This is a genomic window from Alsobacter sp. P4_H11 (assembly GCF_056400925.1).
The window spans coordinates 1-55932 of sequence record NZ_JBFUKI010000012.1 but is presented as its reverse complement, the minus strand read 5'-3'; the positions used below and the strand labels follow the sequence as shown (position 1 = coordinate 55932).

The window sequence follows — 55932 nt, the reverse complement described above, 5'->3', positions numbered from 1 at the left end:
CGTCCTCGATGAGGCCCAGCAGCCGGCGGCCGGTCTGCACCGAACCGGCGCCGAGCCGCTCCACCACGGCGTCGTGGATCAGCTTCTGCAGCCGGCCGCGATGAATGGAGAACTGCGGCACCTTGAAGCCCGCGAAGACGCCGCGCGGCTCCTGCCAGACGGTCTGGCCATAGCGGTTCATGTAGTGGAGCTCGCGGGTGCGGATGCCCACGGCGTCCAGCGCCGGCAGGAGGCCCAGCTCCTCCAGCTCCGCGATGGCGTGCGGCAGCGTGTTGATGCCGACCCCGACCTCGCGGATCGTGCTGGCCTGCTCGTAGACGGTGGCCTTGATCCCCCGCCGGTGCAGCATCAGGGCGGCCGTGAGCCCCCCGATCCCGCCCCCTACGATGATGACATGCATGCGGAATTTCCCCCCAGGGCGGCATCAAAGTCGGTTTGGCGGCGAGGCGCAATCCCACGAGCCACAGGCTCCACTCTCGCCGTCATCCCCGGCGGCGCGCAGCGCCGGGAAGGGGATCCAGGCGGCTGGGTGAGGCATCGCGCTCGTGGCCCCTGGATCCCCTTCCCGACCTGCTGCGCAGGTCGCCGGGGATGACGGCGAGGGGAACGGACGCGCGATCACGCCCCGACCCGGTGCGATTTCGGCTTCGCCTTGAGCTTCAGGTCGGTGAGGTCGGCCTTCTCCCGCGGCGTGTTGCGCTTCAGCTGGTCCCAGCCGGGCTGGTAGGGCTTGGGCGGATGCGCTTCCGCGCCGTACCAGGCGGCGGCGCGCAGCGCGAAGGCGGGGTCGGCAAGGTGCGGGCGGCCGAAGGCGACGAGGTCGGAGCGGCCGGCCGCCAGGATGGTGTTGGCCTGGTCGACGCTGGTGATGTTGCCGACGCACATGGTGGCGACCCGCGCTTCGTTGCGGATCTGCTCGGCGTAGGGCGTCTGGAACATGCGCCCGTAGAAGGGCCGCGACGCCGGCGAGGTCTGGCCGGTGGAGACGTCCACGAGGTCCACGCCCGCCTGTGCGAAGGCCTCGGCGATCGCGACCGCGTCGCCCCCAGTCAGGCCGCCCTCGATCCAGTCCGTGGCCGAGATGCGCACTGACATGGGCTTGCCCGCCGGCCAGGCCTCCCGCAAAGCCGTGAACACCTCCAGCGGGAAGCGCAGGCGGTTCTCGATCGAGCCGCCGTACTCGTCCGTGCGCTGGTTGGTGACCGGCGACAGGAAGCTCGCCAGCAGGTAGCCGTGGGCCGCGTGGAGCTCCAGCATGTCGAAGCCGCAAGCGTCGGCCCGCCGGGCGACGGCGACGAACTGGTCGCGCACGCGAACCATGTCGGTGCGGTCCATGGCCTTGGGGGCGCGGCTTTCCGGGTAGTAGGGCAGGGGCGAGGGCGCGACGATGTCCCAGCCGCCCTCGGGCAGCGGCCGGTCCATGCCCTCCCACATCAGCTTGGTCGCGCCCTTGCGGCCGGCGTGGCCCACCTGCAGGCAGATCTTGGCGGCCGAGTTGGCGTGCACGAAATCGACGATGCGCGTCCAGGCGGCCTGCTGCGCGTCGTTCCACAGCCCCGTGCAGCCGGGCGTGATGCGGGCGTCCGGCGCGACGCAGGTCATCTCGGTGAAGATCAGCCCGGCGCCGCCCATGGCGCGCGAGCCGTAATGGACGAGGTGGAAGTCGCCCGGCATGCCGTCCACGGCCGAATACATGCACATCGGCGACATCACGAGCCGGTTCGGCACCGTGAGTTCGCGCAGGCGCAGCGGCTGGAAGGCGGGCGCGGCGGGGCGCTCGGCGTCCACCGGCAGGCCCGCTTTGGCGACGCCCTGCGCGAAGCTCTTGTCCAGCGCGCGCACGAAGTCGGGCGCCCGCAGCTCCAGATTGTCGTAGGTGATGGACTTCGCGCGCGTCATCAGCCCGAAGGCGAACTGCACCGGGTCCATGTCGAGGAAGCGCTTCACGTGCTCGAACCAGACGAGGCTGACATCGGCGGCGTGCTGGGTCTTTTCCACCTCCTCGCGCCGGCCTGTTTCGAAGCGGCCGAGGGCGGGCGCCACCGCGCCGCGTTCGGCCACGAGCGCGCGGTGCAGCGCGATGGCGTCCTCCATGGCGAGCTTGGTGCCCGAGCCGATGGAAAAATGCGCCGTCGCCTTGGCGTCGCCGAGCAGCACGACGCGCTCGTCCATGGTCCAGCGCGCATTGCGGATCATGGGGAATTGCCGCCACAGCGAGCGGTTGGCGATCAGCGGATGCCCCTGGAGCTCCTCGGCGAACACGCCCTCCATGAAGGCGACGCTTTCGGCTTCCGACATCGCGCCGAGGCCAGCCTTTTCGAAGGTCTCGGGGTCGGTCTCCAACACCCAGGTCGAGCGGTCGGCCTCGTACTGGTAGCAATGCGCGATGAACACGCCGTGCGGCGTTTCCTTGAAGAAGAACGTGAAGGCGTCGAACGGGCGGGTCGAGCCCATCCAGGCGAAGCGGTTGGGCCGCAGGTCCACCTGCGTGCCGAAATGGTCGCGGTTCTGCTCGCGGAAGCGCGAGTTGACGCCGTCCGCCACCACCACGAGGTCGGCCTCGTCCGGCCCCGGCAGGGCCTCGCTCTCGTGGCCGAACACGAGCTCGACGCCCAGCGCCCGGGCGCGCTCCTGCAGCAGCATCAGCAGCGTGCGGCGCGAGCAGCCGCAAAAGCCGTTGCCGCCGATGCGGTGCTCTTCGCCCCGGATGTGGATGGAGATGTCGTCCCAATACGCGAAGGCGTTTGTGATCGCCTCGTAGCTCTCGCGGTCGGCGCGCTCGAAATTGTCCAGGGTCTGGTCGGAGAACACCACGCCGAAGCCGAAGGTGTCGTCGGCCTGGTTGCGCTCCAGCACCCGGATGGCGGCCTGCGGGTAGGATTTGGCGGCCAGGATCGCGAAATACAGGCCCGCCGGCCCGCCGCCGATGATGCTGATGCGCATGGTCGCCTCCACTGCCCGGGCTCGCCCGCCCGGTTCGCGAGATGATTTAAGCTTAAAAGAATTTGGCGGGCAAGGGAGGGGTTGGGGGCTTCCTTCTCCCCACGGGAGAAGGTGGCCCGAAGGGCCGGATGAGGGTCTGACGACAAGGCGAAAGGCCGCTACGAGCCAAGTCGATTACCGCTAGTCCCTCATCCGGCTGCTTCGCAGCCACCTTCTCCCGGGGGAGAAGGACCGCTCCAAGCCCCCACCCACCCCCGCAACCATGCTAGTCTCGCCGCAACCAACCCCCACCAGCAGGACCGCCCCCATGGCCGAGAAACGCTACCACAAGGACACGCTTGGCAACCGCAAGCTCGCGCCCGAGACGTTGATGCTGGGCTATGGCTACGACCCGACCCTGTCGGAAGGCGCGGTGAAGCCGCCGGTGTTTCTCACCTCCACCTTCGTGTTCACGTCGGCCGAGCACGGCAAGGAGTTCTTCGACTACGTCTCCGGCCGCAAGCGCCTGCCAGCCGGCGAAACGGCCGGGCTCGTGTATTCGCGCTTCAACCACCCCAACGCCGAGATCGTTGAGGACCGGCTCGCCGTGTTCGAGGGCGCCGAGAAGGCGCTGCTGTTCTCCTCCGGCATGTCGGCGATCTCCACCAGCATCCTGGCCTATGCGCGGCCGGGCGACGTGATCCTCCACTCGCAGCCGCTCTATGGCGGCACCGAGACGCTGATCACCAAGACGCTGGCCAATTTCGGCATCAAGGCCGCGCCGCTGGGCGACGGCGTCGACGAGGCCGGCATGATGGCGGCCGCGGAAGCCGCCGCAGCCATGGGCCGCGTGCCGATGATCTTCATCGAGACGCCGTCCAATCCGATGAACTCCATCGTCGACATCGCGGCCGTGCGCCGCGTCGCGGAGGCCATCGGCCGAAAGCAGGGCGACCGGCCGCTGATCGCTTGCGACAACACCATGTTAGGGCCGGTGTTTCAGAAACCGATTCAGCAGGGCGCCGACCTGTCGCTCTACTCGCTCACCAAATATGTGGGCGGCCATTCGGACCTGATCGCCGGCGCGGCGCTGGGCTCGGACGACCACATCCGCCCCATCCGCCTCCTGCGCTCGGCCATCGGCACGCAGCTCGATCCGCATTCCTGCTGGATGCTCGGCCGCTCGCTGGAAACGCTGGTGCTGCGCATGCGCGCCGCCAACGCCAACGCCGAGAAGGCGGCCGAGTGGCTGCGCCGGCACCCGAGCGTCACGGGCGTGTATTTCCTCGGCTTCCTGCCGGAGGGCTCGCCCGAGCGGCGCGTCTACGAGACGCAATCGGAGGCGCCGGGCTCAACCTTCTCGTTCGACGTGCGCGGCGGCGAGGCGGAGGCGTTCAAGGTGCTCAACGCGCTGCAGATCGTGAAGCTCGCGGTCAGCCTCGGCGGCACCGAATCGCTCGCCTGCCACCCGGCCTCCACCACGCATTCGGGCGTCCCCAAGGATGTGCGCGACCGGCTCGGCGTCAGCGACGCCACCATCCGGGTGTCGATCGGCATCGAGAACGCCGACGACCTCATCGCCGACCTCGCCCAGGCGCTGGAGACGATCGCTTAAGGGGGCTGTCTGCAACCCCTCCACCGTCATTGCGAGCCGGAGGCGAAGCAATCCAGTCTAAATGCCTGGCATTAGCTGGATTGCTTCGCTGGCGCTCGCAATGACGAGAGGGTGATCCGGCGTCTCACCCCCAACTGTGGCGCGAAAGACTCACCGCCAAGCTCTTCCTCCGCGTAGGGAACTATCCGGATGACGACCCCGGGGGCGCAGCCTCAAGCTGCCATCTCCGCAACTGGGGGTTGGTCGGATGGGGGCGATTCGAGGCTTGGGGACGGCGGTCCTCGCGGTGATGCTGCTGGCCTGCGCCCACGCGCCGGCGGACGCCAAGCCCCGCAGCGTCGGGGCCGCCCAGGGCGGCAGCCAGCTCGCCATGACGGTGAGCGGCGTCGCGCCGGCGCCCAAGGCCTTCTACCCCTTCTGCGACAAGAACCCCGGCGAGTGCACGGCGCGCGGCGACGCCGCCGCCTTCCGCACCACGCCCGAGCGCATGGCCGAGCTCGACGCCGTGAACCGCAGCGTCAACGACACCATCCGGCAGGTCACCGACCTGGAGCACTACGGCGTCTCGGACGTCTGGGGCTTTCCGGACGACGGCGCCGGCGACTGCGAGGATTTCGCCCTCCTGAAGCGCCGCAAGCTCATGGCGCTCGGCTGGCCCTCCGGCCGCCTCCTGATGACGGCCGTGATCGACCAGAACGGCGAGGGCCACGCCGTGCTCACCGCCGTCACGGACAGCGGCGACCTCGTGCTCGACAACAAGCGCGACGAGATCCGCCCCTGGCGCAGCACCGGCTATTTCTTCCTCACCCGCCAATCCCAGGACGCGCCGCGCCAGTGGGTCTTCACCGCTCCGCCGACGCAGATCCTTGTCGCCCTGAAGCGCGCCAATGGCGGCGTCGGCGCCCGCACCGCCCGCGTCGCCTCCGGCCAGCGCTGAGGGCGCCTTAGCGCCCCAACTCGCCGCTCGCGTCTTAACGCCGCCGGCATTCTCCGGCCGGACGTCGCGACCATCCCACCGCCTCGCCGTCATTGCGAGCCAGAGGCGAAGCAATCCAGCCTAACTGCCGGGCCTCAAGGCTGGATTGCTTCGCGTATCGATCGACCATCTCGGGCGTTGACGGTCAGGGCGACGCCGCCAATCCGGCGGCCATGCCCCTATCGTTAAAGGAATTTCCGATGATCCTTCCCTTAGGAGCCATTGTCGCGGTGATCGACGGCGAAAAGCTGGTCATGCTCAAAAACCACGGCGACGAACGTGAAATGAAGCTCTCGGCCATGCCGACGGCTCATGTCGAGAGCGAAAGCGCCAGCTCGGGCGCCCGCCATCACAGCAGCGCGGCCAATCCCGACGAAAGCCAGGCTGCGGAGGACGGTTTCGCCGCCGGCGCCGCAAACCTTCTCAATCGCCAGGTCCTTGACGGCGCCATTTCGAGCCTCGTCATCATCGCGGCGCCGAGAACGTTGGGCGAGCTGCGCAAGCACTACCACAAGGCGCTGATCGCCGTTCTCCAGCATGAGATCGCGAAAGACCTCACCGGCCACGCGGTGCGCGACATCGAGAAGACGCTCGCCGCCGCCTGACGCCAACCGCGATCGGCCCGGGGTCGGTCGGCCTATCGAGATGGCGAGGGCCTGCGCCCCCGCCATTTTCTGATTTCGCGCCAGCCGGCGGCCGCGCCCGGCCAAGCAGAGCCACCGCGCCGCCGAGCCGTATTCCGGCGGCTTGCGGCAGGCGTCGCGCCCGAGGCGCTACTTCAGCCCCAGCGCCAGCCCGCTCAGGTCCAGGCTGACGATCACGCCGGTCTGCTCGCCGGCCAGCGTCAGCACGGCGCCGTTCTGGTTGGTGAGCACCACCGCCTGCGCGCCCTTGATGGCCGCCGCGCCGGCGCCGGCCTGCGCGTAGACGCCGGCGATGTCCGACGGCCGGCGAATGTTGCTCACCGTTCCGCGAAAGCGCGTCTCCGACGCGCCGAACGTGAACCCGTAGCTCAGCCCGCCGATCGACAACGGATAGCGCCGGCCCCCGAACACCAGCGTCCCTTCCCCGGCCGACCCGCCCAGCACGAACCCGGCCTTGAAGATCCGCAGCCGCACGGCCCCACTGGCCGCCTCGGCCTGGGTCGCGGCGCCCGCGACGGCGCAAAGGGCAAGGGCGGCGACGGAGAGCTTGGAGAGGAGGTTCATGGGGGGACAGCCTTTTGGAAAGAATAGGGGCGGGGAGGCGCAAACCTGCGATTGCAGGAAACGCAGCCTAGGCCGCGCGGGTGGGCTGGTCCAAGGCTTAGTTCGCGTAAGAGTTGAGCGGGGCGGCCCACCCACGCCGTCATCCCCGGCCGGAGCGCCGAAGGCGCGGAGGGGAAGGGGATCCAGAGCCACACGCGGGATGTCGGGCCCAGTCCCCTGGATCCCCTTCCCGGCGCTGCGCGCCGCCGGGGATGACGGAGAGAGTGCGGCCGTCTCCGGTTAGGATGCATCGCACCTGCGAACGGGTTCAACCTCCCGACAGTGGCGGGTTGCGCCTTGCCGGCGCCAAGCTCGCCCATGCGGTTCGCTGTCTACATCCTCGCCAGCCAACGCAACGGCACGCTCTATGTGGGCGTGACGCGCGATCTTCCGCGTCGCCTGGAGCAACACCGGGCTAGCCGCGCCTCGTCCTTTACCGGACGATACAGCGTGCTGCGCCTGATCTATGTCGAGCGCTTCGAAACCGCGCTGGACGCCATTGCCCGCGAGAAACAGCTGAAAGGCTGGAACAGGGCGTGGAAACTCAAGCTCATCGAAGCCGCCAACCCGCAATGGCTCGAACTCGCCGCCGATTGATCGCCGATCCACCCCCGCCGTCATCCCGGCCGCAGCGCCGAAGGCGCGGAGGGGAAGGGGATCCAGAGCCACACACGTGATGCCGGGCCCAGTCCCCTGGATCCCCTTCCCGGCGCTGCGCGCCCCCGGGGATGACGGAGAGAGTGCGGCCCTGTGCGGTTGGACGGCGCCGGCTCACCCTGCCGTCATCCCCGGCCGGAGCGCCACTGGCGCGGAGGGGAAGGGGATCAGAGCCACACGCGCGATGCCGGGCCCAGTCCCCTGGATTCCCTTCCCGTCGCTTCGCGCCGCCGGGAATGACGGAGAGAGTGCGGGCCTGTGCGGTTGGACGGCGCCGGCCCACCCCCGCCGTCATCCCCGGCCGGAGCGCCGAAGGTGCGGAGGGGAAGGGGATCCAGAGCCACACGCGCGACGCCGGGCCCAGTCCCCTGGATCCCGTTTCCGGCGCTGCGCGTCGCCGGGGATGACGGAGAGAGTGCGGCCCTATGCGGTTGGACGGCGCCGGCCCACCCCCGCCGTCATCCCCGGCCACAGCGCCGAAGGCGCGGAGGGGAAGGGGATCCAGAGCCACACACGTCATGCCGGGCCCAGTCCCCTGGATCCCCTTCCCGGCGCTGCGCGCCGCCGGGGATGACGGAGAGAGTGCGGCCCTGTGCGGTTGGACGGCGCCGGCTCACCCTGCCGTCATCCCCGGCCGGAGCGCCACTGGCGCGGAGCGGAAGGGGATCCAGAGCCAGACGCTGATGCAGAACCCAGGCCCTGCATCGAACAGTAATCTTTCCAAAGTGACCTTGTTTATCGCACGGTTGCGATGATCCTCATGAAAAACGTTGTTCAAGCGGGAATAACCTGCGATCTGGATTACTGTTCCGGTCTTTGGAGATGTTAATGTCTGCCCGCGAAAATTATACGCATAGAATAAATTGCACAATCGAAATAGATTTCCACAAGGCAGTGAGATCCAGGGTGTGATTATCGAGATAATCGAGTTGACTATGGCCTCGGCTGTGGAACATTTCACCTAACGGAGATGAACCGATGGCTGACAAAAATTCTTTTCCCCAAATACCGAGTACCGTTTGGTGGGGCGTTCGCAACATTCTACAGCGCGCGCCGAGCACAACTATTGATGAACGATTGCTAAGTGTGCAACTTGCAGTTCAAGACGCTGCATCACGACAGTACATTCTGGAGCTTAAAAGGGCGAAAATACTTTCAGAAGACAACAAGGCCACTGCGTTGGCGCAGAAATGGCGGTTAGATGAGACATATGTTGAAGCAGTCGATGAGATAATTGCCGCTATCTACCCCGAAGGACTGCTGGATGTCGCGCCACCGGGAGAAGCAGATCGACAGAAGGTCGTGAGTTGGTTTCTTCACGAAGGGCTTGGTCAGGGCGCGGCAGGAAATAAAGCGGCAACTTACCTGCTGCTCAGTAGTCGAGAGCCAAATGAGGCCCCCGGTCGCGCGGTCGCGACAAAAAAGCCAGATACTGGTAAGCAGCCGCGAGGAACGTCTGTCTCTAAACCAAAGACAATCAGTGCTGCAAGCCAGAGAGCGGCCTCTCCCTCACCTCGCTCCTACAGCGAGAGCTATCCGCTTAACATTAACGTTCAGATCCATATCAGCGCAGACGCTGGAACGGACCAAATCGAAAGCATTTTCGCCGCAATGAGGCGCTACTTGCATGACGATCCCACTCGTTAATCGCCTGCGCCAGTTTCAGGAGTTTGTCCTCGAAGCCGGCTTGGCGCGCTCAGTTCTTGGGCTGCCAGCACCAAGGATGCTGGGAACTGCCAGCCTCACTGCTGACAATGCGGGCTCAGCGAATATATTCACGCAGATGGTCACTGAGCCTGAGATAGTGGCTGTTTCACGTGATCTTTTCGTTTCTGGTCACTACTCACTTGCAGTTCAGCAGGCATATAAAGCAATAGAGAAATATATTGAGGATAAAGTAGGTCCGCAGGCTTCAAATGGAACGAATTTCATGGAAACGATATTCTCGCCGCATAATCCCCTGCTTCACTGGACCACCAGAACAACGAGATCTGAATTAGATGAGCAAAAAGGATACATGCGTTTGTACTCTGGGGCTATGCTTGGCATTAGAAATCCAGTTGTCCATGAGTTCGATTGGATAGAGGACCAAAATGTTGCTCTTGAGCTGATAGTCTTTGCGCAGCATCTCCTGCGCAAAGCGCGCGTCGCGAAGGTAGGTGGCTAGAGAGTCCACCCCCTCACACCACCCCCCGCATCCGCGCAAACCCCGCGTCCAGATCCCCCTTCAGATCCTCCAGATCCTCCAGCCCGATGTGGAAGCGCAGGGCCGGGCCGGGCGGGGCCCAGGTGGTGGCCGTGCGGTAGGTCGCGCAGTCGAACGGGATCACGAGGCTTTCGAAGCCGCCCCAGCTGTAGCCCATGCCGAAGAGCTTCAGGTCGTCCAGCAGGGCGGCGAGCTGGGTGGGGGAGGCGGGTTTCAGGAGCACCGAGAAGAGGCCCGAGGAGCCGAGGAAGTCGCGCTTCCACAGGGCGTGGCCGGGGTGGGTTTCCAGCGCCGGGTGCAGCACCTGGTGGACTTCCGGGCGCGCCTCCAGCCAACGGGCCATGTGGAGGGCCTGCTTCTCGTGCTCGCGCAGGCGCAGCGCCATGGTGCGGATGCCGCGCAGGCACAGGAAGGCGTCCTCGGGGCCGGCGCAGGGGGCGGTGAGGTCGAAGGTTTTGCGCAGGCGCGGGAACCACTCGGCGTTGGCCGAGACCACGCCCATCAGCAGGTCCGAGCCGCCGGAGAGATATTTGGTGCCCGCCTCGATGGCGATGTCGACGCCGCGCGCGTGCGGGGGGAAATAGATCGGCGTCGCCCAGGTGTTGTCCATCAGCACGCACAGGCCATGACGATGCGCGACCTCCGCGATGGCGGGCACGTCCTGCATCTCGAAAGACTGCGAGCCCGGCGCCTCGGTGAGGATGGCGGTGGTGTTGGGGCGGAAGAGCCGTTCCACGTCGGCGCCCAGCGCGGGGTCGAAATAGGTGGTCTCGACGCCGAACTTCTTCAGCAGCCCCTCGCAGAGCTCGCGGGTGGGGCGGTAGACCGAATCGGTGACCAGCAGGTGGTCGCCGGCCTTGAGGCAGGTTTGCAGCGCCACCACGATGGCGGCGAGGCCCGACGGAAGCAGCACCGTGCCGGCCGCGCCGGCGAGCTGCGTCCAGGCGGTCTCCAGCGCCTCGATGGTGGGCGTGCCCTTGGTGCCGTAGCTGTAGCGCCCGCGCCGGTGGAGGATGTCGTCATAGGTGGGGTAGAGCACCGTGGAGCCGCGATAGATCGGCGTGTTGACGAAGCCGTGCTGCTCGGAGGGGTCGCGGCCCGCATGCACGAGCTGGGTGCTGACGGCCAGCTTGCGCCGGTCTTCTTCGGTGAGCTTCTTCATCGGGGCATTCCGCAACTTGGGGCGTCGGGGCAGGCGAGGGCGCAAAGGGTGCAGCGACATCCGGCCGCGTCAACCCCGAAGGTGGCCGGACTTCGGCGAGGCCTTGGCCGAAGAGGGGCGGCCAAGCCCTTGACCGCACGCCGAAAGTCACATGAGATGCAGCCATTCCGGGCCCTGCCAAGACGCAGAGCACTGCGCGCGCAGGTCGGACCAGACCCCTTGAAAACAGGGGCGAAAATCACGGAGTGGGAGCTTTTTTCCGATGAAAACCAACATTCTCGTCTCGGCCGCCTTCGGCGCCGTCGCGGCGCTGGTCGCCGGGTCGGCCTCGGCCGGCACGCTCGACAACGTCAAGCAGAAGGGCTTCCTGCAGTGCGGCTCCAACACCGGCCTCGCCGGTTTCGGCCAGCCTGACGCCCAGGGCAACTGGACCGGCCTCGACGTCGACTTCTGCCGCGCCATCGCGGCGGCGGTGTTCAACGACGCCACCAAGGTGAAGTTCGTGCCGCTGTCCGCCAAGGACCGCTTCACGGCGCTGCAGTCCGGCGAAGTGGACGTCCTGGTCCGCAACACCACCTGGACGATCTCGCGCGACACCTCGCTCGGGCTCAACTTCACGGGCGTGAACTATTATGACGGCCAGGGCTTCATGGTTCGCAAGAGCCTGAAGGTCGCGTCCGCGCTCGAGCTCAACGGCGCTTCCGTCTGCGTGCAGCAGGGCACCACCACCGAGCTCAACCTCGCTGACTATTTCCGCGCCAACAAGATCCAGCTGAAGTCGGTGACCTTCGCGTCGTCGGACGAGACGCTGAAGGCCTACGAGGCCGGCCGCTGCGACGCCTTCACGACGGACGCCTCGGGCCTCTACGCCGAGCGCCTGCGCCTGGCGCAGCCGGACGACCACCTGGTTCTGCCCGAGATCATTTCCAAGGAGCCGCTCGGACCGGCCGTTCGCCATGGCGACGACCAGTGGTTCGACATCGTGAAGTGGGTCGGCTACGCCCAGGTCACGGCCGAGGAGCTCGGCGTCGACCAGAAGAACGTCGACGCGATGCTGAAGTCCGACAACCCGGACATCAAGCGTCTGCTCGGAACCGAGGGCAAGTTCGGCGAAGCGCTCGGCCTGCCTAACGATTGGGCGTATCGCGTCATCAAGCTCGTCGGCAACTACGGCGAGAGCTTCGAGCGCACCGTCGGCCAGGGCTCGCCCCTGAAGATCAAGCGCGGCCTCAACGCGCTGTGGAACAAGGGCGGCCTGCAATACGCGCCCCCGATCCGCTGATCTGAGTACCGCGGGGCGTGGATCAACCACGCCCCGCATCACGACGGCCGCAAGTGGAACGACGCTTGCTAGAAGGTCGTCGGGGAGTGGGGAACGGGATCATGTCAGTTCAGACCGAGGCTGCGTCCGCGCGGCCCAAAGTTTCGCCGCTCTATGACCCAAAGGTGCGCAGCGTCGCGTTTCAGGTCCTGCTGTGCGTGGGCCTGGGCTTCCTGGTCTATGTGGCGGTCAGCAACGCGCACGAGAACCTGTCGCGGCAGAAGATCGCCACCGGGCTCGGCTTCTGGAACAACCTCGCGGGCTTCCCGATCAGCCAGACGCTGCTCGACTATTCCGAGCGCTACAGCACCTACGGGCAGGCGTTCTGGGTCGGCCTCTTGAACACGCTGCTGGTCGCGGTGGTCGGCATCGTGCTGGCCACGCTGCTCGGCTTCACGATGGGCATCGCGCGGCTCTCCAAGAACATCCTCGTGGCCGGGGTGGCGCGCTGGTATGTGGAGATCGTCCGCAACCTGCCGCTGCTGCTGCAATTGCTGTTCTGGTACAACGCCGTGCTCAAGGCGCTGCCCAGCGTGCGCGACAGCGCGCAGCTGCCCTTCGGCATCTTCCTCAACAATCGCGGCCTGTTCTCGCCCCGGCCGGATCCCGAGCCCGCCTTCGACTTCGTCTGGCTGGCGCTGGGCCTTGGCGTCGTCGGCACGATCGCGTTCCGCTGGTGGGCGCGCAAGCGGCAGGAGGCGACCGGCGCGCAGGCGCCCGTCGGCTGGGTGACGCTGGGGCTGGTCATCGGCCTGCCCGTGCTGGTGTTCCTTCTCGCCGGCCGGCCGATCGCGTTCGATTATCCTGCCGCGACGCGCTTCAACATCGGCGGCGGCATGGTGCTGCAGCCGGAGTTCCTGGCGCTCCTGTTCGGCCTCACCATCTACACGGGCGCGTTCATCACCGAGGTGGTGCGCGCCGGCATCCTGGCCGTGTCGCACGGGCAGACCGAGGCGGCCTACGCGCTGGGGCTGCGGCCCAACATCACCACCAAGCTGATCATCATCCCGCAGGCGATGCGGGTGATCATCCCGCCGCTCACCAGCCAGTATCTCAACCTCACCAAGAACTCCTCGCTGGCGGTGTTCGTGGGCTATCCCGACCTCGCCAACGTGTTCACCGGCACGGTGCTGAACCAGACCGGGCAGGCGATCGAGGTCGTGGGCATCACCATGATGGTCTATCTCACCATCAGCCTGGGCACGTCCTTCGTGATGAACATCTACAACAATCGCAAAGCTCTGGTTGAGCGGTGAGGGGCGCGCCATGACGACCGCAGACGCTTCCTCCTTCCCGACGCCGCCGCGCGCGGATCCCGGCCCGGCCTATGTGAGCCGGACAACGCTCGCGCCGTCGCCGCCGCCCTACAGCGTGGTCGGCCCCGTGGCGTGGATGCGCGAGCACCTGTTCACCGGGCCGGTGAACATTGCGCTCACGATCATCATCGGCCTCCTGCTGGCCTGGATCATCCCGCCTTTCCTCCGTTTCGCGATCTTCGACGCGGTGTGGAGCGGGGCCAATCGCGACGTCTGCATCTACACGCCCGAGCGCACGGCGGTGGGCGCCTGCTGGGCGTTCATCTGGGATCGCGCGGCCTATTTCACCTATGGCTCCTACCCGGTGTCGCAGCGCTGGCGGGTGAACGTGTTCTTCGCCCTGCTGGCGATCGGCGTGGTGTGGCTGCTCAACCTGAAGGCGCCGCGCCGCGATCTCGGCGGGGTCTACTTCTTCGTCGTGCTGCCGATCCTGTCCTACATCCTGCTCGTCGGCGCGCCCTGGCTCGGCCTGCGCAATGTCGAGACGAACCTGTGGGGCGGCATCCTGGTCACCATCGTGTGCTCGGCGGTGGGCATCGTGGTGTCGCTGCCGCTCGGCATCCTGCTGGCTCTGGGGCGCCGGTCGACCATGCCGGCCGCCAAGCTCATAAGCGTCATCTTCATCGAGTTCGTGCGCGGCGTGCCGCTGATCACCGTGCTGTTCATGGCCAGCGTGATGCTGCCGCTGTTCGTGCCGGACTACCTGCAGCCCGACAAGCTCCTGCGCGCGCTGGTCGGAATCGCGCTGTTTGCGGCCGCCTACATGGCCGAGGTGGTGCGCGCCGGCCTGCAGGCGCTGCCGCGCGGGCAATATGAAGGCGCGATGGCGATGGGCCTGAGCTACTGGCAGATGATGACGCTGGTCGTCCTGCCGCAGGCGCTGAAGATCACCATCCCGAACATCGTCAACACCTATATCGGCCTGTTCAAGGACACGACCCTGGTCGTGATCGTCGGCATCTTCGACTTCCTGAAGACCATCGAGGCGGCGCGCATCGACCCCACCTGGGGCGCGCCCACCGTCTCGGCCACGGGCTATCTCTACGCCGCCATCTTCTACTTCATCTGCTGCTACCTGATGTCGAGCTATGCGAGGGGCGTGGAAGCGCGCCTGGCGCGGGCCGACAAACGGTAAGGGAGTTCCACCATGTCATCCGCACTCGCAACGACGCCCGCCGCCCTGGCGCCCGCCCAGCTCAAGAACGAAACCGCGATCGAGCTGATCGACATGAACAAGTGGTACGGCGAGTTCCACGTGTTGCGCGACATCAACCTCACGGTGAAGCGCGGCGAGCGCGTGGTGGTCTGCGGCCCGTCGGGCTCCGGCAAGTCGACCATGATCCGCTGCATCAACCGGCTTGAGGAGCATCAGAAGGGCCGCATCATCGTCGACGGCACGGAGCTCACCAACGATCTCAAGAAGATCGACGAGATCCGCCGCGAGGTCGGCATGGTGTTCCAGCACTTCAACCTCTTCCCGCACCTCACCATCCTGGAAAACTGCACGCTCGCGCCGATCTGGGTGAAGAAGCTGCCCAAGAAGGACGCCGAGGAGATCGCGATGCACTACCTGCGTCGCGTCAAGATCCCCGAACAGGCCAACAAATATCCGGGCCAGCTCTCGGGCGGCCAGCAGCAGCGCGTCGCCATCGCGCGGTCGCTGTGCATGAGCCCGAAGATCATGCTGTTCGACGAGCCCACCTCGGCGCTCGACCCCGAGATGGTCAAGGAGGTGCTGGACACCATGGTGTCGCTCGCCATGGAGGGCATGACGATGATCTGCGTGACCCACGAGATGGGCTTCGCCCGGCAGGTCGCGAACCGCGTCATCTTCATGGACGCCGGCCAGATCGTCGAGATGAACACGCCGGACGAGTTCTTCAAGAACCCGCAGCACGAGCGCACCAAGCTCTTCCTCAGCCAGATCCTGCACTAAGCCGGGAGCCGGGACGCGGCCATGCTGCGCGCCGTCGCGGCCCTGCTCGGCCTCGGGCTCCTCACGCTCGCGGCCGTGCTGGCGCTGATCGGCTGGCGCAGCGGCCGGGCGGCTGTCGGGCCGGTGCTGGCCGGCGCGGTGGTGTCGCTCGCCGCCATCCTGTGGGTCGACTGCCGGCAATGCGCCACCGGCCCGCTCTATGTGGGCGCGCTCGTATCGCTGCCGTTCTTCCTCGTGGGCTGGGTCACGCTGGCGCTGGACCCGCACGGCCTGGCGCGCGGCGCCGGGCTTCCGGTCGGCGCGGCCGGCCTCCTCACCTGCGGGTGGGCCGCGCTTCTCACGGTGGTGGTCACCTTCGGCGGCCACTGCCCCTGCGCAACGCTCCCCTGGCTGGACGCCGCCCCGCCGCTGCGCGCGGTCGGAACCGACCGCCTCATCGGCCCCATCCTGCTTCTCGCCGGCGCCCTCACGCTGCTCCTCGCCCGCCATGCCGCCCGGAGGCGTGTGGCCGGCGGGTGACGGGGAGGGCGCCTGCGCCTCTCCGTCATTGCGAGCGCCAACGGAGCAATCCAGCTGACGCTGGGCGTGACGCCCGGCGCCGAGGCCGGTTCCAACCACCTGGATTGCTTCGCTTCGCTCGCAATGACGGCGAGGGGCTGCATCGTCGTGCGCGTTCCCTCTCCCGCCTGCGGGAGAGGGGCAGGGGTGAGGGCGGCGGGTACCCCTCCATCCCTCCGTCATTGCGAGCGCCAGCGAAGCAATCCAGCTGACGCCGGGCGCTATGCCCGGCGCCGAGGCCAATCCCAACCGCCTGGATTGCTTCGCTCCGCTCGCAATGACGGCGAGGGGCTCAATCGTGGTGCGCGTCCCTCTCCCGCTTGCGGGAGAGGGGCAGGGGTGAGGGCGCCGGGGACCCCTGCATCCCTCCGTCATTGCGAGCGCCAGCGAAGCAATCCAGCTGATGCTGGGCGCTCCGCCCGGCGCCGGGGCCAACCCCAACCATCTGGATTGCTTCGCTGCGCTCGCAATGACGGCGAGGCGGATTTAATATGAAAATAATCCTTGACATTCCGCCCTGTTTCCCGCACCCTGCGCCTACTCTCGACCCAGGGAGGGGGCGCTTCCGGAGCGGTCCGTTGCGGGGTCGGGGCGCGGCGCCTGCGCGGGTGGGGATACCGGACCCACCCTCCCGGGAGGCCTTTCCGGAGCGGCCGGGCCGAGGGCTCGATGAGGTGAAAGCCTCGTCAAAGCCTCAGGTCAGGCAGTCAGCCCGCCCGCCCCACACTACGGTGGGGCCGTGGACGCGGCCACCTTAACACCCTCGCGGTTGCTGCCCACAAGGAGCGGCCACGAGGAAGGAGCGCGGGTCGGAAAGGTTCAAAATCGCCGGTCGCGAGGCGTCGGCCCGTCCGAACCCTACGCGTAAAACCCTAGATGGGCCGGCGCCTCGCGGCGCCCCTCCACCAGATTGCACCACCTCCGGGCGGGCGGAGATCGCGGACGCTTGCCCAGGGGGGAGAAGGTGCCGCCGAGCGGGGGAGAAGGGGGCTCAGCCGGGAGAGAAGGGCGCCAGGACGCTCAATCCCTTTGCCGTCATCCCCGGCCGGAGCGGCGCAGCCGCGGAGGGGAAGGGGATCCAGGAGCCAAGGCCGGGCTTGGGACCCAGTCCCCTGGATCCCATTCCCGGCGCTGCGCGCCGCCGGGGATGACGGGGAGAGTCACTGAAATCGCGGAGGCGCTCGGCGACGACGCACATCACCGGAGCCCCCATGCACGCCCAATTTTCAGGCCGGCCCGGTCGCGACCGGGCAGTCGTCGCGGCCGCCCCATTCGGCCCAGGAGCCGTCATAGAGCGCTCTGGTGTTCACGCCGGCGGTGTTGAGCGCCAGCGTGAGGATCGCTGCCGAGACGCCGGAGCCGCAGGTGGTGACGATGGGCTGCTTCAGGTCGACGCCGGCCTGCTCGAAGGCGGCGCGGATCTCCTCGGGGCTTTTCAGTTCGCCGTTGCGGACGATGTCGGTCCACGGCACGTTGCGGGCGCCGGGCATGTGGCCGGCCTTCAGGCCCGGCCGGGGCTCGGGCGCTTCGCCGCGGAAGCGGTCGGCCGCGCGGGCGTCCACCACCTGGTGGCTGCCGGACGCCAGCATGCGGGCGATGTCCTCGCGGCTGGCCACCGCGCCATGGTCGAAGCGCGGCGTGAACACGGCCGGGCGCCGGCGCGTGGGCTCGTCCGTCCAGGGCCGGCCCTCGGCCTTCCACTTGGGCGCTCCGCCGTCCAGCACGGCCGCGTCGCGCACGCCGAAGCTGTGCAGCATCCACCAGACGCGCGGGGCGGCGAACATCCCGAGCCCGTCATAGACCACCACCCGCATGCCGTCGCCGATGCCGAGCGCCGCCATGTGGCGGGCGAATTCCTCCGGCCGGGGCAGCATGTGCGGCAGCGGGTCGTTGTGGTCCGACACCGCGTCGATGTCGAAATGCACCGCGCCCGGGATGTGGCCGGCCGCGTATTCGGCCTTGCCGTCGCGCTTTTGCGTCGGCAGGTACCAGGAGGCGTCCACGACCACGAGGTCCGGCGCCGAGAGGTGATCTTCCAGCCACGCGGTGGAGACGAGATTGGTGTTGGCCGACATCGGCGACAGCTCCTGGCAGGGGCGGGAGGATCAGACGAGGGCGATCCGGACGCGCCGGTTCTGCTTGCCCTTTTTTTCGATGTTTGTGACCGCGACGCCGCCGATCTCCGCCGTGTTGCGGACATGCGTGCCGCCGCAGGGCTGGAGATCGAGGCCGACGATCTCGACCAGGCGGACCCGGCCCGTTCCCATCGGGGGCTTCACCGACATGGTCTTCACCAGGCCGGGATTGGCCTCGAGCTCCTCGTCGGTGATCCAGCGCTCGCGGATCTCGGCGTTCTGGGCGATCTTCTCGGCGAGCTTCGCGGCGATGTCGTCCTTGTCGAGCCCGCCATCCGGGATATCGAAATCGAGCCGGCCTTCGCCGTCGCCGATCGAGCCGCCGGTGACCGGGTAGGGCAGCACGGTGGTGAGGAGGTGCAGCGCGGTGTGGATGCGCATGCGCGGCATCCGGACGCTCCAGTCGAGCCGGGCCGTGACCTTGTCGCCGGGCGCGGGCGCCGCGGAGCCGGCCGCCGGCACGTGCACAATCGTGCCCTTGTCCTCGCCATAGACGGCGGTCTCGATCGGGATCTCGGCGCCGGACGCGGTGACGAGCGCGCCCTTGTCGCCCGGCTGGCCGCCGCCCGTGGGATAGAAGACGGTGCGGTCGAGAATCACGCCCCCGCGGTCATTCACCGCCACCACGGTCGCGTCGCAGGATTGCAGGTAGGCGTCGGAGCGAAACAGCATCTCGGTAGGCATCGGCGTTCCCGTGCGGCTCTTAATCGGGCTGGCGCAGCCCGGGGGCGCGAAGCTAGACCAGTTCTCGGGAGGCGGGAAGCGCCCACGCCCGGGACCGGGCCGGTACGGGTTTGCCCGAAGTCGCGATTTCGTGATCCAATCGCATCCCTATGGCGTAAGGGCTATAGAAGCTCGATCTGGAGCGCGACGGGACCTGCCTTGAGTTCTTTTGCTGAAACGCCCCCCACGACATCACGACTGGACGAGTTGCTCGTCGGCTATGCGGCCGGCAGTCTTCCGGCCAGCCTGCACAAGCTCGTCGCGGCCCATCTCTACCTGAGGCCGGAGAGCCGGGCTTTTGTGCGCGCCATCGAGCAGATCGGCGGCGAGGCGCTCGAGGAGACGCCAGTGCAGCCGCTGCCGGATCGCGACCGCAAGCTCGCGGCGATCTTCGCCGCCGCCGAGAAGCCGGACGCCGTGCGGCAGCCGCCGCATTGCGCGGTGCTGCCGCCGCCGCTCTGCGCGCTCACCGGCCGGACGCTCGACGAGATACCGTGGCGGCTGAAGCTGCCGGGAATCCGGGAATTTCGCCTGCCGACCGAGGATGGGTCCGAGGCGACGCTGTATCGGATCAAGGCCGGCAAGACGATCCCGTCGCACACACATGAGGGCAGCGAGGTCACGCTGGTGCTGAGCGGGGCGTTTTCGGACGTCACGGGTCATTACGCGCGCGGCGACGTCGCGATCGCGGACGCCGACCTCGACCATCATCCCAAGGCGGACGACGGGCCGGATTGCATCTGCTTTGCGGTGACGGACGCGCCGCTGCGGCTGACGGGACCGCTCGCCCGTTTCGTGCGCCGCATCACCGGGCATTGAGCCCCGGGGCGGCGCGCCCATGCGCCGCTCGCCCCTCGTGACGCCAGACCGGAGAAGAGCATGTCGAGCCTGTATCGGGCGACGCCGGCGGACGGGGTCGCGTGGGTGACCGGGGCGAGTTCCGGCATCGGCCGGGCCACCTGCCTCGAACTGGCGAAGCGGGGCTATACGGTCGCGGCCACGGCGCGTCGCAAGGACGAGCTCGAGAAGCTCGCCGCCGAGGCGACCGGCCCCGGCCGCATCCTTGCCTATCCGGCGGATGTAACCCGCCGGGACGAGATGGTCGGAGCCGTGGAGGCCATCGAGGCGCAGGCCGGGCCGATCGTGCTCGCCTTCCTGAACGCCGGAACGTTCTTTCCCATGAAGGGGCCGGAGTTCGATCCCGACCTCGTGATGCGCACCTTCGACATCAATGTCGGCGGCACGGTGAATGGCCTCGCGGCCCTGATCCCGCTCATGACAGCGCGCCTCAAGGGACAGATCGCCGTGAACGCCTCCGTGGCCGGCTATGGCGGCCTGCCATCGTCCACCGCCTATGGGGCCACCAAGGCGGCGCTGATCAACATGGCGGAAGCGCTGAAATTCACGCTCGACAAGGCCGGCGTCACCCTGCAGGTCGTGAACCCGGGCTTCGTCGGCACGCCGCTGACGGCCAAGAACGATTTCCCGATGCCGTTCATCATCCCGGCCGAGAAGGCCGCGGTGCGCATCTGCGACGGGTTCGCCCGGGGCGGCTTCGAGATCACGTTCCCGCGCAAGCTGGCCTGGATCCTGAAGGCCGTGAACCTGCTGCCCTACTGGCTTTATTTCCCGCTGGTCGGCAAGGCGACGGCCAGCGACACCGGCCGGGGCTGAGGCTCAGCGGAGCCGGGCCTCGATCGCGTCGCGGAGTTCGGCGTGGCCGGCCGCGTCGAGCGGAAAGCGCCAGACCAGCGCGATGGCGCCGAGCTTCAGCAGCACCGGCAGCCCGGCATACAGAAACGCCAGCATGGTGAGCCCGGCGGGCTCGAACCGGCCGGCGCCGGGCTCGAACCCCGCCGCGCCGAGCAGCGGAAACGCGATCCCGACCGCGCCCGCCAGCGCGAGCTTGGTTGCGAGCGCCCAGAACGCGAGGTAAAGCCCGGTCCGCTCCTCGCCGGTGCGGGCCGTGTCGACGTCGATGACATCGGCCTGCATGCTGGCCGGCAGGATCACGTCGGCGCCCAGCGCCAGGCCGGTGACGAGCGTGATCGCCGCGAAGGCCCAAACGTTTCCCGCCGACAGCATCGGCGCGAACGCGAAGGCGAGGCAGGCGAGCCCCATGCCGAGCGCCCAGGCGCGGTGCTTGGACGTGCGCCGCGCCAGCCACAGCCAGGCGGGCACGCCGGCCGCGCCGGCGACGAAGTACAACACCAGCAAGGGCCCGGCCGCATCCGGCGCCTCCAGCCGGTGGCGGACGAAGAACAGGAACAGCGTCGCCGGCAGGCCGTTGGCGAGGCCGTTGATCAGAAACGCCGCCAGCAGCCTCAGGAACGGGCGATTGGCCAGCAGAGCGGCGGCGGCGTCCCGCCAGGAGCCCCGACGCTGCGAGCGGTCCTCCGGCTCCGGCACCGTCGCGACGGTGAGTAGCACCGCCATCGGCAGCGCGACCGCGACGATCACCGAGAAGGCTCCCAGCACGGCGCGGTCGCCGTTCAGGCCGAAGCTCGGCAGAAGCGCGGGCAGGACCAGCGCCAGCAAGGTCCCGACGACCGTGAACGCCTCGCGATAGGCCGTCACGCGGTTGCGGCCCGCGTAGGACCGGGAGAGTTCGGCGCCCCAGGCCAGATACGGGATCTGCATCGCCGTCCAGGCGACCGAGAGCAGCACGCCCCAGACGCCGAGATAGAGCAGCCCGGCCCCGGCCGGGGGCGTGAAGATCCTCCAGGCGGCGGCCGCCAGAAGCGGCGCGGCGCAGAGAATCCAGAGGCGGCGCCGGCCGAAACCCGGACGGAAGCGGTCGGCCAGCACCCCCACGAGGGGATCGCTGGCGGCGTCCATGATGCGGACGAGCATCAGGACCTGCCCGACCGCCGCGATCGGCAACGCCAGGTCGCCGGCGTAGAAGGCCGGCGTCAGCACGTAGAAGGGCAAGGTGAGGATCGCCAGCGGCAGGGCAGGGAGCCCGTATGCCAGCAGCCGGCCGGGGCCCGGCTCGCGATCCGCCCTCACGCGGTTTTGGCGTAGACGAGCTGCCGGACGTCGATGTTGCCGGAGCGGAAGCCTGCCTCGCAGTAGGCGAGGTAGTATTCCCACATGCGGCGGAAGCGCTCGTCGAAGCCGAGCGGCATGAGGCTCGGCCAGGCGGCGCGGAAGCGCTCGCGCCATTCGGCCAGGGTCGCGGCGTAGTCGAGGCCGAAGATCCGCTCGTCCTTGAGCGCCAGGCCGGCCTTGTCGCCGAGGTTCTTCAGGATCCCGGGCGAGGGCAGCATGCCGCCCGGGAAGATGTAGCGGCGGATGAAGTCGACCTCGCGCGTGTAGGTTTCGAAGAGGCGGTCCTGGATGGTGATTACCTGCAAGCCCGCGACGCCGCCGGTCTTCAGCCGCTCGGAGAGCTGCCGGAAATACACCGGCCAGTATTCCTTGCCCACCGCCTCGAACATCTCGATCGACGCGATGCGGTCATACATGCCGCGTTCGTCACGGTAGTCCTGGAGCTTGATCTCGACGCGCTCGTTCAGGCCCTGCTCGAAGATGCGCTTTTGCGCGTAGTGGAACTGCTCGCGCGAGATCGTCAGGCCGGTGACGCGGCAACCGATGTCCTTGGCGGCGAATTCGGCGAAGCCGCCCCAGCCGCAGCCGATCTCGAGCACGTGGTGCGAGGGATCAATCCGCGTCGTCTCGGCGAGCGCGGCATATTTGCGCCGCTGGGCGGTGGCGAGATCGTCGCCCGCCTGGGTGTAGAGCGCGGACGAATAGGTCATCGAGCCGTCGAGCCAGGACTCGTAGAAGCGATTCCCGAGGTCGTAATGCGCGTGGATGTTGCGCTTGGAGCCCGCCTTGGTGTTGCGATTCATCCAGTGCCGCATGCGTTGCCAGAAACGAACGAGCGGCCGGTCCTCCAGCATGTTGGCGATGAGGTGGTGGTTGGCGCAGAAGAGCTCGAGAAACCGCGTCAGGTCCGGGGTTTCCCATTCGCCGCTCAGAAACGCCTCGGCGATGCCGATGTCGCCGCCCTCCAGAAGCCGCCGCGCGAAGCTCAGGTCGCGGATGTGCATGACGGCGTCAGGCCCGGGCAGGGAGCCGGGCGCCAGCAGCACGCGGCCGTCCGGCAGGTGGATCTCGAGCGAGCCGACTTCCAGCTTGGTCGCAAAGGCGAGCGCCTGCCGGGCCGCCATCGGCAGGTCGCGTGCGACCTCGGCGACGTTGTCGGCCGTCAGACGGAGGGGACCGTGATGATCAGGATTCGTCTCAGGCATGGTGCGGGGGCGTCCTGCTCTTTGTCGTGTCATGGCCGCGCCGTCGAGGGCGCGAACCCTTGTGCGCCAGTCTCCTGGGCGCCAAATCCTTGTGCGCCGGTCTCCGGCGATCGCGCGATCGTGTCGAACCCGACCATGCGGTCGCCGTAGCTCAGCGGCGGAGGCGCGGGCGGTCGTTTCACCAGCCGCATGCCTTTCAGCCAGAGGCGGAGCGCCTCCCAGTGAATGCCGCCGAGAACCGTGAAGGTGAGAACCGGAATCCGCGCCAATGCTGCCAGAAGCGAAGAGGTCGTCAAGTGACGCCGCTTGCCCTGGAAGGTGGCGGCCAGCAGCGGGCCCTGGTCGTCGGTTTCGAGGATTCGCACCGCAATCGTGTCGCCCGGCGGGCGCACGCGGAAGCGGTAGCGCATGTCGAGATCGTTGAACGGCGACACGTAGAACAGCTTGCGGCGCTCCTGCCGCAGGCCCTCCGGGCCGAGCTCGCCCGGGGCGACCGGGCACACATAGGTGTGGTGCTCGCCGAAGGTGTTGCGGACTTCGTAGATCGCGGCGGCCAGTTCGCCGTCCGCCGCATAGGCGAAGTAGACGGAGAGGGGATTGAACCCCATGCCGGCGATGCGGGGATAGCAGAGCAGGAGCACCTTGCCGCCGGGCAGACCGAGCCCGGCTTCGGCGAGGATGCGGTCCACATAAGCCCGCAGCGACGACCCGTCCCGCGGGCCGTGGTCCTCCTGCCAGAAGGACAGCAGGTTCCAGCGGCCGACCGAAAAGAAGATGCTGGCGCGCGACGCTTCCGAGAGCCGATCGAGATCGATCAGCAGCGAGAACACCTCGTAGGAGAACCGGTGTTCCACCGGCTTCATGCGCGCATGCATCACGCCACCCCGATACAGCGACGCTGCGTCCTTCGGCGGTGGGAAGTGGATGCTCATTCGGCCGCCTGCAGGATTTCGGCCGGCGTGCGACGCCAGGAGACGCTGGCGCCGAGCGCCTCCGCGACGGCGAGGCCCGACTTCAGCCCGTCCTCGTGGAAGCCGTGCGCCGTCCAGGCGCCGCAGAACCAGGCGTGGTTTCGGCCCTGGATCTCCGGGAGCCGCTTCTGGGCCGCCAGCGCGCCGGTGTCATATTGCGGATGCGCGTAGGCGAAACGCGCGAAAGTGCGGTCGTCCCTGGGCGGCTTGGGCGGGTTCAGGGTGACGAACAGCGGCTTTGCGGGGTCGATGTTCTGCAGCAGGTTCATCCAGTAGGTGACGCACAGATCAGCGTCGGGATCGTCGTTCTGCATGACGTTCCACGCCGACCATGCCCGGCGGCGACGCGGCATCAGCGTTGTGTCCCGATGCAGGTAGACGGCGTTTTCGCGATAACCCACGGCCCCGAGCACGGCCGCCTCGTCCGGCGAGGCGTCCTTCAGCATCGCGAGCGTCTGGTCGGAATGGGCGGCGAAGATCACGTGGTCGTAGAGCTCAGCGTCGCCGGACGCGTCCGTAACCTCGACGCCAGCCCCGGTCCGGACCACCGACGTCACGGCCGAGCCGAGCCGGATCCGGTCGCGGAAAGGCGCGGTGATCTTCTCGACATAGGATCGGCTTCCGCCGCTCACGGTGCGCCAAACCGGCCGCTCCCATTGCAGCAGGTGGTGATTCTGGAAAAACGCGATGAAACTTTCGGCCGGGAAGGCCAGCATGGCGCGGGGCGACATCGACCAGATCGCCGCGCCCATCGGAACGAGGTAGTCGTCCCGAAACCGCTTCGAGAACCCGCGCAGGGTGACGTAGTGATCGAGGCTGAGAGAATTCAGGCGACCCGCCTCGCGATCCTCGATTGCGACCCGGTTGAAGCGCAGCACCTCGATGAGCATGCGCAGGTAGCCGGCCGACAACAGGTTGCGGCGCTGCGCGAAAAGGCCGTTTGCGGTGTCTGTGGTGCGGCCGCACCATTCGAATCGACCGCCCCGCGCCGAAACCGCAAAGCTCATGTCCGACGCCTCGGTCTTCACGCCGAGCTCGGCGAAGAGGGCGGTCAGGTTCTCGTAGTTGGCTTCGTTGTAGACGATGAAGCCCGTATCGACGGCGATCCGGGCGCCGTCATAGTCGATATCCACCGTCGCCGAATGCCCGCCAAGCCGAATGTCCCGTTCATAAACGGTGACGCGGTGCCCCGTGCTGGTCGCCAATGCGTAGGCCGCTGCATTGCCGGAGATACCGGTTCCGATGATGGCGATGCGCATGGACCCTCGAGGCAGGCGTGGTTGATCTTATGCTGGTCTATACGGGCCCGTCGCGGGTTTGGTTTTACGCACGGGCGTCGGAGATCGACGCCAATGCCGCCAGGGCGCGCGCCCGCGCTTCATCGTGAGGGACGATGGGGGTCGGGTAGGTCTCGCCGAGGCGCACTCCCGCCGCCGCCAACATGGCGGGCGGAGCCGTCCAGGGCGCATGAATGTGGCTCGAAGGCATTTTCGCGAGCTCGGGGACGAACCGGCGAACATAGGCGCCGTCCGGATCGAATCGCTCGCCCTGGAGGATCGGATTAAAGATGCGGAAGTAAGGGGCCGCATCGGCCCCGGAGCCCGCAACCCATTGCCAGCTGGCCGCGTTATTGGCCGGGTCGGCGTCCACCAGCGTGTCCCAGAACCACGCTTCGCCCTCTCGCCAGTCGATCAGCAGATGCTTGATCAGGAACGAGGCCGTGATCATGCGGACCCGGTTGTGCATCCAGCCGGTTTGCCAAAGCTGGCGCATGCCGGCGTCCACCACGGGGTAGCCCGTGCGCCCACGCCGCCAGGCTTCCAGCTCGCCAGCGTGGCTCCGCCACGGGAAGTCGTCGAATTTCGCCTGGAAGTTGGTGCGCGCGAGATCAGGGTTGTGGAACAGCAGGTGGTAGGCGAATTCGCGCCAGCCCAGTTCAGCCTTCAGTTTCGTGAGATCGGACGCGGGCGCTTTCGAGCGGCCTGATTCGACCGCCTTCGTCGCCGTCGCCCAGATTTGCCGCGGGCTTATTTCGCCGAAGCGCAGATAGGGCGACAACCGCGAGGTGTGGGCCTGGTCCGGACGATTGCGGCCGTCGCCATAGCCATCGAGTTCGTCTGCGACGAAGAATTGCAGCCGGGCCTGCGCGCCGGCCTCGCCGGGCGTCCAGGTCTCGCGCAGGCCGCCCGCCCAATCGGGATGAGTCGGCAGGAGACCGAGGTCGCCGATGTCGAGCCCGCCGAGCGCGGACGCGTCCACGGCGGCGCCCTTGATCTCGTCGGGAGCGCGAAGCGGCGCGGATGGCGCGCCTGTCGCCTGCGCGGCTTTCCAGAACGGCGTGAACACCTTCATGGGGTTTCCGGCGCCGGATTTCACCGTCCACGGCTCATAGAGCAGCGCGCCGTTGTGGCTCTCGGCGTGAACGCCCGCGGCTTTCAGGTCCGCTTTGACATCCGAATCGATCGCGATCCCGGGCGCCTCGTAGCGTCGATTCCAGACCGCGGCTTGCGGAGACAGCTCCCCCACGAGTCGCTCCACCACCAACCGCGCCGCGCCGCGCAGCACCAGGAGGTCCGCGCCGCGCTGGCGGAGATTCTCCCGCAGGGAGACGAGCGAATGGTGCAGCCACCAGCGCGAGGCGCCGCCCAGGGGCCGCATGCCGTCGCTCTGCTCGTCCAGGATAAAGAACGGGATCACGGGCGCGCCGGTCGCGATGGCGGCGGCGAGGGCGGGATTGTCCCCCAGCCTCAAATCTTCTCGAAACCAGACCAGAACCGGGGCAGCCATGCGTCTTCAACGCTCCTCTGCGCCAACGGGCGCTGCGAGGCTACGCGGCGCGACCCCGTACAGATCACACGAAAACGCCCGGCGCGGGAGCCGGGCGGCGAACGATACTGAGCAAAGAAGGAAGTGGCTCCCCGAGCAGGGCTCGAACCTGCGACAATTCGATTAACAGTCGAATGCTCTACCAACTGAGCTATCGGGGACCGGTTGGCAGGGCGGGGATTACATCACCCCTCCCGGGCATGCAACCCCCTCGGACGCGGATCGGGCGAGAAAACTGCGAAATTGAACCTTGGCCGGGTATGAGGCCCGCGTGCCCAGGAGGGGGCGCGCACGGGTTCGTGCGAAACGCGAGCGTTTCGGCGCAACCTTCTCAGCTTTGGGGAAAAAAGTTTGGAGGCCTCGCCCGGAATCGAACCGGGGTGCAAGGATTTGCAGTCCTCTGCGTAACCACTCCGCCACGAGGCCGTCGTGTCGCCGCGGGCAAGCCGTCGGCGTGAGCAGCGCCCTGATAGCGAACTCCGGCTGCGTCGGCAACGGCTTTCGTGTCGGCCCGTCGCGGCCGTCCGCAGCTTTCGGCGGCGTGGACGTAAAGGGCAGGGGCATCGTGGCCGGCGCAGGTGCGGCGGCGCTTGCGTTTTGCCGCGCGCTGGACGAAAACGCCGCACGATCCAGGCGCATGCGCGCCCGCGCCATTTTTCGCCGGAGATGGACCCCATGGCCGATTTCGCCTTGCAGCGTCGCATGATGGTCGACTGCCAGCTGCGGACCTACGACATCACCTCCGCGCCGGTTCTGGCCGCCATGGAGGAGACGCCCCGTGAGGTCTTCCTGTCGGCGGACCAGCGCGGCTTTGCTTATGTGGACCAGTCGCTCACCGTGAGCGCCGGCGGCGGATCACGCGCGATGTTGACCCCGATGGTCTTCGCCCGGCTGCTGCAGGCCGCCAACATCAAGCCGACGGACGTGGCGCTCGATGTCGGCTGCGGCGTCGGCTATTCCAGCGCCGTGCTGGCGCGGTTGGCGGGGCGGGTCGTGGCGCTCGAATCGGACGCCGGTCTCTCGGCGAAAGCCTCCGAGCTGCTCGGCGGCCTTGGCGTCGATACGGTCGAGGTCGTCACCGGCGCGCTGCGCGAGGGCTACGCCCAGCATGCTCCCTATGACGTGATCGTGGTGAACGGCGCGTTCGAGGTGGAGCCGAGCGCACTGTTCGCGCAGCTCGGCGAAGGCGGGCGCCTCGTCGGCGTGTTCGGGACGGGCCGTTCGGCCAAGGCCATGGTGTATCGCAAGTCCGGCGCAGCCGTCGGCGGCCGGGCCGTGTTCGACGCCGCCGCGCCGGTTCTAGAGGAGTTCAGGACGGCTCCGGCGTTCGTTTTCTGAGCGCCAACCGGACTGTAACCTTTTTGCGGCACCGTGGCTAAATCAGCCGATGCAACTTCTCGTATCGGAACTGGCGGGTTAGCTTCCTTCGTGCCTGCGACGGCTCCTTGAGTCGCCTAGGCAGCGTTCGGTGTGGCTAAGGCTGCGTACGGATCCGGAGGCCGCATGTTGCGGTCGAGACGGGTCTCATTGAGGCGGGTGGCGAATTGTCCAACGGTGCAAAGCAGAACCTGCGCAAAGTCTTGCTGACTGGCGCTGTTGCCGCTTGGCTTCTCCCGATGGGGAGCGCGAGTTCCGAGACGATCGAGAGCGCCCTGGCTCGGGCCTATGCGGCGAACCCTCAGCTCAACGCCCAGCGCGCCAGCGTGCGCGCGGTCGATGAAAACGTGAACCAGGCGCTGTCGGGCTACCGCCCGAAGATCGCGGCCTCGGCGGACGCCGGCTACACGGTTCAGGACGTTCTCTCCCAGGGCGTCACCAGCAACTCGAAATCATTTCCGCGCGGCATCGGCGTGCAGGTGAACCAGACCGTGTTCAACGGCGGCCGCACCGGCAACAATGTGCGCCGCGCCGACGCCGGCGTTCTGGCTGCCCGCGAGCAGCTGCGCTCCACCGAGCAGAGCGTGCTGCTGGACGCCGCCACGGCCTATATGGACGTGCTGCGCGACACCGCGATCCTGAACCTGCGCAACAACAACATTGACGTGCTCGAGGAGCAGCTTCGGCAGACCCGCGACCGCTTCAACGTCGGCGAAGTGACCCGCACGGACGTGGCGCAGGCCGAGGCGCGCCTCGCGGCCTCCCGCTCCGACTCGTCCACCGCCGCCGGCGCCCTGAAGGCGTCGCTGTCGCGCTTTCGCCAGGTGATCGGCGTCGACGCGCGCCAGCTCGCGCCCGCCAAGCCGATGGAAGCCAACCTGCCGCGCTCGCTCGACGAGGCCGTGGCGCTGGGCCTCGGCGGCCATCCGGCCGTGCTGGCCGCTCTGCATGGCGTGGATGCCGCCGCGCTGCTCGTGAAGGTGACGGAGGGCGAGCTTGCCCCCAGCCTCACTTTGCAGGGCACGGTTTCGCATCGCTGGGACTATCAGTCGCCCAACAATGAGCTGAACACCGCCTCGGTGGCCGGCACGCTGTCGGTGCCGCTCTATGAAGGCGGCGAGGTTTATTCCCGCGTCCGGCAGGCCAAGGAAACGCTCGGCCAGCGGCGCATCGAGGCCGACCAGGCGCGTGACGCCGTTCGGCAGGCGGTGGTGTCGTCCTGGGCCAATCTCGAGGCTACGAAGGAGCGCATCATCTCCTCGCAGGCTCAGATCCAGGCCGCCGAAGTGGCGCTGAACGGCGTGCGCGAGGAGGCCAAGGTCGGCCAGCGCACCACGCTGGACGTGTTGAACGCCCAGCAGGAGCTCCTGAGCGCCCGCGTGAACCTCATCACGGCGCAGCGCGACCGCGTGGTGGCGTCCTACAACCTGCAGAGCGCGCTGGGACGGCTGTCGTCCACCCGCCTGCGGCTGGCCACGCAGGAGTACAAGCCCACCGTTCATTACGAGCAGGTGCGCGACAAGTGGATCGGCCTGCGCAATCCGGACGGCCGCTGAGCGCCGAAGCCTCTGGATAGCGCCGCCACGCTGCTTGCATGGCGGCAAGCCCGGGCGATACTCCTCTGGAGAGATTCGGCGCAGGCAATCATCTGATTCGGCGCCGCTTGTGGCTGTAGTGGAGCGGCGGGCGCGATGAGTGCGAGCCTGAAGGCTAACGAACCTTCGATGGAGGAGATCCTCGCCTCCATCCGTCGCATCATCGCGGATGATCAGAAGGATCAGCCTGCTCCCGAACCCGCCGCGGTGGCCGCGCCCGAGCCGCAGCCCGTCGAGGAAGAAGACGACGTTCTCGATCTCGCGACCGTATCGCCTTCGGCCTGGGATGAAGCCGACGACGACGACATCGCCTTCAAGGAAGAGCCCGAGGAGCCGCTGCTCGTGCTTCCCAAGAAGCCCGAGCCGGCGCCTCCGCCGCCCGAGCCGCCGCAGGCGGTCGCGCCCGAGCCTGCTCCGCCTCCGCCGCCCCCGCCTCCGCCCGTGTCAGACGACGCGCTGCTGTCGCCGATGGCCAACGCCAGCGTGGCGTCGACCTTCAACATGCTGTCCTCCGCCATCCTCACCAGCCAGGCGCGCACGCTGGAGGACCTGGTGAAGGACATGATGCGGCCGATGCTCAAGGCCTGGCTCGACGACAATCTCCCCGTGATGGTGGAGCGGCTCGTAAAGGCCGAGATCGAGCGCGTGGCGCGCGGCGGCCGCTGAGCGGCGGGGCGACGGCGCGCAGCTTTTTTCCGACGCGAGCCTTAGGCTCGCATTCCTGCGACGCCTGCAAGCAGGGCGAGCCTGAACGCTCGCGGTCCGGCGCGGCGGGCCTGATCGGGGCACTGCGCCGTTGACTAAGGCGGTGCGCTCGGTTTTCTAGCGCCCAGCGCGGGCGAGGAGCCCGGCCGAAGGATTCACGATGGACAAGACGTTCGAACCCGCTTCCGTCGAGAAGCGCATCGCCGAGCTTTGGGAGCGGGAAGGGGCCTTCAAGGCCGGCCGGCCCGAGCGGGCAGGGGCGCAGCCCTTCACCATCGTGATCCCGCCGCCGAACGTCACCGGCTCGCTGCATATGGGGCACGCGCTCAACAACACGTTGCAGGACATCCTGTGCCGGTTCGAGCGCATGCGCGGCAAGGACGTGCTGTGGCAGCCCGGCACCGACCATGCGGGCATCGCCACCCAGATGGTGGTGGAGCGCCAGCTCGCCGAGAAGCAGCAGCCGGGCCGTCGCGAGATGGGGCGCGAGGCCTTCGTGAAGCGCATCTGGGATTGGAAGGCCGAGTCGGGCGGCGTCATCGTCAACCAGTTGAAGCGCCTCGGTGCGTCATGCGACTGGTCGCGCGAGCGCTTCACCATGGACGAGGGCCTGTCCCGCGCGGTGCTGAAGGTGTTCGTGGCCCTGCACAAGCAGGGGCTGATCTACCGCGACAAGCGGCTCGTGAACTGGGATCCGAAGTTCCAGACCGCGATCTCGGACCTCGAGGTCATCCAGGTCGAGAAGAAGGGCAGCTTCAAGTGGGAGCGGCCGGCGGCCGACGCCGAGGAGCCCGCGCCGCTCGATCTGGCCGCGCTCGGCAAGCTGCTGGACCGCGACGCCAGCGGGCATCTGTTCTACTTCGACTACCCCCTCGAGGGCGCGGCTCATGACCCGGCCGACGCCGGCACGTTCATCCGCATCGCGACGACGCGGCCCGAGACCATGCTGGGCGACACCGCCATCGCGGTGCATCCCGAGAACGATACGCTGAAGCACCTCATCGGCCGCAACGTCGTGCTGCCGCTGGTCGGGCGCGTGATCCCGATCGTGGCCGACGACTACGCCGACCCGGAGAAGGGCACCGGCGCGGTGAAGATCACCCCGGCGCATGATTTCAACGACTTCGAGGTCGGCAAGCGCCACGCGCTGCCGATCATCAACGTGCTGGACGCCGAGGCGGCCATGCTGCTCGCCGGCAACGCGGCCTTCCTGGCCGGAGCCACGCCGGAGGCGGACGTGCTGGCGCTGCATGGCGTCGACCGCTTCGAGGCGCGCAAGCGCATCGTCGCGATGATGGCCGGCAAGGGCCTGCTGTCGAAGATCGAGCCGACCGGCCACACGGTGCCGCATGGCGACCGCTCCAACGTGGTGATCGAGCCCTGGCTGACGGACCAGTGGTACGTGGACGCCAAGACCATGGCGCAGCCGGCGCTCGCGGCCGTGCGCGACGGGCGCGCCAAGTTCGTGCCCGAGAACTGGGAGAAGACCTACTTCCAGTGGCTGGAGAACATCGAGCCCTGGTGCGTCTCGCGCCAGCTCTGGTGGGGGCACCAGATCCCGGCCTGGTACGGGCCGGAGGGGTCGATCTTTGTCGAGGAGAGCGAAGAAGCGGCTCTGGCGGCCGCGCGGGTGCAGTTTGGCGATAGTGTCACGCTGAAGCGTGACGAGGACGTGCTCGACACCTGGTTCTCGTCCGCCTTGTGGCCCTTCTCGACTTTGGGCTGGCCGGACCAGACGCCCGAGCTTGCGCGGCACTATCCGACCGACGTGCTGGTCACGGGCTTCGACATCATCTTCTTCTGGGTCGCCCGCATGATGATGATGGGCCTCCACTTCATGGAGGAGATCCCGTTCCACACCGTCTACATCCACGCCCTCGTCCGCGACGAGAAGGGGGCGAAGATGTCGAAGTCCAAGGGCAACGTCATCGACCCGCTGGAACTCGTGGACAGCTACGGCGCGGATGCGCTGCGTTTCACGCTGGCCGCCATGGCGGCGCAGGGGCGCGACATCAAGCTCTCCCGCCAGCGCGTCGAGGGCTATCGCAACTTCGCGACCAAGCTCTGGAACGCGGCGCGCTTCGCCGAGATGAACGAGTGCGCCCGCGTGGCCGGCTTCGACCCGGCCGCCACGACTCTGCCGCTGAACCGCTGGGCGCTGGCCGAGCTGAACCGCGCCGTCGGCGAGGTCACGGCTGCGATCGAGGCCTACCGCTTCAACGACGCCGCCAACGCGGCCTACCGCTTCGTCTGGAACGTGTTCTGCGACTGGTATCTCGAACTCGCCAAGCCGGTGTTCATGGGCGAGAACGCGGCCGAGAAGGCCGAGACGCGGGCCAGCGTGGCCTATGTGCTCGACGCCATCGCGCGGCTGCTGCACCCCTTCATGCCGTTCCTCACCGAGGAGCTGTGGGAGATCAAGGGGCAGGAAGGGCCGGCCCGCGACAGCATACTCGCGCTGGCGCCCTGGCCGGCCGACGCCGGGATCGAGGCGCCCGACGCGCAGGCCGAAATCGGCTGGGTGGTCGCGCTGATCGACGAGATCCGCTCCGCCCGGCAGGAAGTGAACGTGCCGGGCGCGGCGCAGATTCCGCTCGTGCTGGTCGGCGCCGGCGCCGAAACGCGAGTCCGCGCCGAGCGTTGGGCCGAGATGCTGAAGCGCCTCGCGAGGCTTTCGGACATCTCCTTCGCGGATGTCGCGCCGGGTGAGTCGGTGCAGCTCGTTGTGCATGGCGAGGTCGCGGCGCTGCCGCTGGCCGGCATCGTCGACATCGCGGCCGAGACGCTGCGGCTCTCCAAGGAGATCACCAAGCTGAAGGGCGAGGTCGCCAAGATCGACGCCAAGCTCGGCAACGCCGACTTCCTGGCCCGCGCGCCCGAAGAGGTTGTCGACGAACAGCGCGACCGCCGCGAAGACGCCGAAGCCCGCATCGCCAAGATGGCCGAGGCTCTGGAGCGCCTGAAGAAAGACTGACCTCGTACTTCGAGCCGCCGCAACGCGCCCCCTCTCCCTGGCACAGGGAGAGGGCTGGGGTGAGGGTGGGGCGGCTTGGCTCGGGTTCTGCGCCCGGCGGCCCTCACCCTGTCCCTCTCCCCTGGTGGGGAGAGGGGACGCGCGGCGGCGGCTCGGGCGACAACGTAGCGCTCGTGTTTCTATCGATGGGCCGCAGCGCGCCCCCTCTCCCTGGAACAGGGAGAGGGCTGGGGTGAGGGTGGGGCGGCTTGGCTCGGTGTTAAGCGCCGAACGGGCCCTCACCCTGTCCCTCTCCCCTGGTGGGGAGAGGGGACGCTCGGCGCCGACTCGGGCGACACCGTCGCGCTCGTGTTTCTATCGATGGGCCGCAATGCGCCCCCTCTCCCTGGAACATAGAGCGCTGGCGTCAGGATACCGCCGCCGGTCCGCGTCAACTGACGACGGTTCGGATTCCTTGTAGCAAGCGGCGGGGGCGCCCGCCTCACTTGCCTTGGGAGCGCCTGCCACAACGGTTGCAACGCCTTGCGTTCTGTCGCACCGTCCACGCCAGCAACACATTTCGGCGAGGACGCCCAATGTATCATTTCCCGATCCGCACCGTCGCGTTGACGGTCGCACTCGGCCTTGGCCTGTCGGCCGCATCCGCCCAGTCCGTGTACAACCGCGGCAGCCAGGGCGAACCCGAGACGCTCGATCCGCAAAAGACCTCCACGGTGGTGGAAAGCGACCTGCTGCTCGACCTCTATGAGGGTCTGGTGACCTATGACGCCAAGGCCAACGTCGTGCCGGGCGTGGCCGAATCCTGGACCGTGAACGACGACGGCACGGCTTACCTCTTCAAGCTGCGCGCCAACGCCAAGTGGTCCAATGGCGACCCGGTGACGGCCGGCGACTTCGTGTTCTCGTTCCGCCGGCTGATGAACCCCGAGACGGGCGCGAAATACGCCAACATCCTCTACACGATCAAGAACGGCGAGAAGGTCAACAAGGGCCAGGCCAAGGTCGAGGAGCTCGGCGTCAAGGCGATCGACGACAAGACGCTCGAGATCGCGCTGGAGACGCCGGCGCCTTATTTCATCGCCCAGCTCGCGCACCAGACCGGGTTCCCGGTGCATCCGGCCTCCGTGCAGAAGTTCGGCAAGGACTTCGTGAAGCCCGAGAACTGGGTGTCGAACGGCGCCTATACGCTGAAGAGCTTCTCGCCCAACGACAAGATCGTGCTGGCGAAGAACCCGAACTACCGCGAGGCGGCCGCGACCAAGATCGACACCGTGAACGTGTTCGGCATCGAGGACCGCTCGGCGGCGCTGCGGCGCTTCCAAGCCGGCGAGCTCGACAGCTACAACGACGTGCCGACCGATCAGATCAAATTCATCCGCRACAATCTGAAGACGAAGTTCAAGCTCGCGCCCTATCTCGGCACCTACTACTTCGTGTTCAACACCCGCAAGGCGCCGTTCAACGACGCGCGGGTGCGCGAGGCGTTGTCGATGGTGATCGACCGCGAGTTCCTGGCCGAGGACATCTGGGGCGGGACGATGATCCCGGCCTATTCCTTCGTGCCGCCCGGCATCGGCAACTACGCCGAGCCCGCCTACGCGTCGTGGAAGGACATGTCCCCCATCGAGCGCGAGGACAAGGCGAAGGAGCTCTTGAAGGCGGCGGGCTTTGGCCCGGGCGGCAAGACCATGACGGTCGAGATCCGCTACAACACCTCCGAGAACCACAAGAACACGTCGGTCGCGCTGGCCAACATGTGGAAGCCGTTCAACATCGACGTGAAGCTGGTCAACACGGACCTGAAGACCCACTACGCGCTGCTGCGCGACAAGGGTGACTTCGACGTGGCTCGCGCGGGCTGGATCGCCGACTATTCCGACCCGCAGAACTTCCTGTTTCTGGCCGAGAGCGACAACAAGGGCCTGAACTACGCGACCTATTCCAACGCGGATTATGACGCGCTGATGAAGAAGGCGGCGTCGGAGAAGGACCTCGGCGCGCGCGGCAAGATCCTGAAGGACGCCGAGGCGATCTTCATGCGCGACCAGCCCTATATCCCGCTGCTCTACTACAGCTCCAAGAACCTGATCTCCGAGAAGGTCGTCGGCTATGAGCCCAACGTGCTCGACCGGCACCTGTCGCGGTTCATCTCGATCAAGCCGTAAGGCGGGGCAGGAGTCTGCAGGGCGAGCCTTCTCCCTCCGGGAGAAGGTGGCCCGAAGGGCCGGATGAGGGACTAGCGGTCGACGAAGAGGGTCGGCCGCCAGCAACTCGTTTGGCGCCAGACCCTCATCCGTCCGCTGCGCGGCCACCTTCTCCCGGGGGGAGAAGATGTGCGCACAGGCGACGGCGCCGGCGCTGGGACGCTACAACAAGGAGGTCGGCGTGGGGTTCTACGTCGTCAAGCGACTGCTGTCGGCCATCCCGACGCTGTTCATCATCGTGACGATCTCGTTCTTCCTGATCCGGCTCGCGCCGGGCGGGCCGTTCGACCTGGAGCGGCCGCTCGAGGCGAAGGTGATGGAGAACCTGCGCAAGATCTACCAGCTCGATAAGCCGCTCTACGAGCAGTACTGGCTCTATCTTTCGGCGCTGCTGCGCGGCGATTTCGGGCCGTCGTTCTTTTTCCGCGACTTCACCATCCGGGAGCTCTTCGCCAACGGGCTGCCGATCTCGATGCGGCTCGGTTTTTCGGCGCTGCTGCTGGCGCTGCTGGTGGGCGGGACGCTGGGCGTCGTGGCGGCGTTCCGGCAGAACCAGGCGGCGGACTACGCGGTGATCGGGCTCGCGACCTTCGGCATCACGGTGCCGACTTTCGTGATCGCGCCGGTGCTGCAGATCGTATTCGGGCTCACGCTGGCCTGGCTGCCGGTGGGCGGCTGGAACGACGGCGCGCTGCGCAACACCGTGCTGCCGATCCTGACGCTGGCCCTGCCGCAGATCGCCGTGATCGCCCGCATGATGCGCGCCGCCATGATCGAGGTGCTGCGCTCCAACCCGATCCGGACGCTGCGCGCCAACGGCCTGCCGCTTTCGGTGATCGTCAAGCACGCGCTGCGCGGGGCGGCGCTGCCGGTGGTGTCCTATCTTGGGCCAGCCGCCGCGGCGCTGCTGACCGGCTCGGTGGTGGTGGAGACGATCTTCGGCATCCCGGGCGTCGGCCGCTACTTCGTGGACGGGGCTCTGAACCGCGACTACACGCTGGTGATGGGCACGGTGATCATGATCGCGGTGTTCGTGATGGCGTTCAACCTGCTGGTGGACATCGTCTACGCGCTGATCGACCCGCGGGTGCGCTATGAGTGAGGTCAGCACGCCCGACACCTTGCTGGAGGCGGCGAGCGTCGCGTCGCCCAAGGGCCGCTCGTTGTGGGCCGACGCCCGGGGCCGGCTGGCGCGCAACCGCGCCGCCGTGGCCAGCATCGTGGTGCTGTGCTGCATCGCGGTTGCGTGCCTGGTCGGGCCGTATCTCACCGGGCATGGCTATGACCAGGTCTACCAGGACTATGTGCGCGTGCCCGCCTCCTTCGCGTCCTACCCGACCGCCGAGCAGCTGCCGCCGGCCGTGGACCGCATTGCGTCGCGCATCCGCGCCAAGGCGGAGGGACTGACCGACACCGGGCCGACGTTGCGGCTGACGCTCACCTCCACCACCACGCGGGCGATCGACGAGCGGCTGCTGGTGTATTTCGAGCGCTCCAACCTGTTCGGGCGGGCCGTAGCGACCGGCAAGGAGGACGAAGGCCGGCGGCTCTTGGTTGAAGTCCCGGTTATTCGGCATCACTTCTGGTTCGGCACGGATTCCAACGGCCGCGACCTGCTCACCCGCACGCTGATCGCCGGGCGCGTGTCGCTGGCGATCGGCGTGCTCGCCACCACGGTGGCGATCCTGATCGGCGTGCTGTGGGGCTCCACGGCGGGCTATCTCGGCGGGCGCGTCGACCTCGTGATGATGCGCGTCGTGGACGTGCTCTACTCGCTGCCCTTCATCTTCTTCGTGATCCTGCTCGTGGTGTTTTTTGGCCGGAACTTCGTGCTGATGTTCATCGCGGTCGGCGCGGTGGAATGGCTCGACATGGCCCGGATCGTCCGCGGGCAGACGCTCTCCATCAAGCGGCAGGAATACGTGCAGGCGGCGGAGGCCATGGGGGTGAGCACGCGAGGCATCCTCACCCGCCATGTGATCCCCAACACGCTCGGGCCCGTGGTGGTCTACATGACGCTGCTGGTGCCCAAGGTGATCCTGCTGGAAAGCTTCCTGAGTTTCCTCGGCCTCGGCGTGCAGGAGCCGATGACGAGCTGGGGCGTGCTGATCTCGGAAGGCGCGAAGTCGATCCAGGGATCGGCCTGGATGCTGGTCTGGCCGTCGGTATTCCTCACCGGCACGCTGTTTTGCCTCAACTTCATCGGCGACGGGCTGCGCGACGCCCTCGACCCCAAGGACCGCTGAGATGGCCGCCGCTGACCTCAACGCCCCGGCGCCGCAGCCCGCCGGCGCGCCCGTGCTGGCCATCCGCGATCTCGACGTGCGGTTCAGGACCGGCGACGGCGAGCTGCGCGCCGTGAAGGGCGTCAGCTTCGACGTCGCGGCCGGCGAGACGCTGGCGATCGTGGGCGAGTCCGGCTCGGGCAAGAGCCAGACCATGATGGCCGTGATGGGCCTGCTGGCCGCAAACGGCGCGGCGACTGGCTCCGTGACGGTGGGCGGCGAGGAGATCCTCGGCCTGTCGCCGCGCCAGCTGAACCGGTTCCGCGGCCGGCGGCTGGGCATGATCTTCCAGGAGCCGATGACGTCGCTGGACCCGCTTTACCGGATCGGCGACCAGCTCGCCGAGCCGCTGCGCGCCCATGCGGGCATGGGCCGCAAGGAGGCGCGCGCCCGGGCGCTAGAGCTTCTCACGCTGGTGGGCATCCCGCGCCCGGCCGAGCGGCTGGACTCCTACCCGCATGAGCTCTCGGGCGGGCAGCGCCAGCGCGTGATGATCGCGATGGCGCTCGCCAACCGGCCGGAGGTGCTGATCGCCGACGAGCCGACCACGGCGCTGGACGTCACCATCCAGGCGCAGGTGCTGGACCTGCTGGCGGACCTCAAACGCCGCTTCGGCATGGCGATCGTGTTCATCACGCATGATCTCGGCATCGTGCGGCGCATCGCCGACCGGGTGGTGGTGATGAAGTCCGGCCAGATCGTCGAGACCGGCCGCACCGAGGAGGTGTTCGCCGCGCCGCGCGAGGCCTACACGCGCATGCTGCTGGCCGCCGAGCCAACGGGCCGGAAGGAACCGCCGCCACTGGACGCGCCCCCGGTGGTGGAGGCGCGCGACGTGCGCGTCTCGTTCAACCTGCGCAAGGGCTGGTTCGGCGGCGGCGACCGCGAACTGGTCGCGGTGGATGGCGTCGACCTCATGCTGCGGCGCGGCGGCACCATCGGCATCGTCGGGGAATCCGGTTCGGGCAAGTCGACGCTGGGCCGGGCCGTGCTGCGCCTCGTTCCATCCTCCGGCACGGTGCGCTTCGAGGATCGCGACCTCACCAGCCTCGATCGCGCCGCCATGCGGCCGGTGCGCCGGCGCATGCAGTTGGTGTTCCAGGACCCGTTCGGCTCGCTGTCGCCGCGCATGACGGTGGGGGAGATCATCACCGAGGGCCTGCTCGTGCACGAGCCCGCCATCACCCGGGCGGAGCGCAACAAGCGAGCCGCCCAGGCGCTGGAGGAGGTGAGCCTCGATCCGGCGAGCCGCAACCGCTTCCCGCACGAGTTCTCGGGCGGCCAGCGCCAGCGCATCGCGATTGCGCGGACCATGATCCTGAAGCCCGCCGTGGTGGTCCTGGACGAGCCGACATCGGCGCTGGACCGATCGGTGCAGAAGGAGATCGTCGAGCTGCTGCGGGATCTGCAGCGTCGACACGGGCTCTCCTATTTGTTCATCAGCCACGATCTCGCGGTGGTGCGCGCCATCGCGGACGAGATCATCGTGATGAAGAGCGGCAAGGTGGTGGAGCGCGGCACCGTCGACGGGATCTTCCGGGACGCGCACGAGCCCTACACGCGGGCGCTGATCGCCGCCGCGTTCCTGTCCAAGGAGGCAGGCCCGGAGGCCTGAGGCAGGGTCAGGCCATCCCGAAGGCGTCGGGCCGGCCGGCCTCGCCGTCGATGGCCGGGCGGGAGACGCGCCAGGGGCGGCCGCTGTTCACGCCGCCGCTCGGCAGCGGGCGGAGCGCTCCGTCGGGCTGGATCTCCTGCGCGACGAGCAGGCCCATGCGGTGCAGCTGGCGCACCACGATCCTGGCCAGCGTCTCGTCGGGCGAGATCGCGATCGAGCCGGCCGTGTAGACGGCGTCCATGATGTGGCGCGGATGCGTTCCGCTGGCCGATTGGCCCCGGCGGCGGCGAAGCGCGGCGAGTTCGTCCATGAGCGCCCTGTCTCCGATGACAAACTCATGAAAGCGCGATTCGCGGCGCCGCACAGTCCGTATCACTGCGACCGCAAGCATTCGTCGTGGAACTCTTGCGCCAAGGCCACGTTATTCGCCGTTCGGCGGCGCATAGGGGCGAAGCCGAGGGGGAACCGGGGGCGATGACGGTGACGACCGGCGGACAGGAGATGTCCGCATCAGAGCATGGCGGGCCCGTGCTCGCCGGCGTCGACTACGGCGCGCTCTTCGATTCGGTCCCGAACCCTTATGTGATCCTCGATCCCTCCTTCCGCATCGCCGGAATGAACGCCGCCTATCTGCGCGTCACCATGCGCAGCCGCGAGGAGATCCTCGGGCGCAACATGTTCGAGGCGTTTCCGGCCGGGCCTGCCGACGCCGATGGGTCGAGCACGCGCATGCTGCGCGACTCGCTGGAGCGGGTGCTGCGGACCCGCGCGGTCGACCATATCGCGGTCATCAAATACGATATTCCGGGGCCGGACGGCGTTTTCGCCGAGCGCTTCTGGAGTGCGACGCACACGCCGCTGTTCAACGACGCCGGCGAGCTCGCCTTTATCCTCCAGCACACCGTCGACGTGACGGAGCTTCAGCAGTTGCGGCAGGCGAGCCGACGTTTTCCGTGGTCCTCGGCCCCGCGCGACGACAAGGTGGAAGGCGAGGTGCTGCAACGCGCCCAGGCCGTGCAGGCCGCCAACGTCTCGCTCGAGGCCGAGCGCAATCATCTGCGCAGCCTGTTCGAGCAGGCGCCCGGCTTCATGGCCGTGCTGCGCGGGCCTGACCACGTGTTCGAGATCGCCAACGCGGCTTATTCAAAGGTGATCGGCCATCGCGAGGTCGTCGGAAAGGCGCTGCGCGACGCGTTGCCCGAGATCGTCGGGCAGGGCTTCTTCGAGATCCTCGACGACGTCTACGGCAAGGGCGAGCCTTTCGTCGGGCGCGGCATCAAGGCCTATCTCCAGCAGGAGCCCGGCGCTCCGCTGGAGTTGCGCTACCTCGATTTCGTTTATCAGCCGATCTTTGACGATACGGGCGCGGTGACGGGCATCTTCGTCCAGGGCAACGACATCACCGATCAAAAGCGGGCCGAGGAAGCGGTGCGCGACAGCGAGGCGCGCGTGCGGCGACTGAACGAGACGCTGGAACAGCGCGTGCTCGACCGCACCGTCGAGCTGCAGGCGGCCCGCGACGAGCTGCAGAAGATCAACCAGAACCTGGAAAGCATCGTGGCGGCCCGGATGTCCGATATCCGCGCCGCGAACGAGGAGATCCAGCGCTTCGCCTATATCGTCAGCCACGACCTGCGGGCGCCGCTGGTCAACATCATGGGCTTCACGAGCGAGCTCGAGAGCCTGCGCGCCGAGCTGAGTCGTTTCATTGGCGCGCTGGACGAGCAACGCGTTCCCGACGCCGTGCGGGAGGGCGTCGACCAGGACCTTCCCGAGGCCATCGGCTTCATCAGAAGTTCAACTGACAAGATGGATCGCCTCATCAAGGCCATCTTGCGGTTGTCCAGAGAAGGTAGACGCGTGCTGGCGCCCGAGCCGCTGCCCATGCGCTCGGTGATCCAGGACGTGCTCGGAACGCTGGCTCACCAGTCCGAAGAGGTGAGCTTCACGATCGGCGACATGCCCGACATCGTGAGCGACAGGCTGGCGGTGGAGCAGATCTTCGCAAACCTGGCGGAGAACGCGGTAAAGTATCTCGACCCGGCCCGGCCGGGGCGCATCGCGATCGCGGGCGCGCAGGACGGGCGCACCGCGCGCTTCGCGGTCGGAGACAATGGGCGCGGCATCGACGCGCGCGACTTCGACCGGATCTTCGACCTGTTTCGCCGGTCCGGCGCGCAGGACCGGCCCGGGGAAGGCATCGGCCTCGCGCATGTGCGCGCGCTGGTGCGCCGCCTCGGGGGCACGATCACGGTCGCCTCGGAGCTTGGGGTCGGCACGACGTTTACAGTGGAGTTGCCCATGGTTCTCGAATTGACGACGGACGCCGCCTGATGCCGAGCCACAAGCCAGTCACGATCATCATGGTCGAGGACGATGAGGGCCATGCGCGCCTGATCGAGAAGAACATCCGGCGCGCGGGCGTCTGCAACGAGATCCGGCATTTCGTCAGCGGCACGGCGGCCGTCGAGCATTTGTTCGATCCGCAGGTACGCGACGCGGGTCCGTTTCTCGTGCTGCTCGACCTCAATCTCCCGGATATGAGCGGCACGCACATCCTCGGGCTCCTGAAGGGCGACGAGACGCTGCGGCGCGCGCCCGTTGTGGTGCTGACCACGACGGACGACCAGCGGGAGATCCAGCGCTGCTACGACCTCGGCTGCAATGTCTACATTACCAAACCAGTGGAATATGAGACTTTCGCGCAGGCGATCCGGCAACTTGGGTTGTTCTTGTCGGTGATGCAGGTTCCGGAAGCGGTTTGAACAGCGGGCCTGGCGCGTGCCGATCAACGTTCTCTACATCGATGACGATGCGGGCCTGGGCCGGCTGGTGAGCCGGACGCTCGCGCGGCACGACTGCGTGGTGACTCACGTGCCGACGGGCGACGAAGGGCTGGCGCAGCTACGGGCGCACCGGTTCGACATCGTCGGCCTCGACCACTTCATGCCGGGGCGAGACGGCCTAGACATTCTCGAAGAGATCCGGCGCACCATTCCCGATGCGCCGCCCGTGATCTACGTGACCGGTACGGACGAGGGCCGCGTCGCCATCGCGGCGCTCAAGGCCGGCGCGGCCGACTACGTGATCAAGGACGTCGGCAACGCCTTTATCGACCTGTTCCGGCAGGCCATCGACCAGGCGCTAGTGCAGGTGGCGCTGCGGCGCGCCAAGGAGGCCGCCGAGACGGAGATGCGCGAGGCCCGCGAGCGCGCCGAGATTCTCCTGCGCGAGGTCAACCACAGGGTCGCCAACAGCCTCCAGCTCGTGGCCTCGCTTGTGACCATGCAGCAGAAGACCGTGCACGAGGGCCCGGCGCGCGAGGCGCTGGCGGAGGCGCATGGCCGCATCCACGCCATCGCGCAGGTTCATCGCCGGCTCTACACCTCCAACGATGTCCGCTTCGTGGACATGTCCGGCTATCTCGAAGGGCTGAGCGAGGAGCTGTCGGCGGCGATGCGCATGGCCGCGCGCGAGCACAAGCTCACGCTGGAGGCTGCGCCGCTGCGGATCGCCACCGACAAGGCCGTGGCGGTGGGCGTAATCGTCAGCGAACTCGTCACAAACGCGTTCAAATACGCCTACCCGGCGGGGGCATCCGGTGAAATCAGGATCCGGCTCTGGGACGGGGACAACACCGTGTCGCTGGCCGTGGAAGACGACGGCGCGGGCTGGACGGGCGACGGCCCCATCCAGGGCAGCGGGCTCGGCATGCGGATCATCAAGGCCATGGCGGCCAGCCTGCAGGCGCAACTGACCTATGAGGAGCGCCCGGCCGGAACCCGCGCGGTTTTGTCCTTTGAAATGTGAACGCCGGTGATGGCACAACCAGCCGCAGAGGCTCGCCCGCACGTTGCCCCGGGTCAGAGCTCGTCTAACCAAGACCCTCCTTCAAACCGGGCCCGGACGCGTACGCCATGTTGAACATGCCTCTCAGCGAATCGGAATTTCGCGTGTTGGCCGATCAGGCTCCGGTGATGTTCTGGCGGTCCGATCTCGACATGGCCTGTGACTGGTTCAACGAACCCTGGCTCACCTTCACGGGTCGCACGCTGGAGCAGGAAGTCGGCGCAGGTTGGCGGGACGGCGTGCATGCGGAAGACCTCGAGAGCTGTCTTGAGGTCTTCCAATCGTCCTTCCGCAAGCGCGAACCCTTCACGATGGAATACCGGCTCCGGCGTGCGGACGGGGTCTACAGGTTCGTCCTGGACAATGGCCGTCCCTATTACCGGGATGGCGAATTCGCCGGCTATTTCGGGTCCTGCGTCGACGTGACGTCGCATCGCGAGACCGAGCTGCAGCTGGTCGAGGCGCTGGCCGAGCGCGATGTGCTGTTGCGCGAGCTCTACCACCGGGTGCGCAACAACCTGCAATCCGTGCTGGCCCTCGTGCGCCTCAGCACACGCGGCGCGGACGCGAGCGGGCAGGCGCTGCTGGGCGTTCTCGATCGCCGCGTAAGCGCCATGGCGCTCGCCCAGAAGAGCCTGCAGACGTTGGACCCGCTCGGCGTCATCCCGATCCGTCAGGTTGTGGCGAGCGCAGTCGAGGACGCCAACGCGGTGGACCCCAGCCTGTCCGTGAAGGTCGAGGCCGCGGTGGGTGATGGCGTGATCCCGACCGACCAGGCGTCGAGCTTTATGCTGGGCCTCGCCGAGGCGATCGCGATCCTCTCGAATGGCCGCGCCGGGGCGAAGCTTGTGATCGGCTTTGCGGGCGACGACAGCGTGACGATCGAGGCCCAGCCGCCGCGGGCGGACCTGCTGGACGAAAAAACGGCTCTGCTGCTGGTGCGGCAATACGCGCGCAGCGCAGGCTTCGACATGGAAGCGGCGCCGGATGGCGGCTCCATCGCGTTCAGGAAGCGCTGAACTCCGGGCTCTCCGCCAGGCCTCGTCCAAAGACGCTGCGCTCTGAGGCTTCCGCGCCGCATTTGTCGACATGGGCGGCGCGATTGATCACCTGCAGGTTCGGCGCGCCCCAGTGCGTCAACAGTTCGGGCCAGGGGAGGGCGCGCCGGTCGCGCCAGACGCGAAACAGCGGCGTCTTGTGGTCCACCTCGGCGGTTTTCAGCAGACGCTTGCCGCTGGTGGCGCAGCGCCGGTTCTGAAGCTTGGCGAGGGGGGTGACGAAGTCGCTCGGCGCCGTCCATAGCCGCCATGCGGTGACGCAGGCCGAGTGCCATTCCGCCCGCGCGTTCAGCTTGCCGTCGCCCCAGAGATCCTTGTGCCACCCCAGGCGGAACACGGGCGCGCCGCAGACGCGGCAATGGCCGGGCCCCCTTGCGTGGCGCGCCTCGCGGAACGGAGCGGGCGGAGCGCGGAAGGTGGCGGCGACGCCTTCCTCGAGCGCGCCGATCCGCCATTCCCAGCCGTCTGGCTGCCCGGTCTTGGCCGCCATCGCGCGGGCGAGGCGGTCGGCCCGGACCGGGTGGTTGCGCCAGTAGGATTCGATCGCCAGCCGGGGCGTGGGCGGAATGAACGGCCGCGCATAGGTATGCGCCAGCACCTCGGCCGGGAACAGGGCCGGGAGGCTCTTGGCCAGTCGCGCGCGCGACTTGGCGTTGCGTTCGTCTCGAAAGGTGGAGGCCATGAATCAGTTCGCCGCCGGAGGATGCCGGCGGCGAGAGTGACGCGCAATGCTTGCCGAAGGGTGACCCCCTAGCAGGCTCCGCTCAGTGGCCGCTCTGGTCGGCGGCGCGGCTGGCCTCGAACAGGAACCAGGTGCGCCGTTCGGTCTGGTCGATCAGATCTTCCAGAAGGCTTGCGGTCGCGACGTCCTCGGCCTCGTCGCAGACGTCATGGGCGTCGCGCATGGCGGCCGCCATGGCCTTGTTGTCGGCCAGCAGCTCGCCCAACATGTCCGCGGCGGACACGAAGTCGGCGTCGTTGTCCTGGATGCGGCGGAGCTTCATGATATCGCCGATGGAGCGCAGCGTCTTGCCGCCGATCTTGCGCACGCGTTCGGCGAGCGGGTCCGTGGAGGCGAAGATCTGGTCGGCGTGCTCGTCCAGCATGAGATGGTAGTCGCGGAAATGCGGGCCGCTGACGTGCCAGTGGAAGTTCTTGGTCTTCATGTACAGCGAGAACGCGTCGGCCAGCAGGCCGTTGATCACCTTCGCGACCTTCTCGACGTCGTCGGGCTCGAGGTCGGTCGGCGTCTGAAGCATGGCGGCGCCCAGGCGCCCGGAGGTCTTGGCCGGCGAAGAGGCGCTGCGCGCCGCGGCGCGGGCCGGGGATGCGGGGGGCTGCATGGCGGCCATCTCGCCCGCTTCGTCCATGGGCTGCGCCTTGCCGGACGGCTTTGCGGAAGCTCCGGACTTCAACGAGCCGCCTTTGGGCGAGCTGGTTTTGGGCGAGCTGGATTTGGGTTTCGCGGCGGCCATGGCGCATTCTCCGGCGTTGAAGATCGCACGGAGCGCAAGCGCCACCGTGATCTGCGCGTTAACGATCCGCTTGGGGGATCGTTCCGGATGCGGCAGGCTCAAAAGAAAGAGGGCCGCTCGCGCGAACGCAGCGGCCCCAAGTCTAGGGAGGAAACGCCCAAGGAGGGCTATGACGCCGAAGCGTCACGGTTACTTACCTAATTTGTGCAGTGCGAAAAAGCAAGGGGTTTGCGCCGAATTTTCGAATCGCCTTCGCGGCGAAAGCCCGGTGTGGCGTCGCTGCAACGTTTCGCCCGTCCACCGCGGGTTCGTGGACCTCGCGAATGACGGCAAAGCAGCGGCGCAACCGGCGCGAGCTTTGAACGTTCATGGATCGTGAACCATTCGGGGCCACGCTGGCCCATCGATCCTGCCGCGCGGAGACTTCGCATCATGCTCCCCAGCGTCGCCGAAACCGAAACGCCCGCCGAGTCGCGCATGGTCGAGGTCGCCATCCTGCATGAGGGGCAGAGGGTCTACGCCGAGACCTTCGCGGTGCGAGACCGCGCCGAGATGGGCCGGGCCGTGTTCCACGCCCATTCGGCCGCCCGCAAGCTGCGCTCCGATCTCGACCCCACCGCGCTGCGCGCCGCGGTAGCGTCGCGGCCCGTGCTCCAGTAGGCGGCGCCCAAAACCGCCCGATCGCTACAATTCGACCTATCCCGGAAAGCCGCCTCCAAGTAGCGCCCCTATAGGTTGTGCTTCGTCGATCATGCACGTTGATCGTATGGAGCCCACCCATGTCCTCCCAACGGCGCAAGTCTGTTCGGCGGCGCGCCTTGTTGCCCGCCAAGGTGCTGCTGCCTGCCGGGACGGTCGAGTGCCTCGTCAACGACCTTTCGGACGAGGGAGCCAAGCTCCAGTTCCGGACGTCGCAGGGCGCCTGGCCGGCGCAGTTCCGCATCATGATCGCCGGCGAGGTGACGCCGCGGCCCTGCAAGCTGCGCTGGTCGACCGGGCTTCACATCGGCATCGAGTTCGCGGGCGGACGCAATGCGCTGCTCAACCCGGCGGCGCTTGAAGCGCGGCTGGTGCAATTGCGGACCGGGCAGGGCGCGCCATGAGCCAGCTTCTTTTTCCCGACATCCCCGTTCTGCTGGTCGAGGACAGCCTCTTCGTGCGCTCCATGGTGCGCCGGATGCTGCGCCAGGTGGGCCTGCGCAACGTCACAGAGGTCGGCGACGGAGAGGGCGCGCTGGACGCCCTGCAGACCTTCTCGCCGGAGCTGCTGCTGCTGGACTGGCACCTGCCCAGCCTGAACGGCGGACAGCTGCTGGAGATCATCCGCGATCCGCAGATCTCGGCCCGGACGGACCTGCCCGTCATCCTGTTCTCGGGCGCGCCCACCAAGGCGCTGATCGAGCGCGCCGGCAAGCTGGGCGTGACGTGCTTCCTGAAGAAGCCCTTTTCGCCGAGCGACCTGTGGAAGCGCATGCACGCGCTCGGTTTCGGCGACACTAACCGGCAGCGGCACGCCGTCTAGTACAGGCCGCCCGTTCCGGCGCCGACCTGCTGCCCCTCGCCGGGTGCGGCCGCCATGGGCGAGCCGTCCCCGAAGCCGCCATAGCCGCCGGCGTCGGGCGGCGCCGTGCCGGGCTTGAAGGCTTCCAGGATGCTGCGGTCGCCGCCTGTCGCCCGGGCGCCCGTCTGCGGATCGACGCGCACCAGCTTGATGCCCGGCGGCACGCGGAACGGAGTCGGAGGCTTGTCCGCCAGCGCCATCTTCATGAAATCGCGGAAGATCGGGGCGGCGTACTGCGCCGCATAGGCCGAGTTGCCGAGCGAACGCGGCTGGTCGTAGCCGATATAGACCCCGGCCGCGAGGTCGGGCGAGAAGCCGACGAACCACAGGTCCTTGGCGTCATTGGTGGTGCCGGTCTTGCCCGCAAGCGGCTTGCCGACCTCCTTGACGCTGGAGCCGGTGCCACGCTGGACCACGCCCTCGAGGATCGAGGTGACCTGGTAGGCGGTGAGCGGGTCCAGCGCCTGCTGGCGCTCGTCCACGATCTTGGGCTCGCTCTGCCCACTGAAGCTCTGGGCGTCGCAGCCGACGCATTTGCGCTCGTCATGCGCGTAGACGTTACGGCCCCAGCGGTCCTGCACCCTGTCGATCAGCGTCGGCTTCACGCGCTTGCCGCCATTCGCGAAGATGGAATACGCGGCCGTCATGCGCATCACGGTTGTTTCACCGGAGCCGAGCGACATGGCCAGGAGCGGCTGCAAATTGTCGTAGACGCCGAAGCGCTTGGCGTATTCCACCACCAGCGGCATGCCGATGTCCTGCGCGAGGCGCACCGTCATCATGTTTTGCGAATGCTCGACGCCAAAGCGCAGCGTGCGCGGGCCTGCGAATCCTTCCTCGGCGTTTTCCGGCCGCCAGGGCTCCTGCCCGGGGCCCTGGTCGATGCTGATCGGCGCGTCCAGGATGATGCTGGAGGGCGTGTAGCCGTTGTCCAGCGCCGCCGCATAGACGATGGGCTTGAACGAGGAGCCAGGCTGGCGCTGCGCCTGCGAGGCGCGGTTGAACTTGGACTGGTCGAACGAGAACCCGCCCACCATCGCGAGCACGCGGCCCGTATAGGGATCCATGGCGACGAGGCCGCCGGAGATCTCCGGCAGCTGGCGCAGGCGGAACTGGCCGGGCTTGCCGTCGACGGGCTCCACGTAGATGACGTCGCCGGCGGCCAGCGCCTGCCGCGGGGCCTTGCGGGTCCATTTGAGGCCGTCCGGCGTGATCAACCCGGTCTCGCGCGCCTTGGCGATCGCGCCCGACGGCTCGCGCGCAGGCTGGAGGCCGATGCGGGCGCCCTCCGGGACGACGTCCGTCACCACCGCAAGGCGCCAGGGCTGCACGTCGCCAAGCGCCGGCACTTCGGCCAGGGCCGCGCCCCATTCCTTGCTGGCGATGTCGATCTTCTGCATCGCGCCGCGCCAGCCATGCGCCTCGTCGTAGCGCACCAGCCCGTCCGCGAGCGCCTTTCGGGCCATGACCTGGATCTTCGGGTCGAGGGTCGTGCGCACGGACATGCCGCCCTCGTACAGGGCCTTTTCGCCAAAACGGTCCGCGATCTCGCGGCGCACGTCCTCGGCGAAGAAGCCCGCAGCGTAGGTGTTGGGCGAAAGCGACCGCGGGTTCACGTCGAGCGGCTCGGCCTTGGCCTTGTCGCCGTCCTGCTTGCTCACATAGCCGTTCTCGACCATGCGATCGATGACGTAGTTGCGGCGCTCGGTGGCGGCTTCGCGGAAGCGGAAGGGATTGTAGTTGTTTGGGCCTTTCGGCAGCGCCGCCAGATAGGCGACCTCGGCCAGGGTCAGCTCGTGGACGGACTTGCCGTAGTAGTTCAGCGAGGCGGCCGCGATGCCGTAGTTGCCGAGGCCGAGATAGATCTCGTTGAGATAGAGCTCGAGGATCTTATCCTTGGTGTAGGTGTTCTCCATCTTCAGCGCCAGCAGCACCTCCTTGATCTTGCGATCGAAGGTCTGCTCGCTGGTGAGCAGGAAGTTCTTCGCCACCTGCTGGGTGATCGTGGAGGCGCCCTGCGGGCGGCGGCCCTGGTCGCGCTTGAAGTAGTACAGCGCCGCGCGGGCGATGCCTTCCGGATCGACGCCCTGGTGCTTGTAGAAGTTCTTGTCCTCGGCCGACACGAAGGCCGCGATCACCAGCTTGGGGACCGACTGGATGGGGATGAACATGCGCCGCTCGCGGGCGTATTCGGCCAGCAGGCTGCCGTCGGCGGCGTGCACGCGGGTCATCACGGCAGGCTGGTAGTCGGCCAGCTGCGTGTAGTCCGGCAGATCGCGCGACACCTTCCAGAGCAGGCCGCCGACCGCGATCGCGGCCACCACGAACACGATCGCGCCGGCCGTGAACACAAAACCGATCCCGCGCAAAAAGAATCGCATCGACGCAAACCCACCTGTTCCAGCGCGCGACGGCATGCGCCGCGAATGTGGTCAAAGCGGGGAGGCGCAGCCGAAATAAGCATTGCGCAGCAACGCTTGCGCCGCTTTTGCCTCGTGCTCGAACGCCTTTGCGCGGCGGCCCCTAACCCCGCTACAAGGGCGCATGGAGTGGGACGGCGCCAACGACTGCCTGGCCTTCTCGCCCCCGGGCGAGGACGGGCGATGCGTGATGCATCGGCGCGCGTTTCGGGCGCTGTTGCGGCAGGAGCCGACGCCCGCCGAGTGCCTGGCTTTCGCGGCCCGCCATCAGGCTGCGTTCTGGCTTGCGGCCCGGCTCAAAATGCAACGCGCCGGGTTGGAGCCCGGCGCGCGCTTTCACATCACCAGTCGCGACCTGCGCGGCGCGATCTCAGGCCTCGCTCTCGCTCCCGCGGAAGCGGTGGAGGAAGAATCCCGTGAGGGCGCCAAGCAGCGCCCATGAAACGAAGGCGCTGACCATCACGGCCGTCACGAAATCCCGCGCCATGGCGTCCGGAACGGCGCTTTCGGCGGCGGGCGGCTGCGGCGCTCCGACGAGGTGCGGCGCCACCAGCAGCAGAGCGCCCAAGATGCAGGGCAGCGGCGCGCGGGTGAGAGCGATCAAGCCGAGCCCCATCGCGGTGGAAAGCGCGGCCCCGATCCACCAGAATTGGCGCGCCACCACGTCGGCGGCCGGCATGCCGGGCAGTTCGGGCGGCAACCCGATGCTGGGCGCCAGCGTGAGGGCGGCGAAACCGCCGAGACCCCAGATGAGGCCTTCGCGCCAGGTGGCCGGGCGGCGGGCGATCACCATGAGACCGGCGAGGCCGAGGCCAAAGCCGATCCAGGTCACGACGTTGAACAGCGCCGTGAAGGCGTTGCGCTGGAAGCCCTCGGCCGGCTGCCACGCGGCCCCGTGCTCGTGCGGCGCAGCGGTCGCGGCGTGCGAATGCGGCGCTGCGCCCAGCTCATGAGCGTGCGGCGCCACAGGGGCTGGAGCCGTCTGCGCGGCCTCGGCCTTCTGCTCGTAGACCTCGGCCTTGAGGATCAGCGGAACGGCGCGAACCTGCTGCAGGCCCGTGACGGTGAGGCCAACCAGAAGGCCGGCCGCCGCGGCCGTGAAGACGATCGAACGAAAAACGGACATCGCCGCGCCGTCAGTGGCAGGGAAAGCCGCTGGCGTGGCGCGTGTCATGAGCCGCGTTGTGCACCGCCTCCACGTGGGCAAAGCCCGTGAAGCCGACCAGCATGACGCCGAGCAGAACCGCGAAGGCGGCCTGCAGAAGGGCGCTGGCCTTGACGGCCGGGACGTGTGACGCGACGGAAGACTGCTGCAACATGTTCTCACCCCGAGTTGCCGGCGCGGCGCATGGCGGAACGGGAGCGCCGCGTCCCTCGTGGATGCGGCCTGTCGCGAACCATCCCGGGCGCCCGCCCTTGGTTTGTCGCGACGGCAGGTCTCCTGACTTGCGGGTCGTCGCTCCGGCGAACCTTCCCAGCCCTGATGGACCAGTGGTGAACTCGCCTTCGCTCGCCGCTCACAGTTGCGGGGGCAGTCGCAGCTTTGGGCTTGCGCCCGCACTGCGTTCCCTTTCAAGCCCCGAAGGGCGCCGTCGCACGGGCAGCATAGCGGAGGGCTGCGCGGCGTCCATCGAATTGAGTGAATTTCAGGCGCGCACGCCGCGAAAAAAACACCGCCGAGCCGTGTGGATGCCGGGCGACCCCAATATCGGCGGAGGAATTCAAGCGCCTGCCGGTAAGCGCCTTGATGGTGGTGAGCGCGCTGGGACTCGAACCCAGGACCTACTGATTAAAAGTCAGTTGCTCTACCGGCTGAGCTACGCGCTCGCTCGCCCGGATGCCTAGCCGCATGGCCTCGCCCGGTCAATAGAGCGCGACGCCGCGGCGGCGAGCTCGGCGACCATCAGGCGAGGGCGTCCAGGACGTCGCGCCCCGTCGGGGCGGGCGCCTTGGGCCAAGCGGTGAAATCCGCCTCGACATTGGTGGCGGCGTCGAGCAGCCGGCGGTAGTCGCGCCGGGGCACCTCGACGGCGCCGAAGCCAGCGAGATGCGGCGTCACGAACTGGGTGTCGAGCAGGCGGAAATGACCGACCCGCAACCGGGCGACCAGATGCACCAGCGCCACCTTGGAGGCGTCCCGCTCGCGGTGGAACATGCTCTCGCCGAAGAAGGCGCCGCCGAGCCGCACGCCATAGAGCCCGCCCACGAGTCGCCCGTCGCGCCAGCACTCCACCGTGTGGGCCCAGCCGAGATCGAACAGCGCGCCGTAGAGCTCGCGGATTCTCGCGTTGATCCAGGTCTGGCGGCGATCGGGCGCCGGCGCGGCGCAGCCGTCGATGACGCCCTCGAAATCATGGTCGACGCGGACCTCGAACCGGTCCGAGCGCACCGTGCGGGCCAGCCGCGACGGCAGCTGGAAGCCGTCGAGCGGGATGACGCCGCGCTCGCGCGGCTCCACCCAGTAAAGCGCCGGATCGTCGGCGCTCTCCGCCATGGGAAAAATGCCGCACGCGTAGGCGCGGAGCAAAAGCTCCGGCGTGATCTCCGTGTCAGCGTCCTGTCGTCTCGCCATCCGCTACGGCCCGCTCCTGCGGGCTCTCGTCATCGCCAGCGTTCAAGCGCCGGTCGGATCGTTCATGCCCCCGGCTGCAAGATACTTCTCCAGCCAGTGAATATCGTAGTCCCCGTTCTGGATGTCTGGGTTACGAACCAGGGCCCTAAAAAGCGGTAGGGTGGTCTCGATCCCATCCACCACGAACTCGTCCAGGGCCCTCCGAAGGCGCATCAGGCACTCATTGCGGTTGCGTCCGTGCACGATCAGCTTGCCGACCAGCGAATCGTAGTTCGGCGGGATGGTGTAGCCCTGGTACACGGCCGAATCGACGCGCACGCCCAGCCCGCCCGGCGGGTGGAAATAGGCGATCCGGCCCGGCGAGGGCATGAAGGTGGCCGGGTGCTCGGCGTTGATCCGGCACTCGATGGCGTGGCCGTTGAGCTGGATGTCGTCCTGCGAGAACGACAGGTCCGCGCCGGCGGCCAGCCGGATCTGCTCGTTCACGAGATCGATGCCGGTGATCATCTCGGTGACGGGATGCTCCACCTGGATGCGGGTGTTCATCTCGATGAAATAGAACTCGCCGTCCTCGTACAGGAACTCCACCGTGCCGGCGCCGAGATATTGCAGCTCCTGCATCGCCTTGGCGACGGTTGCGCCGATCTTGGAGCGCATCTCGCCGTTGAGCGCCGGGGAGGGGCCTTCCTCCCACACCTTCTGGTGGCGACGCTGCAGCGAGCAGTCACGCTCGAAGAGGTGCACCGCGCCGCCGCGGCCGTCGCCCAGCACCTGCAGCTCGATGTGGCGGGGCTTCTCGAGGTACTTCTCGAGATAGACGGCGTCGTCGCCGAAGGCGGCCTTGGCCTCCGTGCGGGCGGTCTGCAGCGCGTCAACGAGGTCGCCTTCGGTGCGCGCCACCTTCATGCCGCGCCCGCCGCCGCCGGCGGCCGCCTTCACGAGCACCGGGTAGCCGATGTCGGCCGCGACCCGCATGGCCTCGTCATCATCCGTGATGCCGCCCTCGGAGCCGGGCACGCACGGGATGCCGAGGCGCTTGGCGGTGCGCTTGGCCTCGATCTTGTCGCCCATGATGCGGATGTGCTCCGCCTTGGGGCCGATGAAGTGAATGTTGTGGCTCTCGAGAATCTCGGCGAAGCGCGCGTTCTCGGACAGGAAGCCGTAGCCCGGATGCACCGCATCCGCGCCCGTGATCTCGCAGGCGGCGAGCAGGGCGGGCACATTGAGATAGCTGTCGCGCGCGGCCGGCGGACCGATGCACACGCTTTCGTCCGCGAGGCGCACATGCATGGCGTCGGCGTCGGCGGTGGAGTGGACCGCCACGGTGGCGATGCCGAGCTCCTTGGCGGCGCGCAGCACGCGAAGGGCGATCTCGCCGCGGTTGGCGATGAGGATCTTGTCGAACATTATTCGATGACCAGCAGCGGCTCGCCGTATTCCACCGGCTGGCCGTCCTCGATGAAGATGGCCGTGACGGTGCCGGCGCGGGGCGCCACGATCTCGTTGAAGGTCTTCATGGCCTCGACCAGCAGGATCTTCTCGCCCGCCTTCACGACGGAGCCGACCTCCACGAACGCCTTGGCGTCCGGCGAGGGGCGGCGATAGGCGGTGCCCACCATCGGGGACGTCACCGCGCCGGCGGGCGGGCCGGCGGCTTCGGCCTTGGCCGAGCCGGGCGCCGCGGTGGGAACGGGCGGCGGGGCCACGGTCGCATGCGGGGCGTGCGCGGGAGCGGAATACTGCACCACCTGGGGCGCGGGAAGTTGCCGGACGACCCGGATGCGCAAGTCGCCCTTTTCGACCTCGATCTCGGTCAGGTCCGTATCGGCGAGCATGGTGGCGATCTCGCGCACGAGCTTGGGGTCGATGGCTTGGTCCTTGGACATGGGTCTGGTCGTCGCCTTCGTTTGGGTGGGCGGGTGCGCGCACGCGCGGGGGAGCGGGTCCCGGCGCGGGCGCGCTCCGACGCGCTCTCATATCCGCTTGCGGGCGGGAGGGGAAGCGCGCGCCCACGCGCACGCGCGCGCCATCAACAATGCAAAGCCTGCGAGCAGGCCCGGGTTGTGCACGTAGAAGACGTGTTGCCGATGCTTCGAATCAGCATGTACAAAGCTCGGGAGGGCACATTCCTAAAAAAGACTTAACAGTTCATCTGACGGGTTTACTCCTCTGAGGAGGATGGCGTGAGTTCATTGGCAAGTATCGATATCGCACGTGATGCGGCCGGGGACGCTCAGGCGGGCGGCGGGCGAGGCTTTGACCGGCAGGTCCGGGCGGCGGGCGCGGCCGGGGCGGGCGACGCGATTGTGAGCGTGTCTCTCCGCAGCGTGTCTCTCCGTCGCGGGTCTCCCGGAAGCCGTTCGGCCCGGCGCGGGCCGGGGCTGCGGGCCTGGCTGGGCTATCCGCGGGCGGTGCTGCGGGTGGCGCTGGCGCGCGGCGGCCGCGGGTTCGACTGAGGTCCGGCTCAGGCCGCAGTGTCGGCCGGCGCAGCGAACGCGACGGGCCGGATTTGGGGCCGCGTCGGCGCGATCGGCCATTCGGCCGATTCAGGGATACCGGCGTTTCGCGCTGTTCGTGTCGGATGCTCCGCGCTTGGCGGCGCTTCGCACGTTCCGCGCTGTTCGGATGCTTCGCGCGTTGCAGCGCTCCGCGCTTCGCCAATTCCGGGCGCTTCGCGCATGTGACCCTTTCCTTCGGTCTGCGCGGGTCGGGCGCTGCTCGCGGTTCGCACGCTCCTCGCGGGCCGAGCGCGCTGCTCGCGGTTCGCACGCTGCGCGTTGGCGCGGGCGCACTGCTCTCTGTTCGCAGGCTCCGCGTTGGCGCGGGCGCGCTGCTTGCCGTTCGAACGCTCCGCGTTGGCCGAGCGCGCTGCTCGCCGTTCGCACGCTGCGCGTTGGCGCGGGCGCGCTGCTCGCGGTTCGCAGGCTCCGCGTTGGCGCGGGTGCGCTACTTGCCGTCTGCAGGCTCCAAATTGGCGCGGGTGCGTTGCGCCGCCCGCAGGCTCCGCCTTTGGCGCGGCGCGTGGGCCGGGGGATGGTCCGGCCGGAAACTCTCCGGAGAAGGTTAACCGGATAGGCCGCTTTTTCCTATTTCCAAGCATTTCTCGAAGTAAATAGCCGCTTGTTCTCCAACAACAGGCCGTAATGCCAGTAACGCAACTTAAACGTGTGTTGCGAGTCCTGTGGCGATCCCTGTATTCGGAAGGGCGGGATTGATCCCGGGTTTTTGAATTGTCGATCGGGCGGGCGGGCGAAGCGCCGGTTCCTGGTCGGGATGGGGCGGCTTCATGAGTTCCCGGATCGCGAGCCTCGAGGGGGTGTCGCCGGCCCTGCCGGAGTGGGACGGGGCGCCCGCGCAAGCGCGCGGGTTGGCGCGGGCGGAGGGCGAGGCCGGCCTGCGGGCGCCCGGCGGCGGG

At 67.9% G+C, this 55932-nt stretch carries 49 protein-coding genes, 3 tRNA genes and 1 riboswitch (1 of these 53 only partly in view); of the genes, 29 read left to right on the top strand and 23 right to left on the bottom strand.

All coding sequences use genetic code 11. The features are described from left to right. Positions 1-400: the 5' portion of a flavin-dependent oxidoreductase gene (locus AC1DSZ_RS19710; RefSeq protein WP_476840048.1), read on the bottom strand. Its footprint begins 848 nt before the window's first position; only the first 400 of its 1248 coding nucleotides appear in the window; it begins with the start codon at positions 398-400; its stop codon lies off the left edge, out of view. A gap of 218 nt (positions 401-618) precedes the next feature. Further along, positions 619-2943: a bifunctional salicylyl-CoA 5-hydroxylase/oxidoreductase gene (locus AC1DSZ_RS19705; protein WP_476840047.1), complete on the bottom strand. Its 2325-nt coding sequence runs from the start codon at positions 2941-2943 to the stop codon at positions 619-621. Between the two features lie 307 nt (positions 2944-3250). Between AC1DSZ_RS19705 and AC1DSZ_RS19700 the strand changes: the two genes are divergently transcribed. The 3 genes from AC1DSZ_RS19700 (at position 3251) to AC1DSZ_RS19690 (ending at position 6118) form a co-directional block, all read left to right on the top strand. Further along, complete coding sequence (locus AC1DSZ_RS19700) at positions 3251-4537, top strand: cystathionine gamma-synthase family protein (RefSeq protein ID WP_476840046.1); 1287 nt, start codon at positions 3251-3253, stop codon at positions 4535-4537. Between the two features lie 265 nt (positions 4538-4802). Continuing rightward, a complete protein-coding gene (locus AC1DSZ_RS19695) occupies positions 4803-5474 on the top strand; it encodes a transglutaminase-like cysteine peptidase (RefSeq protein WP_476840045.1) in 672 nt (223 codons plus the stop codon). Positions 5475-5713: 239 nt separating this feature from the next. Next, positions 5714-6118, top strand: coding sequence for a host attachment family protein (locus AC1DSZ_RS19690; RefSeq protein ID WP_188519664.1), 405 nt, complete (start codon positions 5714-5716; stop codon positions 6116-6118). A 168-nt stretch (positions 6119-6286) separates the two neighbouring features. Here the strand turns inward: AC1DSZ_RS19690 and AC1DSZ_RS19685 are convergent, their stop codons facing one another. After that, a complete protein-coding gene (locus tag AC1DSZ_RS19685) occupies positions 6287-6721 on the bottom strand; it encodes a hypothetical protein (RefSeq protein WP_476840044.1) in 435 nt (144 codons plus the stop codon). 357 nt (positions 6722-7078) lie between these two features. On the opposite strand from AC1DSZ_RS19685, the gene AC1DSZ_RS19680 reads away from it, so the two are divergent. The 3 genes from AC1DSZ_RS19680 to AC1DSZ_RS19670 all read left to right on the top strand — a co-directional run bounded on the left by AC1DSZ_RS19680 (position 7079) and on the right by AC1DSZ_RS19670 (position 9584). Beyond that, entirely contained in the window at positions 7079-7357 is a 279-nt protein-coding gene (locus AC1DSZ_RS19680) for a GIY-YIG nuclease family protein (protein WP_476840043.1), read from the top strand. A 1038-nt stretch (positions 7358-8395) separates the two neighbouring features. Next, a complete protein-coding gene (locus AC1DSZ_RS19675; protein ID WP_476840042.1) occupies positions 8396-9064 on the top strand; it encodes a hypothetical protein in 669 nt (222 codons plus the stop codon). Continuing rightward, the gene (locus AC1DSZ_RS19670; RefSeq protein WP_476840041.1) at positions 9045-9584 is read left to right on the top strand and encodes a TIGR02391 family protein; all 540 of its coding nucleotides are present in this window, start codon (positions 9045-9047) and stop codon (positions 9582-9584) included. Before AC1DSZ_RS19675 ends, AC1DSZ_RS19670 begins: the two co-directional genes overlap by 20 nt. Before the next feature lie 13 nt (positions 9585-9597). On the opposite strand, the gene metC is transcribed toward AC1DSZ_RS19670, so the two are convergent. Beyond that, a complete protein-coding gene (gene metC, locus AC1DSZ_RS19665) occupies positions 9598-10785 on the bottom strand; it encodes a cystathionine beta-lyase (protein ID WP_476840040.1) in 1188 nt (395 codons plus the stop codon). 262 nt (positions 10786-11047) lie between these two features. Between metC and AC1DSZ_RS19660 the strand changes: the two genes are divergently transcribed. From AC1DSZ_RS19660 to AC1DSZ_RS19640, 5 genes are all read left to right on the top strand, one after another. Further along, on the top strand, positions 11048-12067 hold the full coding sequence (locus AC1DSZ_RS19660; protein WP_476840039.1) for an amino acid ABC transporter substrate-binding protein: 1020 nt from the start codon (positions 11048-11050) through the stop codon (positions 12065-12067). 101 nt (positions 12068-12168) lie between these two features. Beyond that, positions 12169-13362, top strand: coding sequence for an amino acid ABC transporter permease (locus AC1DSZ_RS19655; RefSeq protein WP_476840038.1), 1194 nt, complete (start codon positions 12169-12171; stop codon positions 13360-13362). A gap of 10 nt (positions 13363-13372) precedes the next feature. Beyond that, positions 13373-14557, top strand: a complete 1185-nt coding sequence (locus tag AC1DSZ_RS19650) for an amino acid ABC transporter permease (protein WP_476840037.1) — start codon at positions 13373-13375, stop codon at positions 14555-14557. Between the two features lie 12 nt (positions 14558-14569). After that, a complete protein-coding gene (locus tag AC1DSZ_RS19645; protein ID WP_280514675.1) occupies positions 14570-15358 on the top strand; it encodes an amino acid ABC transporter ATP-binding protein in 789 nt (262 codons plus the stop codon). Positions 15359-15379: 21 nt separating this feature from the next. Beyond that, positions 15380-15877 carry a hypothetical protein gene (locus AC1DSZ_RS19640; RefSeq protein ID WP_476840036.1) on the top strand — a complete coding sequence of 166 codons (498 nt, stop codon included), beginning with the start codon at positions 15380-15382 and terminating at the stop codon, positions 15875-15877. A 1265-nt stretch (positions 15878-17142) separates the two neighbouring features. Here the strand turns inward: AC1DSZ_RS19640 and sseA are convergent. Both sseA and AC1DSZ_RS19630 read right to left on the bottom strand, forming a co-directional pair. Beyond that, a complete protein-coding gene (sseA, locus tag AC1DSZ_RS19635; RefSeq protein ID WP_476840035.1) occupies positions 17143-17991 on the bottom strand; it encodes a 3-mercaptopyruvate sulfurtransferase in 849 nt (282 codons plus the stop codon). 30 nt (positions 17992-18021) lie between these two features. Next, positions 18022-18735, bottom strand: coding sequence for an alanyl-tRNA editing protein (locus AC1DSZ_RS19630; protein ID WP_476840034.1), 714 nt, complete (start codon positions 18733-18735; stop codon positions 18022-18024). 198 nt (positions 18736-18933) lie between these two features. Between AC1DSZ_RS19630 and AC1DSZ_RS19625 the strand changes: the two genes are divergently transcribed. Continuing rightward, positions 18934-19593 (top strand): ChrR family anti-sigma-E factor, encoded by a 660-nt coding sequence (locus AC1DSZ_RS19625; protein ID WP_476840033.1) that lies wholly within the window; start codon positions 18934-18936, stop codon positions 19591-19593. Between the two features lie 60 nt (positions 19594-19653). Continuing rightward, positions 19654-20448, top strand: coding sequence for an SDR family NAD(P)-dependent oxidoreductase (locus AC1DSZ_RS19620; RefSeq protein ID WP_476840032.1), 795 nt, complete (start codon positions 19654-19656; stop codon positions 20446-20448). 3 nt (positions 20449-20451) lie between these two features. Here AC1DSZ_RS19620 and AC1DSZ_RS19615 read toward each other — a convergent pair whose 3' ends face one another. The 7 genes from AC1DSZ_RS19615 to AC1DSZ_RS19585 form a co-directional block, all read right to left on the bottom strand. Further along, positions 20452-21783: an MFS transporter gene (locus AC1DSZ_RS19615; protein ID WP_476840031.1), complete on the bottom strand. Its 1332-nt coding sequence runs from the start codon at positions 21781-21783 to the stop codon at positions 20452-20454. Continuing rightward, positions 21780-23030, bottom strand: a complete 1251-nt coding sequence (locus tag AC1DSZ_RS19610) for a class I SAM-dependent methyltransferase (protein WP_476840030.1) — start codon at positions 23028-23030, stop codon at positions 21780-21782. The genes AC1DSZ_RS19615 and AC1DSZ_RS19610 overlap by 4 nt, the downstream gene beginning before the upstream one ends. Positions 23031-23059: 29 nt before the next feature. After that, on the bottom strand, positions 23060-23962 hold the full coding sequence (locus tag AC1DSZ_RS19605; protein ID WP_476840029.1) for a DUF1365 domain-containing protein: 903 nt from the start codon (positions 23960-23962) through the stop codon (positions 23060-23062). Beyond that, complete coding sequence (locus AC1DSZ_RS19600) at positions 23959-25260, bottom strand: NAD(P)/FAD-dependent oxidoreductase (RefSeq protein WP_476840028.1); 1302 nt, start codon at positions 25258-25260, stop codon at positions 23959-23961. Before AC1DSZ_RS19600 ends, AC1DSZ_RS19605 begins: the two co-directional genes overlap by 4 nt. A gap of 64 nt (positions 25261-25324) precedes the next feature. Further along, positions 25325-26788 carry a cryptochrome/photolyase family protein gene (locus AC1DSZ_RS19595; protein WP_476840027.1) on the bottom strand — a complete coding sequence of 488 codons (1464 nt, stop codon included), beginning with the start codon at positions 26786-26788 and terminating at the stop codon, positions 25325-25327. 124 nt (positions 26789-26912) lie between these two features. Further along, a tRNA-Asn gene (locus tag AC1DSZ_RS19590) sits at positions 26913-26988 on the bottom strand. Between the two features lie 191 nt (positions 26989-27179). Further along, positions 27180-27253: transfer RNA gene (locus AC1DSZ_RS19585), tRNA-Cys, on the bottom strand. A gap of 249 nt (positions 27254-27502) precedes the next feature. Between AC1DSZ_RS19585 and AC1DSZ_RS19580 the strand changes: the two genes are divergently transcribed. From AC1DSZ_RS19580 to AC1DSZ_RS19545, 8 genes are all read left to right on the top strand, one after another. Next, positions 27503-28165, top strand: coding sequence for a protein-L-isoaspartate O-methyltransferase family protein (locus AC1DSZ_RS19580; protein ID WP_476840026.1), 663 nt, complete (start codon positions 27503-27505; stop codon positions 28163-28165). A gap of 278 nt (positions 28166-28443) precedes the next feature. Then, the gene (locus tag AC1DSZ_RS19575) at positions 28444-29760 is read left to right on the top strand and encodes a TolC family outer membrane protein (RefSeq protein WP_476840025.1); all 1317 of its coding nucleotides are present in this window, start codon (positions 28444-28446) and stop codon (positions 29758-29760) included. A gap of 168 nt (positions 29761-29928) precedes the next feature. After that, positions 29929-30465 (top strand): PopZ family protein, encoded by a 537-nt coding sequence (locus AC1DSZ_RS19570; protein WP_476840024.1) that lies wholly within the window; start codon positions 29929-29931, stop codon positions 30463-30465. A 199-nt stretch (positions 30466-30664) separates the two neighbouring features. Beyond that, the gene (locus AC1DSZ_RS19565; RefSeq protein ID WP_476840023.1) at positions 30665-33478 is read left to right on the top strand and encodes a valine--tRNA ligase; all 2814 of its coding nucleotides are present in this window, start codon (positions 30665-30667) and stop codon (positions 33476-33478) included. 575 nt (positions 33479-34053) lie between these two features. Beyond that, positions 34054-35643: a peptide ABC transporter substrate-binding protein gene (locus AC1DSZ_RS19560; RefSeq protein ID WP_476840022.1), complete on the top strand. Its 1590-nt coding sequence runs from the start codon at positions 34054-34056 to the stop codon at positions 35641-35643. 166 nt (positions 35644-35809) lie between these two features. Then, positions 35810-36784, top strand: a complete 975-nt coding sequence (gene oppB, locus AC1DSZ_RS19555; protein ID WP_476840021.1) for an oligopeptide ABC transporter permease OppB — start codon at positions 35810-35812, stop codon at positions 36782-36784. Continuing rightward, positions 36777-37928 (top strand): ABC transporter permease subunit, encoded by a 1152-nt coding sequence (locus AC1DSZ_RS19550; RefSeq protein WP_476840020.1) that lies wholly within the window; start codon positions 36777-36779, stop codon positions 37926-37928. The genes oppB and AC1DSZ_RS19550 overlap by 8 nt, the downstream gene beginning before the upstream one ends. 1 nt (position 37929) lies before the next feature. Further along, the gene (locus AC1DSZ_RS19545; RefSeq protein ID WP_476840019.1) at positions 37930-39582 is read left to right on the top strand and encodes an ABC transporter ATP-binding protein; all 1653 of its coding nucleotides are present in this window, start codon (positions 37930-37932) and stop codon (positions 39580-39582) included. Between the two features lie 7 nt (positions 39583-39589). Here AC1DSZ_RS19545 and AC1DSZ_RS19540 read toward each other — a convergent pair whose 3' ends face one another. Next, positions 39590-39892 (bottom strand): hypothetical protein, encoded by a 303-nt coding sequence (locus AC1DSZ_RS19540; protein ID WP_476840018.1) that lies wholly within the window; start codon positions 39890-39892, stop codon positions 39590-39592. A 164-nt stretch (positions 39893-40056) separates the two neighbouring features. On the opposite strand from AC1DSZ_RS19540, the gene AC1DSZ_RS19535 reads away from it, so the two are divergent. From AC1DSZ_RS19535 to AC1DSZ_RS19520, 4 genes are all read left to right on the top strand, one after another. Next, on the top strand, positions 40057-41916 hold the full coding sequence (locus AC1DSZ_RS19535; protein WP_476840017.1) for a PAS domain-containing protein: 1860 nt from the start codon (positions 40057-40059) through the stop codon (positions 41914-41916). Continuing rightward, complete coding sequence (locus AC1DSZ_RS19530; protein ID WP_476840016.1) at positions 41916-42347, top strand: response regulator; 432 nt, start codon at positions 41916-41918, stop codon at positions 42345-42347. The genes AC1DSZ_RS19535 and AC1DSZ_RS19530 overlap by 1 nt, the downstream gene beginning before the upstream one ends. A 16-nt stretch (positions 42348-42363) precedes the next feature. After that, on the top strand, positions 42364-43392 hold the full coding sequence (locus AC1DSZ_RS19525) for a sensor histidine kinase (RefSeq protein ID WP_476840015.1): 1029 nt from the start codon (positions 42364-42366) through the stop codon (positions 43390-43392). A gap of 107 nt (positions 43393-43499) precedes the next feature. Beyond that, positions 43500-44450, top strand: a complete 951-nt coding sequence (locus tag AC1DSZ_RS19520; RefSeq protein ID WP_476840014.1) for a PAS domain S-box protein — start codon at positions 43500-43502, stop codon at positions 44448-44450. Here the strand turns inward: AC1DSZ_RS19520 and AC1DSZ_RS19515 are convergent. Together AC1DSZ_RS19515 and AC1DSZ_RS19510 are read right to left on the bottom strand one after the other, a co-directional pair. Then, positions 44437-45171: a hypothetical protein gene (locus tag AC1DSZ_RS19515; protein ID WP_476840013.1), complete on the bottom strand. Its 735-nt coding sequence runs from the start codon at positions 45169-45171 to the stop codon at positions 44437-44439. The genes AC1DSZ_RS19520 and AC1DSZ_RS19515 overlap by 14 nt on opposite strands. An 82-nt stretch (positions 45172-45253) precedes the next feature. Then, positions 45254-45748 carry a Dps family protein gene (locus tag AC1DSZ_RS19510; RefSeq protein WP_476840137.1) on the bottom strand — a complete coding sequence of 165 codons (495 nt, stop codon included), beginning with the start codon at positions 45746-45748 and terminating at the stop codon, positions 45254-45256. Between the two features lie 648 nt (positions 45749-46396). Between AC1DSZ_RS19510 and AC1DSZ_RS19505 the strand changes: the two genes are divergently transcribed. From AC1DSZ_RS19505 to AC1DSZ_RS19495, 3 genes are all read left to right on the top strand, one after another. Further along, positions 46397-46624, top strand: a complete 228-nt coding sequence (locus AC1DSZ_RS19505) for a hypothetical protein (protein ID WP_476840012.1) — start codon at positions 46397-46399, stop codon at positions 46622-46624. A gap of 119 nt (positions 46625-46743) precedes the next feature. Beyond that, positions 46744-47067, top strand: coding sequence for a PilZ domain-containing protein (locus AC1DSZ_RS19500; RefSeq protein WP_476840011.1), 324 nt, complete (start codon positions 46744-46746; stop codon positions 47065-47067). After that, entirely contained in the window at positions 47064-47486 is a 423-nt protein-coding gene (locus tag AC1DSZ_RS19495) for a response regulator (RefSeq protein WP_188518321.1), read from the top strand. Before AC1DSZ_RS19500 ends, AC1DSZ_RS19495 begins: the two co-directional genes overlap by 4 nt. Here AC1DSZ_RS19495 and AC1DSZ_RS19490 read toward each other — a convergent pair. The 7 genes from AC1DSZ_RS19490 to accB form a co-directional block, all read right to left on the bottom strand. Beyond that, complete coding sequence (locus AC1DSZ_RS19490; protein WP_476840010.1) at positions 47483-49906, bottom strand: penicillin-binding protein 1A; 2424 nt, start codon at positions 49904-49906, stop codon at positions 47483-47485. The two genes, AC1DSZ_RS19495 and AC1DSZ_RS19490, sit on opposite strands and share 4 nt — an antisense overlap. 409 nt (positions 49907-50315) lie before the next feature. Next, complete coding sequence (locus tag AC1DSZ_RS19485; protein WP_476840009.1) at positions 50316-51071, bottom strand: CbtA family protein; 756 nt, start codon at positions 51069-51071, stop codon at positions 50316-50318. Positions 51072-51081: 10 nt separating this feature from the next. Then, positions 51082-51261, bottom strand: coding sequence for a CbtB domain-containing protein (locus AC1DSZ_RS19480; RefSeq protein WP_476840136.1), 180 nt, complete (start codon positions 51259-51261; stop codon positions 51082-51084). A 98-nt stretch (positions 51262-51359) separates the two neighbouring features. Beyond that, a riboswitch (cobalamin riboswitch) is annotated at positions 51360-51554 on the bottom strand. Between the two features lie 142 nt (positions 51555-51696). Further along, positions 51697-51772 (bottom strand) — tRNA-Lys (locus AC1DSZ_RS19475). A gap of 76 nt (positions 51773-51848) precedes the next feature. Further along, complete coding sequence (gene aat / locus AC1DSZ_RS19470; RefSeq protein WP_476840008.1) at positions 51849-52517, bottom strand: leucyl/phenylalanyl-tRNA--protein transferase; 669 nt, start codon at positions 52515-52517, stop codon at positions 51849-51851. A gap of 42 nt (positions 52518-52559) precedes the next feature. Further along, complete coding sequence (gene accC / locus AC1DSZ_RS19465; RefSeq protein ID WP_476840007.1) at positions 52560-53924, bottom strand: acetyl-CoA carboxylase biotin carboxylase subunit; 1365 nt, start codon at positions 53922-53924, stop codon at positions 52560-52562. Further along, positions 53924-54403, bottom strand: a complete 480-nt coding sequence (gene accB / locus AC1DSZ_RS19460) for an acetyl-CoA carboxylase biotin carboxyl carrier protein (RefSeq protein WP_476840006.1) — start codon at positions 54401-54403, stop codon at positions 53924-53926. Before accB ends, accC begins: the two co-directional genes overlap by 1 nt. Before the next feature lie 297 nt (positions 54404-54700). Here accB and AC1DSZ_RS19455 point away from each other — a divergent pair, with 297 nt between their 5' ends. Beyond that, entirely contained in the window at positions 54701-54973 is a 273-nt protein-coding gene (locus AC1DSZ_RS19455; RefSeq protein WP_476840005.1) for a hypothetical protein, read from the top strand. Positions 54974-55932: the final 959 nt, after the last annotated feature.

Bases quoted from the DNA above. Each gene is read 5' to 3' on its own strand.
- AC1DSZ_RS19705 (WP_476840047.1), bottom strand. From the start codon at position 2,943: ATGCGCATCAGCATCATCGGCGGCGGGCCGGCGGGCCTGTATTTCGCG.
- AC1DSZ_RS19700 (WP_476840046.1), top strand. From the start codon at position 3,251: ATGGCCGAGAAACGCTACCACAAGGACACGCTTGGCAACCGCAAGCTC.
- AC1DSZ_RS19690 (WP_188519664.1), top strand. From the start codon at position 5,714: ATGATCCTTCCCTTAGGAGCCATTGTCGCGGTGATCGACGGCGAAAAG.
- AC1DSZ_RS19685 (WP_476840044.1), bottom strand. From the start codon at position 6,721: ATGAACCTCCTCTCCAAGCTCTCCGTCGCCGCCCTTGCCCTTTGCGCC.
- AC1DSZ_RS19680 (WP_476840043.1), top strand. From the start codon at position 7,079: ATGCGGTTCGCTGTCTACATCCTCGCCAGCCAACGCAACGGCACGCTC.
- AC1DSZ_RS19675 (WP_476840042.1), top strand. From the start codon at position 8,396: ATGGCTGACAAAAATTCTTTTCCCCAAATACCGAGTACCGTTTGGTGG.
- AC1DSZ_RS19670 (WP_476840041.1), top strand. From the start codon at position 9,045: ATGACGATCCCACTCGTTAATCGCCTGCGCCAGTTTCAGGAGTTTGTC.
- metC (WP_476840040.1), bottom strand. From the start codon at position 10,785: ATGAAGAAGCTCACCGAAGAAGACCGGCGCAAGCTGGCCGTCAGCACC.
- AC1DSZ_RS19660 (WP_476840039.1), top strand. From the start codon at position 11,048: ATGAAAACCAACATTCTCGTCTCGGCCGCCTTCGGCGCCGTCGCGGCG.
- AC1DSZ_RS19655 (WP_476840038.1), top strand. From the start codon at position 12,169: ATGTCAGTTCAGACCGAGGCTGCGTCCGCGCGGCCCAAAGTTTCGCCG.
- AC1DSZ_RS19650 (WP_476840037.1), top strand. From the start codon at position 13,373: ATGACGACCGCAGACGCTTCCTCCTTCCCGACGCCGCCGCGCGCGGAT.
- AC1DSZ_RS19645 (WP_280514675.1), top strand. From the start codon at position 14,570: ATGTCATCCGCACTCGCAACGACGCCCGCCGCCCTGGCGCCCGCCCAG.
- AC1DSZ_RS19640 (WP_476840036.1), top strand. From the start codon at position 15,380: ATGCTGCGCGCCGTCGCGGCCCTGCTCGGCCTCGGGCTCCTCACGCTC.
- sseA (WP_476840035.1), bottom strand. From the start codon at position 17,991: ATGTCGGCCAACACCAATCTCGTCTCCACCGCGTGGCTGGAAGATCAC.
- AC1DSZ_RS19630 (WP_476840034.1), bottom strand. From the start codon at position 18,735: ATGCCTACCGAGATGCTGTTTCGCTCCGACGCCTACCTGCAATCCTGC.
- AC1DSZ_RS19620 (WP_476840032.1), top strand. From the start codon at position 19,654: ATGTCGAGCCTGTATCGGGCGACGCCGGCGGACGGGGTCGCGTGGGTG.
- AC1DSZ_RS19610 (WP_476840030.1), bottom strand. From the start codon at position 23,030: ATGCCTGAGACGAATCCTGATCATCACGGTCCCCTCCGTCTGACGGCC.
- AC1DSZ_RS19605 (WP_476840029.1), bottom strand. From the start codon at position 23,962: ATGAGCATCCACTTCCCACCGCCGAAGGACGCAGCGTCGCTGTATCGG.
- AC1DSZ_RS19600 (WP_476840028.1), bottom strand. From the start codon at position 25,260: ATGCGCATCGCCATCATCGGAACCGGTATCTCCGGCAATGCAGCGGCC.
- AC1DSZ_RS19595 (WP_476840027.1), bottom strand. From the start codon at position 26,788: ATGGCTGCCCCGGTTCTGGTCTGGTTTCGAGAAGATTTGAGGCTGGGG.
- AC1DSZ_RS19580 (WP_476840026.1), top strand. From the start codon at position 27,503: ATGGCCGATTTCGCCTTGCAGCGTCGCATGATGGTCGACTGCCAGCTG.
- AC1DSZ_RS19575 (WP_476840025.1), top strand. From the start codon at position 28,444: ATGGGGAGCGCGAGTTCCGAGACGATCGAGAGCGCCCTGGCTCGGGCC.
- AC1DSZ_RS19570 (WP_476840024.1), top strand. From the start codon at position 29,929: ATGGAGGAGATCCTCGCCTCCATCCGTCGCATCATCGCGGATGATCAG.
- AC1DSZ_RS19565 (WP_476840023.1), top strand. From the start codon at position 30,665: ATGGACAAGACGTTCGAACCCGCTTCCGTCGAGAAGCGCATCGCCGAG.
- oppB (WP_476840021.1), top strand. From the start codon at position 35,810: ATGTGCGCACAGGCGACGGCGCCGGCGCTGGGACGCTACAACAAGGAG.
- AC1DSZ_RS19550 (WP_476840020.1), top strand. From the start codon at position 36,777: ATGAGTGAGGTCAGCACGCCCGACACCTTGCTGGAGGCGGCGAGCGTC.
- AC1DSZ_RS19545 (WP_476840019.1), top strand. From the start codon at position 37,930: ATGGCCGCCGCTGACCTCAACGCCCCGGCGCCGCAGCCCGCCGGCGCG.
- AC1DSZ_RS19540 (WP_476840018.1), bottom strand. From the start codon at position 39,892: ATGGACGAACTCGCCGCGCTTCGCCGCCGCCGGGGCCAATCGGCCAGC.
- AC1DSZ_RS19535 (WP_476840017.1), top strand. From the start codon at position 40,057: ATGACGGTGACGACCGGCGGACAGGAGATGTCCGCATCAGAGCATGGC.
- AC1DSZ_RS19530 (WP_476840016.1), top strand. From the start codon at position 41,916: ATGCCGAGCCACAAGCCAGTCACGATCATCATGGTCGAGGACGATGAG.
- AC1DSZ_RS19520 (WP_476840014.1), top strand. From the start codon at position 43,500: ATGTTGAACATGCCTCTCAGCGAATCGGAATTTCGCGTGTTGGCCGAT.
- AC1DSZ_RS19515 (WP_476840013.1), bottom strand. From the start codon at position 45,171: ATGGCCTCCACCTTTCGAGACGAACGCAACGCCAAGTCGCGCGCGCGA.
- AC1DSZ_RS19510 (WP_476840137.1), bottom strand. From the start codon at position 45,748: ATGCTTCAGACGCCGACCGACCTCGAGCCCGACGACGTCGAGAAGGTC.
- AC1DSZ_RS19505 (WP_476840012.1), top strand. From the start codon at position 46,397: ATGCTCCCCAGCGTCGCCGAAACCGAAACGCCCGCCGAGTCGCGCATG.
- AC1DSZ_RS19500 (WP_476840011.1), top strand. From the start codon at position 46,744: ATGTCCTCCCAACGGCGCAAGTCTGTTCGGCGGCGCGCCTTGTTGCCC.
- AC1DSZ_RS19495 (WP_188518321.1), top strand. From the start codon at position 47,064: ATGAGCCAGCTTCTTTTTCCCGACATCCCCGTTCTGCTGGTCGAGGAC.
- AC1DSZ_RS19490 (WP_476840010.1), bottom strand. From the start codon at position 49,906: ATGCGATTCTTTTTGCGCGGGATCGGTTTTGTGTTCACGGCCGGCGCG.
- AC1DSZ_RS19485 (WP_476840009.1), bottom strand. From the start codon at position 51,071: ATGTCCGTTTTTCGTTCGATCGTCTTCACGGCCGCGGCGGCCGGCCTT.
- aat (WP_476840008.1), bottom strand. From the start codon at position 52,517: ATGGCGAGACGACAGGACGCTGACACGGAGATCACGCCGGAGCTTTTG.
- accC (WP_476840007.1), bottom strand. From the start codon at position 53,924: ATGTTCGACAAGATCCTCATCGCCAACCGCGGCGAGATCGCCCTTCGC.
- accB (WP_476840006.1), bottom strand. From the start codon at position 54,403: ATGTCCAAGGACCAAGCCATCGACCCCAAGCTCGTGCGCGAGATCGCC.